We start from the raw sequence: 57,671 nt of genomic DNA, 5'->3' as shown, positions 1-57,671 counted from the left end.
GGCATCGCCCACATCTACAACAACCACTACGTGAGCCTCCACGAGTCCGGCATCAACTCGCGGGCCGGGGCCAGGGCCAAGGTGGAGAACAACTACTTCCGCAACTCCAAGGACGTCCTGGGCACCTTCTACACCAGCGAGGCCGGCTACTGGCAGGTGGCCGGCAACGTCTTCGACAACGTGACCTGGTCCAGCCCCGGCACCGACAACAACCCCGCCGGGCCCAACCCGCAGTCCAACACCAGCGTCAGCATCCCCTACCCGTACAGCCTGGACGGCGCCGCCTGCGTGCCGGACGTGGTGCGCCAGACGGCGGGCGCCAACACGGGCCTGCGGGAGTCGAACGGCAGCTGCTCGCCGCAGACCCCGGCACCGACGCCGACCACCCCCGCGCCGGGGCCGACCACCCCCACGCCGGGACCCACCAGCCCGACGCCGGGACCGACCCAGCCCGGGGGCACCAACCTCAGCATCGGGGCCGGCTCCGACGGCTCCAGCAAGGCCGACGGCACGAGCTACGGCAACGTGCGCGACGGCAGCCTGGGCAGCTACTGGTCGCCGTCGGGCGCGACCGGTGACATCTCGATCAAGTGGGGTTCCGCCACCAGGGTGTCCCGGGTCGTCATCCGCGAGCCCTCGGGCACCCAGGGCAGCATCGGGTCCTGGCAGCTCGTCAACCACGGCACCGGCGCCGTCCTGGCCGCCGGCAGCGGGGCGGGCGCCATCACCTTCCCCGCGACGTCCCTGGCCAAGATCACCTTCAGGATCACCAGCTCGGGCGGCGCGCCGAAGGTCGCCGAGTTCGAGACCTACGCCGGGTAGCCGTCATCGCCCGCTGCCGTCCGGGACCGGAGTCGCCGGTCCCGGACGGCCGCGGCGACCCGCCGGGCGTCGGCACGGCGCGCACCGCCCGCCACCGGTGCGCCGCGACGGGCGACGCGGTCAGGCCACCTCGGCCAGCAGGCCGTCGACGAGGTCGCGCGGCAGCCCGTGGGTGTCGTGCAGGTCGCGGTAGTCCTCCTCGGTCAGCGGTCCCCGGGACCGGCGCCGGGAGACCACCGGCCGCCCGCGCCGCAGCAGCTCCCGGAACCGCCGTTCCTCACCGGAGAACACGTCCCGCACCTCGTCGACGGTGACGCGCTGCCGGAATCCGTCGAGGGTGTGCCGCACCGGCCCGGTCGGCAGGTCGGACAGGGTCCTGGACGCGTCGTCGCGCCACAGCGTGGTGAGCGCGCGGCGCAACAGCCGGCGCAGCACGTAGCCGCGGCCGGTGTTCGAGGGCCGTACGCCGTCGCCGACCACCAACACGCCCGTGCGCAGGTGGTCGCCGACCACGCGCAGCGCCCCGTCCCGCAGACCCCACACGTCGGACACGCCGCGCGCCCACGGCACGAGGCCCTCGCCCTCGTGGACCGAGCGGTGCCCACGCAGCACCATCTCCAGCCGTTCGAGGCCCATCCCGGTGTCCACGTTGGGCTGCCGCAGCGGCGACAGCCGACCGTCGGGGTGCCGGTGGTAGCGCATCCCCACGTGGTTCCAGACCTCCATCCACCGGTCGTCGGTGCCCGGCGTGCCGTGGGGCGGGCCGTCGCCGGTCCAGAGGAAGATCTCCGTGTCGGGTCCACACGGCCCGGTGGGGCCGTTGGACCACCAGTTCTCCTCCCCGGTCAGCTCCACGGGCAGGCCCAGTTCCCCCCACGTGCGCAGCGACGGCTCGTCCGGGCCGACCTGGTCGTCGCCGCCGAAGACCGTCACGTGCATCCGGTCGTGCGCCACGCCGAAGCCGTCGCGCAGCAGCTCGTAGCCCCACCGCAGGCTGCGCGGCAGGTCGTAGTCGCCGAGCGACCAGGAGCCCAGCATCCGGAACAGGGTCAGGTGGGTCGGGTCGCCCACCTCGTCCAGGTCGGTGGTGCGCAGGCAACGCTGCACGTTCACCAGCCGCCGGCCCAGCGGGTGGGGCCGACCCGCCAGGTAGGGGGTCAGGGGGTGCATCCCGGAGGTGGTGAAGAGCACCGGGTCGCCCGGCGGCGGGATCAGGGAGCCGTCGGGCACGAGTTCGTGGCCGCGCTCGCGGAAGAAGTCGAGGAAGGTGCGGCTGATCTGGTCGTACGTCATGGCGGTGGCCTTTCCGGGTCGGACGACCGGAAAGGGTCCGTCGCCGGGGACCGGCGGGCCGACGGGCACGAAGAAGCCGGCGGACCGTTTCCGGTCGCCGGCGGGTGTCGGTGAGGTCAGGCGGCGGCGACCGACGAGCGCGAAGCTCGCGCGGCCGCGGCGGCGAAGAGGTGCCTGATCTCCATGCCCCGACTGTACGCGGACCCGGCGCCGCCGCCCAGCGCGTTTCGCGGCGGGCGGCGGCGCCGGGGGCGGGTCAGACCCCGGACGCGGCGAGGGCCGGCGCGGGGCGGTCGTCGACCCGGCGGGGCGCCTTCCGGTTCGGCAGCGACAGCCGGACGACCTTCTTCCAGGCGGAGAAGACCTGCCGGGGCAGCGAGCCGGTGGTGTACCTCAGCCCGTACCGGTCGAACAGGGCCCGCACCTCGGGGGCGATCTCCTGGTAGCGGTTGCTGGGCAGGTCCGGGAAGAGGTGGTGCTCGATCTGGAACGACAGGTTGCCGGTCATGATGTGCATCAGCCGGCTGCCGCTGATGTTGGCCGAGCCGAGCATCTGCCGCAGGTACCACTCGCCGCGGGTCTCGCCCTCGATCGAGCGCCTGGAGAAGGTCTCCACGCCCTCCGGGAAGTGCCCGCACATGATCACCGAGTGGCTCCACAGGTTGCGCAGGAGGTTGGCGGTGAAGGTCGCGGCCAGCGTGTGCAGGAACGAGGGCCCCGACAGCAGCGGGTGCACCACGTAGTCCTTGAGCACCTGCCGGCGGATCTTGCGACCCACCGCCCGGGCCCGGGCCCGGAACTCCGGCTTCTTGTGCCGGCCCTTGCGCAGGTTGCGCCCCAGCTCCAGGTCGTACGCGGCGATGCCGTACTCGAAGAAGCAGGCGTTGATGAAGTTCCACAGCGGCTGCCCCAGGTGGAACGGGTGCCACCGCTGGTCCTCGTCCACGCGCATGATGCCGTAGCCGAGGTCGTTGTCCTTGCCGAGGACGTTCGTGTACGTGTGGTGCAGCTCGTTGTGCGAGTGCTTCCACTGGTCGGCAGGCGAGACGTGGTCCCACTCCCAGGTGGTGGAGTGGATCTTCGGGTCGCGCATCCAGTCCCACTGGCCGTGCAGGACGTTGTGCCCGACCTCCATGTTCTCCAGGATCTTCGCCACCGTCAGGCCGGCCGTGCCCACGATCCAGGCGGGCGGGAAGAGCGAGAACAGCAGCACGACCCGGCTGCCCAGTTCCAGCTTGCGCTGCGTCGAGATGACCCGGCGGATGTACGCGGCGTCCCGCTCGCCCCGGTCGGCGACCACCCGGGCGCGGATCGCGTCGAGTTCCCTGCCGATGGTCTCGATGTCCTCGGCGCTCAGGTGGGCGATCGGGTTGTCGGGCTTGTTCTGGATCACGGTCACGTCGGCTACTCCGGTCAGTGGTCGATGTCGCAGGGGCCGGCGGCGGCCGACACACAGGTCTGGATGCGGACGCCGTCACCAGGCACCGCCGTGGTCAGTTCCCCGTTGCGCAGGTCCCGAACCGCGCCCTGGCGCAGCGGCAGGACGCAGCCGAAGCAGATGCCCATTCGGCAGCCCGAGGGCATCAGCACCCCGGCGTTCTCGCCGGCGTCGAGCAGCGGGGTGGCGCCGTCGGCGTCGACGGTGACGCCCGAGCGGACGAAGGTGACGGTGCCGCCCTCGCCGGGCGAGATGACGGTCGGCCGGAACCGCTCGGTGTGCAGCCGGTCGCCGCACCCCCCGGCCGTCCAGTGCGCCTCCAGGGCGTCGAGCAGGCCGAGCGGGCCGCAGGCCCAGGTCTCCCGGTCGAGGTGGTCGGGCACGAGGCGGTCGAGGTCGGCCATGGTGAGCAGCCCGTCGGTGTCGGTGTGCCGCTCCACCAGCCGGATCGCGCCCCGCGCGGCCAGCTCCCGCAGCTCGGCGCCGAAGATCACGTCGGCGGGGGTCGGCGCCGAGTGCACCACGACGACGTCGGCGTCGCCCGGCACGCCGGCGCGCAGCATCCCCATCACGGGGGTGACGCCGCTGCCCGCGGTCACGAACAGCACCCGGGCCGGCGGCCGGCCCGGCAGCACGAAGTCGCCCCCGGCCTGGTCGAGCTGGACCAGCGTCCCGGGCCGGGTCCGGCGGACGAGATGGTTGCTGACGACCCCGTCGGGGATGGCCTTCACGGTGACCGAGATCGGCGCGCCCCGGCGGGCGGGGACCGAGGTGACCGAGTAGGCCCGCCACTGGCGTACGCCGTCGACGTCGACGCCGAGGCGGACGTACTGCCCGGGGGTGTGCCCGCGCCAGTCGCGGCCGGGCCGGATCACCAGGGTCGCCGCGTCGGCGGTCTCGGGGCGTACGGCGAGGATCCGGCCGCGCAGGTCGGCGCCGGAGCGCAGCGGGGCGACCATGTCGAGGTAGTCGTCGGGCAGCAGCGGGGTGGTGACCGACGCGGCCAGCCGAAGGATCCGGCCCCGCAGGGCCGCCTTCCCGGAGGGGTTCGGGACGGTGGTGGTCATGATTCGATGGTCGCCCGCAGAATGGCATAAAATCTTGACCTGCGAAGGTGAACCGGACGAGGCTTTTTGTGCGGAGGGAACAAACGTGTCCGAACGCTCCGAGGCCACGCGGCGCGCGGCCCGCCTCGAGTTGGACGCCCGGGTGGCCGGCGCCCTGCACGACCGGCTGCCCCTGCTCGCCGAGCGCACGGTGACCGCCATCACCGCCGAGGTGCCGAGCTACTCCGGTGCCCTGACCGGCCAGATGCGCGAGAAGATCGAGACGGCGGTGCAGATCGCGCTCGGCACGTTCCTCCAGCTCATCGGGCGCACCCAGGGCGGCGACCCGAGCACTCCGCTCGTCGGCGCGCTGGAGGCCGCGTACGCCCTCGGCAGCGGGGAGGCACGCTCCGGCCGGAGCATGGACGCCCTGCTCGCCGCGTACCGCGTCGGCGCCCGGGTCTCCTGGCGGGAGATGTCCACCACCACCGTGCAGGGCGGGTCGTCGGCCGCCACCGTCGCCGAGTTCGCCGAGCTGATGTTCGCGTACATCGACGAGCTCTCCGCCGCCAGCGTGGCCGGCCACGCCGACGAGCTGGCCAGCGCCGGCCGGGCCCGGCGACGCAACCTGGAGCGGCTCACCCAGCGGCTGCTCGCCGGGGAGCCCGAGGAGGCGCTGCTGCGCAGCGCCGAGCGGGCCGACTGGCCGCCGCCGCAGACCCTCACCGTCGTCCTGCTGCCCCGGGCCAACCTCCGCGCGGCGCTCGCGCGGCTGCACCCGCACACGTTGGAGAGCGGCGACGACCTTCCGGCGAGCGGGGCGGGCGAGGACCTGGCGGTGCTGCTGGTGCCCGACACGCACGGCGACCGGCGGCGGCAGCTCGCCCGGGTGCTGCACGGCCGCCGGGCCGTGCTCGGCCCCGCCCGGCCCTGGACCCTGGTCGCCTCGTCCTACCAGCGGGCGGTCCGGGCCCTGTCGCTCGGCCTGCGCCCGGCCGACGACGGGCCGGCGCTGGACACCGAGGAACACCTCGCCGAGCTGGTGCTGAGCACCGACCCGGAAGGGCTCGCCGACCTGCGCGCCCGGGTCCTGGCGCCGCTCGCGTCGCTGCCCCCCGGCACCGCCGACCGGCTCGCCGAGACCCTGCGCTCCTGGCTGCTGCACCAGGGCCGGCGCGACGACGTGGCGGCCGACCTCTTCGTGCACGCGCAGACCGTCCGCTACCGGATGGGCAAGCTCCGCGAGCTGTACGGCGAGCGCCTGACCGACCCGGCGACCGTCCTCGACCTCACCCTCGCCCTGGCCTTCCCGCCCCGGACCGGGGCCGACGACCCACCGTCCTGACCGGACCGGCTGTCTCCGCCCGTGGCCGACCGGTGACGCTGAGGTCAGATACCGGACATACGCGTGCCACCCGCGCACCCGCGATGCCACCCTGGTCCTCCCGCCCGCGCTCACCCACCCGGCTGCCGGCCTCCGCCGGAGGCCGCCGGTGTGACCGCCCGGCGGGGCGGACGGGGCCGGCTCCGGTACCGCGACGCCTTCCGCCAGGAGGCCGCCGGAGGGCCCACGGCGAGCGGGAGGACGGGCATGGCGTCGCACACGGGGGACGAGGCCGGGGTCGACCGGCCGGCTCCGGCCAGCGGGCGGACACGCTCCGGTGGCACGGGCCGGCTCCGCGACGCGCTCCGGACGACCCCGGCGCTGATCGTGCTCAGCGGCGCCGTACTGGTCGCCGCGCTGGCCGTCACCGCCGCCGTCGCCGTGCAGTCCCGCGCGTCGGCCACCACGCTGGGCGAGCGGTCGGCGGCGACCGCCGTGGGCACCAGCACGACCGCCCGGCAGATCTACCAGGGCCTCGCCGACGCGGACGTCGCCGCCAGCGCCGTCTTCCTGCTGCCGCCCGCCGAGGACCGGCGGGCCCCGCTGGTGGCCGCCTACGACGCGTCCGTGCACGAGGTGGAGCGCACGCTGACCGACTCGATGGGCAACGCCGTCGGCGACCCGGACCGCCTGACCCGGCTGGCGACCATCGCCGCCCGGTTGAAGGTCTACCGCGACGTGGTGTGCGCCGCCCTGCGGGTCGCCGGCCCGCTCTCCGCGGCGGCCACGGGCAACCGGCAACCCTGCCCGCCGGCCGGGGCGGCGGAGCAGGCCGGGACGGGCAGTCCGGCGGCCCGCGCGGTGCTCGCCTCGGCCTACGCCCGGGAGGCGTCGCACTACATGTCCACCGAGCTGCTCACCGCGGCCCAGGGCCTGTGGAACTACGACACGAGACTGCTGCTCGACGCCCGCGCCGACGCCCGACGCTGGCTGGCCGCGTCCGTGCTGGTGCCGCTGGGCACCCTCGCCGCCCTGGTGGTGGTGCAGATGTGGCTGCGCCGACGGACCCGGCGCCGGCTGAACGCGGGCCTGCTGCTCGCCTCGGTGGGCACCACCGCCGTCCTGGCCATGCTGGTCTCCTCGTGGTGGCACTGGCCGGCCGCCGACCGGGGCTTCCCGGAACTGGAACGGGCGATCGACGCGCAGAGCGCCACCCAGCAGCGGCTCGGCGCCCTGCTCGCCGGCCGGGCCGACGTCTACCTGGGGCTCGGCGCGAGCGTCGACCCGGCCGGGCACAAGGCGGACTTCGACGGCCGGGACCTCTGCTTCGCGCCGGCCGTCGGGCGGGAACCGCCGAAGGACCGGATCGACTGCACCGCCCTGACGGAGGACGTCTGGCCGGCCCGGCAGATCAAGACGCCCAACGCGTTCCGCGACGCGGTCGACACCGTGCTCACCGAGGGATCGGCGGGCCGGGCGTTCGTCGCCGCGGAGGGGCATCTGCTGACCGAACTGACCACCCGCAACGAGGAGGTCTCCCGGATGGTCGCCGACCTGCCCGAGGCGCGCCGCCACCTGGGCGGCGCGGCCGCCTGGGTCACCCTGCTCGCCGCCGCCGGTGTGGTGGCCGGGCTGCGCCAGCGCCACCTGGAGTACCAGTGACCGTGTCCCGGCGGACTCCGACGCGGACCCGACGCCGGGTCGCGTCGCTCGCGCTCCTGGCGACGCTGGCCGGGTGCGCCGCGCCGGCGACACCCGCTCCCGCGCCCCCCGCGCGGCCACCGGGGGTGGCCACGACGCCGACCACCGACGCGACCGGCGGGGTCTGCCCGGTGCGCAGCAGCCTCGCGCCCGACCCGACGCCGCCGCGCCGCATCCTCGACAGGGGCGAACTGGTCGCGGGCGTGGATCCGTCCGACGCCACGATGAGCCACTGGGACGCCAGCACCCAGCGGTTCGAGGGTTTCAACATCGAACTGATGCTGGCGGTGGCCCGCGCCCTCTGGCCGGCCGACGACCCGCGCAACCGGCTCACCTTCAAGGCGGTGCCGCCCGGCCAGGGCGCCTTCACCATGCTCGACAAGGGTGAGATCGACGTCGTCGCCACGTCGCTGACCGCGTCCTGCGAGCGGGCCCGGCGGGTGCTGTTCTCCAACGACTACCTCGACTCCGGGCAGACGGTGCTGGTCCGCAGGCGCGCCGACGGCACGCCCGAGTTCGCGGGCATGGAGCAGCTCGGCGGCCGGCGGGTCTGCGCCGCCACGAACACCACCTCGCTGGTTATGATCGCCGGCTACCGCACCACGGGAGGCCTGCGTCCGGTCCCGGTGCACGCTCCGCACCCGGTCGACTGCCTGGTCATGCTGCGACAGGGCCAGGTCGACGGGGTCAGCACCGACGACAACATCCTGCTGGGCTTCGCCCGGATGGCCCCGGACACGACGCTGGTGACCGAGGCGCCCCGGCCGGAGCGGCGGTCCTGCGCATACCACCGCGACGAGAACTGCACGTGGTTCACCGACGAGCCGCACGCCTTCGCGTTCCGCCTGACCGACGGCCGGGACCTGGTCGCGTTCGTCAACCACGTGTTGGCGCAGCCGCGTACGGCGGTGGTGTGGCAGCAGGCCCACGACCGGTGGCTCGCCGGCCACCGCGACCGGGGGATGCCGTCGCCGGGGCCGGTCACCACCGTGTGGCCGCCCCCCGACCCCGCGCCGGCCACCCCCCGGCCGGCCGACTGATGGGCGGTGGGCGAATGGCCGTGCGGGAGAGTCTCGACGCCACCCTGGCCGCACACGCCTGGGTCTGCGAGCACCTGCTCGACGTGCAGCAACTGGTCACGGACGCCTTCCGACAGCCCGACGGCCCGGCCGCCGCGCCCGCGCAGGAGGCCCGGGAGCTGCTGCACCGGCTCGGCTGCCTGTCGCTGGCCCTCGACCGGCTGGTCGACGACCTCGACGGGATCGACCGGTCGACGGACGCGGGCGAGCAGGCCCTGGCCCGGCTGCTGGCCGACCCGTGCCAGGTCCGGTTCACCGCGGCCACCGGCGAACCGGTGCAGGTGCAGGCGATGGGTGTCCAGGAGATCCTGGTCGCGGCACGCGAACACGTGGCCCGGATCCGCCGGATCGTCGACGCGTACGGCCGGGACCGGCTGGCGGTCCGGGCGCAGCGGCTGCGCTCCTCGGTCGAGCGGCTCCGGCAGCTCGCGACGGAGGCCGCCGGCGAGGGGCTGGGCGACGGGACGGATCCCCTGGCGGCGCTCGCGGTCGACGGGCTGCTGGACCGGCTGACCGCCGCCGAGGTGGCGGGCCGTGGCCAGTGGTGGCGGGGGGACGTCCAGCCGGAACGCGACGACGGGTCCCTGCGGGCCGCCGTCGACCGCGCGGTCGAGGGGACCGACACCGCAAGGCGCCGGCTGCGCCGGAGCTGCCACGCGGAGCTGACCGGCCGGCTGGAGGCGTACCGGCAGAAGGCCGCCGACGAGGGCCGGGCCGAGCACCCGCAGGTCGAACGGGCCTACCGGGAGGCACTCGCCGCGCTGCGCCCCGACGCCTTCGCCGTGACCGCCGCGAGCCGGGCGGTACGGGCCTACCAGCGGGCCGTGAACGGGGGTACGCGATGACGGCGAGCCGCGGCTGCGCGGAACGCAACTGCCCCGGCACCGTCGACCAGGACGGGTTCTGCCGGCTGTGGGGGCACGAGTGCGTCGGGGCCGGCGCGGGTGCCGAGCCCGGCGCCGTCGGCGGGCCGGTCCGGCTTGCGGAGGCCGACCCACGGCCCCTGCGGACGACGTCCCGGCCGTGGGAGCGACCGACTGTGCTGCCGACCGCACGGCCCCACGACCCTCTGACGGCGGTGGTGTCGCAGCCGGTCGTGCCCGAGCACTCCCGCTACTGCGGCAACACGAGGTGCCCCCGCCACCGCGGTCCCCGGCTGCCCCGGGTGGCCGGCTTCTGCCCCGACTGCGGCACCCGGTACTCCTTCACCCCGCCCCTGGCCGACGGCGACCTGCGCGCCGGGCGCTACCGGATCGAGGGTTGCCTGGGCAACGGCGGGGTCGGCTGGGTGTTCCTCGCCCGCGACGAGGACATGGACGGCGCCTGGCGGGTGCTGAAGGGGCAGCGCAACCCGGAGGACCGGGAGGCCATCGCGGCGTTCGTCGCCGAACGGCAGGCGCTGATCGCGCTGAACCACCCGAGGATCGTCACCATCACCCACGCGCTGCGGCCCGAGTCCGACCGGGACGCCGGCTACCTGGTGATGGAGTACGTCAACGGCGGCACCCTGGAGGAGGCCCGCAGCGCGGCCGCCCCGGGCGGCGGGTCCTGCGCCGTGGACGTGGCGCAGGCCCTGGGCTACGCCGTGCAGATCCTCGACGCCTTCGAGTACCTGCACGACCAGGGCTGGCTGTACTGCGACCTGAAGCCCGAGAACGTGATGCGGGTCGGCGGCCAGGGCACCAACGACCCGATCAAGCTGGTCGACTTCGGCGCGGCCCGCCGGATCGACAACACGGTGAGCCCGGCGTGGGGCACCGCGGGGTACACCGCACCGGAGGTGGAGCGGCTGGGGCCCGCCGGTCCGAGCGTGCGGTCGGACCTCTACACCGTCGGCCGGACGCTGGCCGCGCTGACCCTGGTGCCCCGCTCCACCGAGGTGACCCGGATCCCGCCGGGACAGGACGTGCTGCGGCTCCCTGTGCCCGCGCGGCTCGACCCGTTCCTGCGGCTGCTCGCCCGCGCCACCGCCGCCGAACCGGAGGACCGCTTCGCCTCGGCCGCCGAGATGCGCGAACAGGTCCGGGGGGTACGACGGCAGGTCAGCTCGGCGACCGACGGCGTGCCCCGGCCGACCCGGTCCACCCTGTTCAGCCCGTCCGCGTGCGCCTTCGCCCTGCACACCGACCGCGACGCCCTGGACGTCGTGGAGATCATGCTCGGCCTGCCCGTACCCCTGGTCGACGGCGCCGACCCGGCCGCCGGGTTCCTCGCCTCGCTCGGCTCCGCCGACCCGGCCGAGCTCATCGAGCTGTTGCGGACCGCCCCGGAACAAACCGCCCAGGTGACCTACCGCGCCGTTCGCGCCCACCTCGCCACCGGGCGGGTGGACGAGGCCGGCCCGTTGCTCGCCGACTTCCCCGAGGAGTTGCGGGACTGGGCACTGTGGTGGCACCGCGGCCTGGTGGCCCTGGTGGGGCGGGACGCCGCCACCGCCCGACGCTGGTTCGGGCAGGTCTACGGCTGGCTGCCCGGCGAGGTGTCCACGCGGCTCGCGTACGCGGTGGCCTGCGAACTCGACGGTGACCCGCGCACGGCGGCCGACCACTACCGGGGGGTGTGGGACGCCGACCCGGGCGTGGTGGGCGCGGCGTTCGGGCTGGCCCGCTGCCTGCTGGAGACGGCGGACGCGCGCAGCGCGGCGGACGCCCTGCTGCGGGTGCCGGAGTCCTCCCGCGCCTCGACGGCGGCGGTGACCTGCGCGGTGCGGATCCTGCTCGACGCGCCGGACGACGGGCACCGGCTCGACACGGCGCTCGACGCCGCCGCGATCGTCGACAAGCTGCCCCCGTTCGGCGAACGCGAGGAGGTGGAGGCGCACATCCTGCGGATCGCGCTGGACTGCGACCTGACCGAGGGGCGCCACGGCGGCCGGCGGCTGTTCGGGCACCGGCTCGACGAGACCGCCCTCCGCCGCGCCTTCGAGCGCCGCTGCCGCTCCCGCGCCCGGCGCACCGCCGACCGGCGCGAGCGGATCGCGCTCGTCGAGCTGGCCAACGCGTACCGGCCGGTGACGTGGTGGTGATCCCGGCCGCCGGCCCCGACGGAAAGAGGTCACCCGTGTCCCCCGCCAACGATCTGCCGCTGCGGCTGCGCGTGCACCACACCGAGTGCGTCTCCGCCGACGGGGCGGTCCTCGACGTGGTCGCCACCGTCCGGGGCGAGGAACCCGTCCACGCGGACGTCCGGCGCGACGACCTCGCGGAGGTGATCCTGCTCGACTCCTCGGGCTCGATGGGCGCGCCCCAGGCCAAGATGCGCGCCGCCCGGCAGGCCACCGCCGCGGCCATCGACGCCCTGCCCGACGGGGTCGCGTTCGCGGTGGTGTCCGGCACCGCCCACGCCACCATGGTCTACCCGGGCGACCGGCGGCTGGCGGTCGCCGACGAGACCACCCGGGCCGCCGCCCGCAACGCGCTGCGGCACGTGGCGCCGCACGGCGGCACCGCCATCGGCACGTGGCTGCTGCTGGCCCGCCACCTGCTGGCCACGCGGCCGGACGCGATCGGGCACGTCATCCTGCTCACCGACGGGCGCAACGAGTCCCAGCGCCCCGCCGACCTGCGGGCGGCGGTGGACGACTGCGTGGGCCGGTTCACCGTCGACTGCCGCGCCATCGGCTCCGCCGACGGCGTGCACGACTGGGACGCGGCGGAGCTGCTCGGCATCGCGGAGGCGTTGGGCGCCAACCCCGTCGTGCCGGTCGAGGACCTCACCGGGCTCGCCGACGACTTCCGGGCGGTGCTGACCCGCGCGATGTCCCGGCGGGTCCCCGACGTCCGGCTCCGGGTGCGCACGACCGGGCTGGCCCGGGTCCGCTTCGTCAAGCAGGTGCACCCGGCGCTCGCCGACCTGAGCGGGCGCGGCGAGCCGGCCGGCGAGCTGGGCACCGACTACCCGGTCGGCGCGTGGAGCCCGCACGACCAGCGGGACTACCACGTCGCCCTGGAGGTCGACGCGATGGTGCCCGGGGCCCGGCGGCGCATCGGCTGGTTGAGCGTCCACGCGGGGACGGACACCACGCCGGTGGAGGCGCCGCTCGACGTGGAGTGGACCGAGGACGCCCTGCGCTACTCCGAGATCAACGAGAGCGTCGCGTACTACACCCGCCAGCAGGACTACGCGGCGGCGGTCCAGCGAGGGCTGGCGGCCGCCCGGGCGGGCCGGGTCGCCGAGGCGGAGGAGCACCTCGGGCGCGCGGTGGCGCTCGCCCACGCCTCGGGCCGCGACGACGACGTCGCCCTTCTCGCCCGCGTCGTGGACGTCCTGGACGCCGCCGGCGGCCGGGTCCGCCTCAAGCCCGACGTCGACGCCCGACTCACGCAGTCCTCCCTGGTCGTGGCCCACCACACGTCCCGGTGGGGACCGCAGGAGCCGCCGGCGCAGCGGGACAAGCCGGCCGGACCGCCCGCGCCGTGGCGGCACTGCGGCGAGGAGCAGGGCGGCGCGTACTGCGAGGGATGCGGCGCCCACCACCTGTCGGCGGACCGGCCCGCCGGGCGGTCCTGACCGCCGATGGACCTGGACGTCTCGGACAAGGTCGCCAGCGTCGTCAGCGGCACCCTGGCGCTCGCCACCGCGGTCGTCGCCGTCCGCCGCCACACCCGGGGCCGGCGCGGCTGGTGGACCTCGTTGCGCCCGGTCTGGCGCGGCGAGGCGGACGCGGGCATCGTCCACCCGCACCGCTTCGGCGGCTACGTCAAACCGCTGTCCGAGGTGTACGTGCCCCGCCGGGCGGTGCCGCGACTCGCCCCGTCCGGCGACGGCGTCGACGTGGCGGACCTGCTCACCGGCACCGGCAACGTGCTGCTGATCGGGGAGCCGGGCAGCGGGAAGACGGCGCTCGTCCGCTACGAGAGCGCCCGGTCGGCGCGGCGGTGGCTCGCCGGGCGCGGCCGACGCCGGCGTTCCCCACCCGGTCCGGTGCTGGTGAGCCTGCCGGCCGCCGCCCTGGTGCACCAGACGCTGCCCGCGGCGCTCGCCGAGGCGTACCCGCGCGAGGGCGTCCCGCTCGACGTCGAGCAGGCCCCCGCCCCCGGCCGGCGGTGGCTGGTCTGCGTCGACGCGCTCGACGCCGTCGCCGACCCGGACGAGCGGGCCGTCGTCCTCAACCGCCTCGCGGAGCTGGCCCGCTCCCCCGGCCCGTCCGGCCCACCGAGGCCCTGGCGGCTCCTGGTGACCACGCGGCACCTGGCGGAGGACGAGCTGGCCGTGCTGGGCGACGGCTACCCGGCGTACCACCTGGCGCACTTCACCGACGCGGACGTGGCGCTGCTGGCGGCCCGCTGGTTCCCCGACGGCGCCACGGCCCGCAGGTTCCTGGACTGGACCCACGCCCAGCGCATCACCGAGCCGCTGCACAATCCGCTCACCGCCACCGTCGCGGTGCTGGTCTGGGAGGGCGGGCAGGCCGAGGCGGCCGCGCGGCCGGGCCCCGCCGCCCTGCTCGACGAGTTCGTCCGCGCCCTGCTGCGCGGCGGCCGGACCAGCCTCGACGCCGCCTGCGCGGCGCTGCGGCGCAACCCGCCCGAGGGCGCGGCGGTCGCCGCCTGGCTGGACACCCGGCACACCGACCTCGTCGAGGTGGCGGCGACCGCCGCCGTCGCCGGCCGCGACCCGGTGGCGGCGGTCGTGGAGTGGTCGACGGCCCACGCGCCGGCTCCCCCTGCGGCGGTGCTGCCCGACTGGCCCGTGCACGTACGGCAGATCCTGCTCGCCACCGACCTCTTCCGGGCCGACCGCCACGCCCTGGCGTCGGTCTGGCCCAGCCTGGTGGAGTACCTGGCGGCCGGGCCGCTCGCCCGCGACTGGCGGCCGGACGAGTGGGTGACGCTGATGAACACCGGCTCGGCGCGGTTCGTCGCGTTGCAGGCGATCAGTCGGGCCGCCGTCACGCCGGTCTTCCTGCGCGCGCGGCTGACCGAGCCGGTCGGGGCGATCGCCGCCGGTCACCTGCTCGCCGGCCGGGGCACGGCCGCCGCCGGCGCGCCGTCGTTCCGGGCGGACGTGCTGGCGGCGCTGCTCACCCACTGGTCCGGCGGCGCGGACGGTCCCGGCGGCCGGGACGCCGCCCGGGAGTGCTTCTCGCTGTTGACGACGCTGGCGGCGGACCGGGCCGACCGGGACCTGCTGCACGAGATCGCCACGGATCCGCGGCGACCGGGTGAGGTCCGCCGGGCCGCGGCGCTCTTCTTCGCCCTGCGCGCCCGCAACGCCCACCGCTCCGGGCCGGCGGAGTGACCGTCGGCCCGGCGGCGCGGTGGGCGTTGCGGGCGTTCGCCTACGCCGCCCGCTGCGGGCCGACGACGGCCCAGCACAGGCCGGCGGGATCGCGCAGCGTCACCTGGCGTGACGGATCCGCCGGGGTCTCCACGCGGGCACCGGCGGCCACCGCCCGCCGCAGCACCGACTCGGGGTCGGTCCGCTCGATGGTCAACACGTCGTCGCGGGTCTCGGCCGTCGACGGCGTGCCCGCCTCGTACCACTCGCTGACGGTCAGGCGGTGGCCGCCGACGGCCAGTTCCGCGTGCAGTACGCGCCCGTCGAGCAGGCACTCCCGCTCGATCGCGACGGCGTCGAAGACATCCGTGTAGAAGGCGATGGCCTCGTTCGTGTCGCTGACCGTCAGGTGGGGACCCGGCCGGTGGTTCTGTGCCCTCATGTGACTGGTGCCGCCCTTCCCCTACTCGGCGATCCGGGTCCGACCGGTCCAGCGGAAGACCACCGGAAGGTCGACCGCCGGCGGGGTGGCGCCCCGTTCGAAGTGCTCGTACCCGCCGTAGTGCAGGACCTTGATCTTCTCCTCCGCCCGCGCCACCTGGCGGCTGCGCAGGTCGGCCGGCAGATCGACCGGACCGCCCTCCAGGACGGCGTCGATGACGCCGACTGCGTCCCGGGTGACCGGATCAGCTTGCGAAACGTCCTTCATGGCACGACCTCCGTCGCATTCCGCACACCTCGGACGAGCCGCCGCACGGCGGCGGACGCGTCCACACAGGCCTGACGACACCCGTTGCCGGGTGAACGGACGCTTCACGGTCGAACGTCCTTGTCCGGTGACCGGCCGCCCGTTCTGCTCCGAACGTAATCCAGATCACATTCGGCAGACACCCTTAGGGCACCCCTAGGAACGGCCCTGGGCAGCCACGACGTCCACCGCACCGGCCATCAGGGTGTGGAGGATCACTCCCAGCGGAAGAACCGGGTGGCCGCCACGGAACCGACCACGGCCATCACCGCCAGGGCGATCAGCTGCGGCAGCTCCGGATTGGCGCCCGCCCACGCCGCACCGAGCGTGTCCACCGTGGCACCCAGCGGCGAGTAGTCGGCGATGGCGGCCAGCGCGCTCGGCATCCGGTCGCGGGGCAGCCAGGCACCGGCCAGGAAGAGCAGCGGGAAGAACAGCGCGGGGCCGATCGACTGCGCCGCCCTGGCGGACGGCGCCAGCGCCGCGATCAGCAGACCGACGGCGAAGAGGCACGCCACCCCGAGAAGGAAGGCCAGCACGAACCCGGGAACGTTGGCCGGCGCCGGCTGGTCCAGCAGGAACCGTACGGCGATGGCGGTGACCACCGCGCCGAGGACGCCCATCACGAGGTTGACCACCACCTGGGCCACCAGCAGGAGGGCGGGCTGCACCGGGGTGGTCGCCAGGCGGCGCAGCACCCGGCGTTCCCGGTAGATGCCGAGCGCCATCGGCAGGGTGAAGAGCGCGAGCATGCCGATGGTGAGGGCCAGCGCCAGGGACGGCAGGAAGGTCTGCTCGGCGTGCTGGCCGGTGTCGGCGGCCGTGCCGGCGCGCTGCGGCAGCCCGAAGACGAGCATCAGGCCGATCGGCAGGGCGAAGACGAAGAACAACGACACCGGTTCCCGGAGGAACAGCTTGGTCTCGACGGCGATCAGCTTGGACAGGGCGCTCACGACGACCTCCCGTCGGTCGGGGACTGCGCGGCGGTCCGGCCCGAACGGCCGGTGAGGGAGACGAACGCGTCGTCGAGGGTGGGCTGCTCGACGCGGAGCGCCGTGTACTCGATCCCGCGCCCGTTGAGCACGGACATGACCGACTGGAGCACGTCCTTCGTGCCGGTCACCGTCACCTCGTCGCCGTGGCGGGACACCCCCGTCACGTCGGGCGCCGCGAGCAGCAGGGCGTCCTCGACCGGCTCGGCGGGACGGAAGTACACCCGGTGCTCGTTGCCGACCCGGGTGAGCAGGCCGGCGGGGCTGTCGATGGCCACCACCCGACCCTTGTCGATGATCGCGAGCCGGTCGCAGAGGCGTTGCGCCTCCTCCATGAAGTGGGTCACCAGCACGACGGTGACGCCCCGGTCGCGGATCCGCTCGACCAGGTCCCAGGTGTCCCGGCGGCCCTGCGGGTCGAGGCCGGTGGTCAGCTCGTCGAGGATCGCGACCTCCGGCCTGCCGACCAGTGCCAGCGCCACCGACAACCGCTGCTTCTGCCCGCCGGAGAGCTTCTGGAAGTAGGTGTTGCGCTGCTCGGCCAGGCCGAGGTCGGTCAGCAGCTCGTCGATGTCGGCCCGGTTGCGGTAGAAGGACCGGTACAGGTCCAGCGCCTCCCACACCCGCACCTTGTCCGGCAGCTGGCTCTCCTGGAGCTGGGCGCCGACGCGCTGCCGCACCTCGGTGCGGTCGCGGATCGGGTCGAGCCCGAGCACCCGGATGGTGCCGCCGTCGGCACGACGCAACCCCTGCACGCACTCGACCGTGGTGGTCTTGCCGGCCCCGTTCGGGCCGAGCACGCCGAAGATCTCGCCCTGTTCCACGGTGAAGGAGACGTCGTCGACCGCGATCTTCTCGCCGTACCGTTTCTGCAGATGATCGACTTCGATGACCGGCATGGGGGGTGGTCCTCCTTCACGTGCGGGTTGCCGTCGAGAAGGGCGGGACCCCTCGGCTGATCGCGGCGTCGGCTTGCGGGAACGGGCCGGTGCCGGCCGGAGCCGGGCCGACCGACGCCCGACATCATCCGGCCAACCGATGCGTCGATCAACTGATCAGCTGACAAATCGGGGGTATCGAACCGGGAATCGGCCCGGGACAGGGGTGCCGACCGCCAACGCGGCGCGGGGCAGGGGTGCCGACCGGTCACCCGCAGGTGTCCGGTCGACGCGTGCCGGTCACCGACGGACCGCGCAGAACGGCAGCAGCTCGTCGAGTCGGGTCAGGACGACGTCCGGGCCGGCGGCGCGCAGGGTCTCCTCGTCGGACTCGCCCCACAGCGCGGCCACGGCCAGCACCCCCGCCGCCCGCGCGCTGGCCAGGTCGCTGGGCGCGTCGCCGACCATCAGCGCCTCACCGGGGCGGGCCCCGAGCAGGCGCAGCGCCCGCCGCACGATGTCCGGAGCGGGCTTCGGCCGGGGCACCTCGTCCGAGCCCACCACGTGGTCGACCAGCGGCAGCAGACCGAGCCGGCCGAGCAGGTCGCGGGCGCGGACTCCGCTGCGGCCGGTGGCCACAGCCAGCGCGATCCCGCGCCGGCGCAGGGTGCCGAGCAGCTCCGGCACCCCGTCGACGGGGGTGACCCGGTGCGCGAGGCGGTTGCTCTCCCGCACGAACGGTCCGGCCAGCGCCGCCGGCAGGCCCATCAGCTCCAGCACCTCCGGCAGGTACCGGCCCGGGTGGCGGCAGTACTCCTCGACCGGGGCGACGCCGTCGCCGACCACCTCGGCGTACGCGAGGGCGAACGCCTCCCTGGCCACGGCGAGGCTGTCGACCAGCACCCCGTCGAGGTCGAGCACCACGGCCCGGACACCGCCCGGTACCGCCGTCGACGCCGCCGCGTCCGCGACCACCGACGCCACCTCCCGTCCGACCCGCCCGCGCCCGTCCGTAGGGGTGGCCGGCCCCCGGGAGCCCCGACTACGGTCAGGACGTCGTTCCGGGCCCGCCGCGGCGCGCGGCCACCCCGGATCCGCCGCGCCCACCGACCCTACCGGCGTTCCAGGTGCCCACCGTCGGGCGCCGGCGCGCCCGGCCGGGCCGGCCCGGGCCGAGCCGCTGGAGAGGGGTCGCACCATGCCGCTGCTGAGCTGGCTCGCGAGAGGCACCGACGAGCGTCCGGACGCGATCCGGGTCGACGACCGGGCGGTGTCCTGGGTGGAGCTGCGCCGCCTGGCCGCGGCGGTGGCCGACGAGCTGCGCGGCGTCGACCGGGTGGCGATCGAGGCCACCGCCACCCTGGAGACGGTGGTCGGGGTGGTCGGCGCGCTGACCGCCGGAGCGGCGGTCGTGCCGGTCCCGCCGGACGCCGGGCCGATGGAGCGCGACCACATCCTGCGCGACTCGGGGTCGACGGCGCTGCTGGTCCCGGCCGGCGCGGAGCGCACCGCAGCGGGCGCGGGCCGGGCCGTCGTGCCCGTCGACCTGGCCCGGCGCTCGGACACCGTGCACCCCGAGCCGGACCCGGCCCGCACCGCGGTGATCCTCTACACCAGCGGCACCACCGGCGCCCCGAAGGGCGCCGTGATCTCCCGCCGAGCGGTCGCCGCCTGCCTGGACGGGCTGGCCGACGCCTGGGCGTGGACGCCGGACGACCTGCTGGTGCACGGCCTGCCGCTGTTCCACGTGCACGGGCTGGTGCTCGGCGTGCTGGGGCCGCTGCGGCTGGGCAGCCGGCTGCACCACGTGGGCCGGCCGCGACCCGAGCGGTACGCCGCCGCCAACGGCTCGATGTACTTCGGCGTGCCGACCGTGTGGTCCCGGATCGCCGCCGACCCGGAAGCGGCACGGGCGCTGCGTCCGGCCCGGCTGCTGGTCTCGGGCAGCGCGGCGCTGCCGGCGGCGGTCTTCGCGGACCTCGCCACCCTCACCGGGCACCGGCCCGTCGAGCGGTACGGGATGACCGAGACCCTGATCACGGTGAGCGCCCGGGCGGACGGCCCGCGCCGGCCGGGCACCGTCGGGCTGCCGCTGCCCGGGATGCGTACGCGGCTGGTCGACGAGAACGGCGCCACGCTCCCCGCCGACGGGGCGGCGATGGGCGAACTCCAGGTCGACGGCCCCACGCTGTTCGACGGGTACCTGAACCGCCCGGACGCCGACGCGGCGGGCCGCACCCCGGACGGCTGGTTCCGCACCGGGGACGTCGCCACCGTCGACCCGGACGGCTGGCACCGGATCGTCGGCCGGGCGTCCACCGACCTGATCAAGAGCGGTGGATACCGGATCGGCGCGGGCGAGGTGGAGGACGCCCTGCTGGCGCACCCGGGGGTCCGCGAGGCAGCCGTGGTGGGCACCCCGCACCCCGACCTCGGCCAGCAGGTCACCGCGTACGTGGTGGGCGACGGGGTGGACGGGGCCGAGCTGATCGACTTCGTGGCCCGGCACCTGTCGGCGCACAAGCGGCCCCGCGAGGTACGCCTGGTCGACGCGCTGCCCCGCAACGCCCTCGGCAAGGTGCAGAAGACCAGGCTGACGGCGGACTAGGGCTGGACGGCCGGGATGCTGATCGCGGTGGCCACCAGTCCCCGGTCGACCAGGAACCTGCCGGCGAAGGCCGTCACCGGGGTCCCGCCGAGGACCGGGCCGGGCACCAGCAGCCGGGCCTCGAACGTGCCGGCCGGATCGATCACGATGTCCGCCTCGGAGAAGTCCAGCCACCGGCCGGTGAGCGGGAACCACGCCTTGTACACCGCCTCCTTCGCGCTGAACAGCAGGCGGTCCCAGCAGACGGCGGGGCGGGCCGCGCCCAGCGTGGCGGTGCGGGCCAGCTCGGCCGGCAGGGCGATCGCGTCGAGCACCCCGTCGGGCAGCGGCGCGTGCGGCTCGGCGTCCACGCCGAGGGTGGCGAACGCGGTCGTACGGCCGAGGACCGCCGCCCGGTAGCCGTCGCAGTGCGTCATGCTGCCGACCACCCCGGCCGGCCAGACCGGGGCGCCGCGGGCGCCGGAGACGATCGGCGCCGGCGCGAGGCCCAGCTCGCCGAGGGCGGTGCGGGCGCAGTGCCGCACGGTGGTGAACTCCCGGCGGCGCTTCTCCACCGACCGGGCCACCAGCGCCTCTTCCTCGGGGAACAGGGTCAGGCCGGCGGGGTCCGTGAAGGCCTCGGCCACCGCCACGGCGGGGGGCAGGATCTGTTCGATCACGTCCGCCGATGCTAGGCGCTGTGGCAACCCTCGCCGCACCGGCACCGGCGGTACCGTGCACCATAGGGGTCGGGTACGGGTGCCGGGCCACGCGGACGGCTGCCAGTCTGGGGGCGGGCCCCGGTTCCCACGGGCGGGGCATGCGGATTTTGGTCGGATGGATGCGGGAAAGCGATGCTCACTGGCAAGGTGGTGCGGTTCGACGAGGTGCGGGGCTACGGGTTCATCGCCCCGGACGACGGCAGCGACGACGTGTTCGTGCACGCGAACATGCTGGACGGCGACAAGTGGACGCTGACGCCCGGCGTCCCGGTGGAGTACGAGGCGGTGGGGACCGACCGTGGCCCCAAGGCCGTGCTGGTGCGGGTGGTCGGCGCTGTCGCGGGAGCGGAGCGGAACGGCGCGGCCGGGCCCTCCCGGGCCGTCGGGTCGCTCGCCGCCGGGCGCAGCAGGGACAGCGGGCAGGGCGCGGAGGACGACGAGGGCCTGTGCGACGTGCTCTCGGAGCGGGCCTTCTGCACGGAGACCACCGAGGCGTTGGTGACCTCCGTGTCGGACCTGACCGGGGCGCAGATCGTGGCCGTGCGCGCCCGGATGCTGGACCTGGCCCGGCGGCACGGCTGGGTGGAGGGCTGAGCGCGGGGCGGAGACCGGCGGGCCGCCGCCCACGGCCCGGTCGGCTCAACCGGCGGCGATCAGCAGGGACTTCCTGATCCGGCCGAGCGGGCTGCGCGGCAGCTCGTCGACGAAGTGCACCCGCCGGGGCCGTTGACCCGCCGAGAGGTACCGGCCGACGTGGTCGATGAGCACCTGGGCGGTCAATCCCTCGGCGACGACGTACGCGGTGACCTGCTCGCCGAGCGCGTGGTGCGGCGTGCCGACGACGGCGGCCTCCCGGACCCCGGGGTGGCTCAGCAACGCCTCCTCGATCTGCCCGGCGTGCATCCGCCGGCCCCGGCAGTGCACCACGTCGAGCCCGCGCCGCCCGATGATCCGGTACGAGCCGTCGGCGGCCACGGTGGCCAGGTCGCCGGTGGCGTGCCAGTGACCGGCGGCGACGCCCCGCCCGCCCCCGACGTAGCCGCTGAACAGCGTCGGCCCGCAGATGCTCAGCTCGCCCACCGACTCGCCGTCGGCCGGCACCGGTCGGGCCTCGCGGTCCAGCACCCGGGTCTCCACCCCCGGCAGGGGGGTGCCGACGGCACCGACGGCCGTGGGGTCGTCGGCCCGCCCGGTCAGCGCGATGAGCGTCTCGGTGGTGCCGTACGCCTGGACCGGCGCGTGCGAGGTGAGCAGCCGGAGACGTTCGGCCACGGCGCAGGCCAGTGGGGCATCCGCGGAGATCAGGATCCGCGCCGCCGACAGCGACCGGGCCCACCGGACGTTCAGCGCGATCTTCGCCCACTGCTCGGGCAACGCCAGGTACATGGTGCCGACCGGTCCGGCGGCGGCGTTCCGGTCGAGGTGGACGAAGCGGCTGCCGACCCGCAGCGCGCCGAGCAGGCCGACGATCAGGCCGTACGCCCGGAACAGCGGCGCGCCCTGGACCACGACGTCCTCCTCGCTCCACCGCCACGCGCCGGCCAGCAGGTCGAGGTCGGCGGCGATGGCACGGCGCGAGATGCGCACCCCGCGCGGCGGCCCGCCGGCACCCCCGGTGTAGAGGATGACGGCGTCGGTGCCCGGCGCCGGCTCGGGATGCGGGGTCGAGGAGCGCTGGCGCAGGTCGACCGGGACGGTGGGCAGCCGGTAGGTGTCGGACCGGTCACGGCCGAGGAGCACCGTCGCGCCGGACTGCCGCAGGATGCGGTCCCGTTCGCACTCGTCGGCGTCAGGGGGCAGCGGTACGAGCGGGACGCCCGCGTGGACGGCGCCGAGCATTCCGACCACCGTCTCCAGGGTCGGCGTGCCGTCGACCGCGACCGCGACCGCGCCCCTGATCCGGTCGGCCACCGCGGTGACGCAGCCGAGCAGGGCCTCGCTGGAGAGCGTGCCGCCGGCCACCCTGACCGCATCGGCCCGGTCCGCGCCGAATCCCCGCAGCGCCGGCAGCAGTGTCATCTGCGCTATCCCCTGCGGAGGGCGGCAACGAGTCGCGGCAGCAGGTGGGACATCACGACGGCCACAGAACCCTTCAGGTCAGGGGCACGCGTGGCCCCATATCCGGCTATCCCGATGTTGGAAACGGGTGCCCCGAAATTAGGCCGGGCTATCGGCCCGGCACAACCCCTAGCCGCCCGGCCCGGGGCCCCCTGCGAGGCCGACAGGCCAGGTAGGACAGGATCTCGTCCGGTTTTCGGCGACGGCAGGCCCGGCCGTCCTTTCCCGTGGCCGACACTATGGATGGACGACAAGCCGTCAGGATTGGCAGACATTGGAGTCGACTTTTGACGAAAAATTGTCGGCCAGCACGAGGAAACGGTCGGCGCATTGATGTCGGTCACCATTGTCTGATCGTCATTCGCGCGGGCCACGCGGCAATGCCGGCTTCCGCCGACAGATTCCTGTGCGCATAATTCTTTTTTAACAACATAATCGGCGAATTTCCCAAAGGTCCGAATCGGTGGCACGTCGGTGGCGGGCGCCGAGTCCCGATCCCGGTCCCGACCCGGCGGCCTGCGGCCGCACTTCGGGCCGGCAATGTTGCACTCCGCAACAATCGGGAACCTTCAACAATTGTCGAGCCGCCCACCCGGGGCTCCCGGCCGGCCCCGCCCGGCGGAAGGAAGGCGTCGACGCCCGCTCGGGACGCGGCAGACTCTCGTCGGACCGAGCCTCGCGGACGGCCACCGGACCGCCCGTGGGCCATGTTGACACTGAGTTGAGCAGCGCTTACACGAGATGACCTTCAGAGCCTCCGGCCCACCCCGCGGCGGAACGGCCCCGGGACGCCCCGACGGGAGGCGGCCGCCGCCGACACGTCGACGACCGGAGCCCCGTCGCGGCGACGACGCGGAAGCGCACCGGACGCCTAGCACGCAACAACGCGTCCGCCAATCGCCGAGCGGGTCGGAAAGGCGTGACCAATGGGCCGCAACGGCATGCTGTCACGTTACGGGACCGCCCGGCGACTTTCCGTTGTCAGTCGCGCATCGAAGGCCCCGGTCGGGCGGCGGACACAGAACCGATGTTTGCCCATCCTTTACAAACCTCGGCTTGCCGCCCAATTGCCGAACTGCCATACTCCCACCATCACGGTGGTCGATTGGGGAGACCGGCCCGGAGGGCTGACGAATATCGCCGACACTGGTGGGAGCGCGACCCGGAGTCACCCAGCAGGTCAAGTCGGTCGATGGTTCGCCGGCCATGCTCGACGGTCGTCTATATTTGCTAATAATGGAATGGGTCAAGAATTGCCGGTCTCCGATTTCGTCGAGCTCCAGGGGCGCGCAGGGCGGGCGGCCCCTCCGGTGACCGCGGACCGCACGCTCCTCCGGGGGCCGTGTCGATGGAGCTGACCGAGCGGTCGTGCCTGCTCAGCATGCTGGAACGCCGGCTGACGGACCTGTTCCAGGACGACGCCCCCCCGACCAACCGGACCGTGACCGTGCTGACCGGCCCGGTCGGCTCCGGCAAGACCACGCTGTTGCAGACCATCGCCCGGCGGGCCTGCGCCTCCGGGGCGCGTGTCCTCGGCGCGAGTGCCTCCCGCGCCGAACGCACCGTTCCGCTGGAGGTCGTCCGGCAGCTCGTCCGGGCGGCGCCGTTGAGTGGGGCCGGCAACCCCGACATCTGGGCCCGCCTCGGGCGGCTGCTGGACGCGGGCGCCCTCACCTGGGCCGACGCCGACGACACCGACCACGAGGACACCGCCCTGGCCACCGCCGCGATCGGTGGGGCCCTGCTCGAGATGACCGCGCAGGGGCCGCTGGTCATCGCGGTCGACGACATCCACCACGCCGACGTGCCGTCGCTGCGTTGCCTCGACTACGTGGCGCGCCGGATCTCCGGTCTGCCCGTGCTGATCATCCTGACGGAGGCGCCGCGCACCCGGCCGTGGCGGCCCGACGTACACGCCGAACTGCTGCAACCCACGAGGCTGCAGCGCATCCGGCTGCCGCTGCTCACCGCCGAGGGAACGTTCCAACTGCTCGCCCAGCGACTCGGCGTTCCGGTCGCCCGGACCATCGCCGAGGAGAGCCACCGGATCAGCGGCGGCAACCCGCTGCTGGTGCAGGCGCTTGCCGAGGACCAGGCGGCCGCTCCCCGGCCCGCCGACCGCCCGGTGGTCGGGGAGTCGTTCCGGGAAGCCGTGCTGAGCTGCCTGTACCGCTGCGACCACCTGGTGCTCGATGCCGCCCGGGTACTGGCCGTGACCGGCGAGCCGCTGCACGGCAACCTGCTGCCCCACCTCGTGGACGCACGGTCACGGGCCGCGCTCGGCGCGATCGACGACTCGACCAGCGCGGGGCTGATCACGGAGCAGGGGTTGCGCCATCCGGCGGTGAGCCAGGCCGTGATCGACGGCATGACCGCCGAGGAACGCGCACGGCTGCACCTGGAGGCGGCCTGCCTGCTGCACGACGACGGCGCGGTCCCGGCGCGGATCGCGCCGCATCTGGTCGGGATCGACGAGCTGGCCGAGCCCTGGATGGCGCAGACCCTGCTGGAGGCCGGCGAGCAGGCGTTGCTCGACGGCGAGGTGGAGACCGCGCTGCGATACCTGCGCCGCGCACACCGCGGCTGCGCCGGCGAATGCCTGCGGGCGCGGATCCGTTCCGCGCTGGCCCGCGCCGAGTGGCGCCTCGACCCGCAGGCGGCGATCCCCCACCTGGTCGACGTCATCACCGCCATCCGGGCCGGGCACCTCGGCAGCCAGCAGGCCGCCGGTCCCATCCACTACCTGCTCTGGCACGGTGAGATCGACAAGGCCGTCGAGCTGGTCAACCACCTGAGCGAAGGGGCGGACACGAGGTCCGCCGCCGAACTGCTCGTCACCACGGCCTGGATGTCGACCCTCTACCCCGGCGTGATGGTCGACCGCCCGGCGCCCACCGTGGCCGCCCGGGACCCGCTCACGCTGGCCAAGGTCAAGCGCGGGATCGAGGGCGCCACCCTGCTCTCCGCCGTGCTCGACCGGGGTGACGCCGGCGCGGTCGAGCAGGCCGAGCGGGCGCTGTCGACCACCGGGCTGGACGACGAGCCGAACATGTGGACCGCCGTCTGCGCCCTCATCGCCATGATCTACGCCGACCGGCTGGACCTGGCCGACGACTGGTGCGACCGGCTGAACCGCAACCCGGCCACCCCGCGCTACCCCACCCCGTCGGCGACGCTCGCGGCCCTGCGGGCAGCCGTCGCCGGACGGCTCGGCGATCTGCCCCGAGCGGAGAAGCTGGCCGACGAGGCGCTGAACCAGCTCTCGCCGAAGGGCTGGGGGGTGGTGATCGGCATACCGCTCGCCGTCCGGATACGGGCCCTCACCTTCATGGACCAGCTCGACGCGGCGGCGGCCTCCCTCCAGGTGCCGGTGCCTCCGGCGATGTTCGAGACCCCGATCGGGCTGCACTACCTGCAGGCCCGCGGGATGCACGCGCTCGCCGCCGGGAGCCCGGAGGCCGCGCTTGCCGACTTCCAGCTCTGCGGGCAGCTGATGAACCGCTGGCGGCTGGACTTCTCGGGCCTCGTCCCGTGGCGGACCGAGTCGGCGCGGGCGTTGCTCCGGATGGGCCGCCGCCAGCAGGCCGGCAGGTTGGTCCGCGACGAGCTGGCCCGGCTGCGGCCCGTCCACGTCCGCTACCGCGCCGCCGCCCTGCGGGTCCTGGCCGCCACGGAGGACGGGCCGGACCGGATCCCGCACCTGCGCAGCGCTGTCCGACTGCTGCGGCAGTGCGGTGACCGGATGGAGCTGGCGCACAACCTGGCCGACCTCGGTCAGGCATACCAGCAGATCGGCGACCGGCGGCAGGCCCGCGTCGCGGCGCGGTCGGCCCGGATGCTCGCCGAGGAGTGCGGGATCCCGATGCTGCGGCCCGGCCTCTCCATTGCCAGGAGCGGTGCCGCCGGGGGTGCCGGCGCGACGGTCGTCGTCCAGGGGCTGACCGACGCGGAGTGCAGTGTGGCCACCCTCGCCGCCCAGGGACACACCAACCGCGAGATCGCCGAGAAGCTCTTCCTGACGGTCAGTGCGATCGAGCAGCGGCTGACCCGGATCTACCGGAAGCTGGACGTCAACTCGCGCAGCGAACTGGCCGCCCGGCTGCGCATGAACCGACCCGGCGCGACGGTCCTGGACCCACCGCCGCGTGCTCTGGACGACCCGGGCCACCGGCCTCCCGGGCCCCGGCAGCGCTGACCGCCGGACCCCGGCGGCATTGACCGCCGCCGGTCGACCACGGCCCCGGCCTCCCGCCGGCCGTCGCCGCCGCGGGTCGCGCCGCGGTGGCTCCCGCGCCTGTCCACCCTCGGCTCACGCCACCGCCGGTCGTTGACCCGCCGTTCACCCCGGCTTCCGCCGATCGTCGCCGGCAGCCGCCCGCGCACTCCGCCGTCACCTCCGCCGGCCGGCACCGGCCGTTCACTGCGGACTCCGCCCGCACCGACCGTCGCCGGGTGTCCGCGCCCCGCCACGGTCCGTGCAGGAGGACGTGCGTGACGGAGCCCGATGTGACACCATCAAGCCGCACACCCGACACCAGCCACTCATCGTGTCGCCATCTCCCCCACCGGGTCGAGTCCGACACCCCTCACCGCGCGTCGCGCAACCCCTAAACGCGTTTCAGGGCCGCAGGTTTGTGCGCGAAACGATGGGGTCTCGCGCCCGTTGTCGCACACCCGCGCCGGTGCCAGACTCCCCTCAGCACGCGGACCGTACGGCGAGAACCCCGGTCCGGCGAAAGATTTCCAGGTCCACCCGGCACGGCGGCCCGGTGCGCTCCACCCCTACCCGGAAGACGCGGGTGGAGGGGCGGCTGTCCGGCAAGGGGGAGGCGGCGGCGGCCACACCGGGGTTCCCGGTCCCGCACCGCGTACGAGAAGGGCTGACACGCTGGTGTTGGTGCAGCAAGAGGAACAGACAACCCGTCTCCGGCGCGCATTCCGAGCTTGTGAGGACCAGCAGCGCGGCCACGTCGCGCTGGTCACCGGCGCCGTGGGCAGCGGCAAGACGAGCCTGCTGGAGTCGTTCAGCGAGTGGGCGGCGGGCGCCGGCGGGCAGGTGATGAGCGCCGCCGGCTCCCGGGCCGAGCGCGGACTCCACCTGGGCGTGATCGGGCAGCTGTTCCACAGTGCACGGCTCACGCCGGAGGCGGCGGCCCGGGTCGAGAAGCTGATGCGGGACGGCACCTTCGCCGTACCGCTGCCCGAGCCCGGCGGTGAGGCGGCCGACGGCGACCGGGCCTGGGCGCCGCTGCTGCACGGTCTCTTCGCCGCTCTGCTCGACCTGACCACCGCCGGGCCCCTGGTCCTCGCCGTCGACGACGTGCACCACGCGGACCCGGCCTCGCTGCACTGCCTTCTTTACGTGACCCGCCGGCTGCGCCACGCCCGGATCATGGTCGTGCTCGCGGAGGCCTCGACGCTGCGCCCGCCGCACCCGCTGTTCCGGGCCGAGCTGCTCAGCCAGCCGCACTTCTCCCGGATCGGCCTGCCACCGTTGACCGTCGACGCCGTCGCCCGGCTGGTCGGCGGCGAAGCCGACAACGCCGACGCCCGGCGGACGGCGGAACGCTGCGTACGCATGACCGGTGGCAATCCGCTGCTCACCCGGGCGCTGCTCGAGGAGCGGGCCAGCGGGGAGCCGGGCGACGAGTACGGCCCGTCGGTCGGCGACGCGTTCGACCAGGCCGTGCTCGGTTGCCTCTACCGGCACGAGCCGGGGGTGCGCCGGGTGGCCCAGGCGCTGGCGGTACTCAACCGGCCCGCGACGACCGAACTGCTCGGCCACCTCCTCGACGTGGTGCCCGAGTCGACGGCCCCGGCCGTGCGGGTGCTGCGTACCTCCGGTCTGATGGAGGCCGACCAGCTGCGCCACCCGCGCATCCTGCGCTCGATCCTGGGCGACATGTCGGCCGACGAACGGCGGAGCCTGCACCAGCGGGCCGCCGAGGTGCTGCACGACCACGGCGCCGAGCCGAGCGTGGTCGCCGAGCATCTGGTGGCCGCCGGCTCGGCGAGCGCGCCCTGGATGGTGCCGGTGCTCCAGGACGCCGCCGGCCACGCGCTGGCGTCGGGGCGGCCCGACGTGGCCGCCGCCTGCCTGCGCCTGGTCTCCCGCGCCCCGGTGGACGCGCAGCAGCGGACCGCCACCACCGAGATGCTGGTGAACGCCCGCTGGCAGATCAACCCGCTGACCGTGAACGGGCAGCTGACCGAGCTGGTGGAGACGGCGCGGGCCGCCGGTTGGTCCACCGACGCGGGCCTCGCCGCCGTGCCCTACCTGCTCTGGCAGGGCCGGGCGGACGAGGCCACCGAGGCGGTCAGCGCCTTCTCGTCGGACGAGGAGCACGGCTCGGCCGGCGCGGCCGGTCGCCTGCGGATGATGCAGCTGCTGGTCTCCCTCTCCCACCCGGACCACCTGGCCACCGTGCGGGAGACCCCGAGCACCTGGAGCCGGGCGGCGAACGCGCCGACCACGATCAGCCCGCTGCTCCAGGCGGTGACGGTGCTCGGCACCGCGCTGACGCCGGCCGCGGACAACGACACCGTGGCCACCGCCGAGCAGCTTCTCCAGCGCCACCACACCGACGACGGCGCGCTGGGCCTGCTGACCGCTCCCCTGCTGGCGCTGCTCTGGGCGGGTCGGTCCGACCGGGCCGCGGTCTGGGGCGACGTGCTGCTCGGCCGGCCGGTCGCCCAGCACGCCCCGGTGTGGCGGGCCGTCATCCGGGCGGTCCGGGCGGAGGCGGCGTTGCGCGTCGGCGACCTGCCCGGCGCGGAGCACCACGCGCGGGCGGCCCTGGAGGACATGCCCGCCCCGGCCTGGGGGGTGGCGGTCGCCGGCCCGCTGGCCACGTTGGTCGCCTGCGCGACCGAGTCGGGCCGGTTCTCCGAGGCCGAGAGGTGGCTCGCCCACCCCGTCCCGCCCGGCGTGTTCCGCACCCCGCTGGGCCTGCACTACCTGGCCGCCCGGGCCCGGCACCACCTGGCCGTGCGCCGGCCGCACGCCGCCACCACCGACCTGCGACGGTGCGGCGAGCTGATGCGGGCCTGGGGCATCGACGCGGCCGGGCTGGTGCCGTGGCGGTTGGAGCTGGCCCGGGTGCAGCTCAGCGTCGGCAACAAGACGCAGGCCACCCAGCTGCTCCAGGAGCAGCTGCGGGTGCCGCACGGGGTCGACGACCGCACCCGGGGTCGGACGCTCCGGCTGCTCGCCACCACCGCCGCCCAGGACCACCGGCGCAAGCTGCTCTCCGAAGCGGTCAACCTGCTCCAGTCCAGCGGCGACCGGCTGGAACTCGTCCGGGCCCTCGGCGACACCGGCCAGACGCTCCAGCGTGCCGGGGACTCCGCCCGTGCCCGACTGCTCGTCCGCCGGGCCTACCAGCTCGCCCAGGACTGCGGGGCGTCGGTGCTGGCCCAGCGGTTGATCCGCCGGGAGCCGGGCAGCGGGCTGCCGGCGTACCCGGCCGCCGCCGAGTTGCAGGAGCCGGACGACGGGCTGAGCGACGCCGAACGCCGGGTCGCCGCGCTGGCCGCCCAGGGGCACACCAACCGGCAGATCTCCAGCAAGCTCTTCATCACCGTGAGCACGGTGGAGCAGCACCTGACCCGGGTCTACCGCAAGCTGGACGTCAAGCGGCGCACGGACCTGCCGTCCCGGCTCGTCGCGTACGCGGAGGCGCTGGCTGACGAGACCCAGGGCGCCGCGTCCTGACGGACGTGGGAGGGGCGCGGTGGGTGTGACCACCGCGCCCCTCCCACGCGTACGACGACCGGAAGCTCAGCCGACGGCCAGCCCGACGCCACGACGGGCCGCCGCCTCGTCGCGGTGCCGCAGCACGAGGTCGGCGGCGGCGGTGACCCCGCCGGCCTGCCGCATCCGCCGGCTCCACAGCCGCGCCCGGGCCCGGAACGTCTCCTCGCCCAGCAGCCGCTCCAGCTTGGCGAGGACGTCCTCGACGTCCAGCGAGTCGGCACGCTCGACGGACAGTGCCACCCCGCTGTCGACCGCGCGCACCGCCCCGTCGGGGCAGTCCAGCCAGAAGGGCATCACCAGCTGCGGTACGGCGAAGTGGACGGCCTCGTGGATGGCGTTGGCGGCGCCGTGGTTGAAGAAGACCCGCACGTGCGGGTGGGCCAGCACCCGGTGCTGCGACGGCACCCACGCCTCCACCCGCAGGTTGTCCGGCAGCCGCTCCGCCGGCGGGAGGAGGTGCTGCTGGCGCGCGGGCACTTTCCACAGCACGGCGTGCTCGGGCCCGAGCCGGTCGGTGACCTCGACGATCGCGTCCACCTGCCGCCGCGACAGTCGCATGATGGTGCCGAACCCGACGTAGACCACCGAGGGGTGCTCGTCGAGCCACCGGGTCAGCTCGTCGTCGCCGTCGGCCGGCGGCAGCTCCCGGGGCACGACGGGACCCAGCATCCGCAGCTTCTCCGGGGCGGTCGCGAACGGGTACTCGAAGCCGAAGACCGTGTACGCCACGAGCGCCTCGGCGGCCTCCACGTAGCCCGCCGGGCGCATCTCCGGGTTGCGGATGCCGGCCGCCTTCCGGGTGGCCACGGCGGCGAGGCTGCGCCGCAGCCGGTCCGGCTCCATCAGCGCCCGCACCAGCCGGTTCCGGAAGCCGACGTTGGCCGCCTGCTGCCGGGGCGTCATCCGCGCCGGCAGCCCCGAGAACGGGGCGGGGTAGCGCGACGGCAACTGCTCCTGAAGGAAGTTGGACGGCGGCAGCGAGATGCTGACCACGAAGGGCAGCTGCCGGGTCTGCGCCGCGTCCATCGCCCAGCTGGCGAGGCTGTCCACCACGGCCACCACCGGCCGGATCTCGTCGATGACCTCGAGGCAGCGCCGGTAGAGCTGCTGCACGTGGTCGTGGTCGGTGCTGGCGTCGAGGTACCGGGCGAAGCTGATCGCCCGGTCGCCGGTGGTCAGCAGCCGGTACGTCGCGTCGTCCCAGGTGTCCGGTGACGACTGCGGCCGGGCCGGGCCGAGCGAGACGAACGAGACCTCGCCCGGCCCGCGCAGCCCCTCGACGTCCCCGCGGCGATCCTCGGTCGACGCGAACCAGACGTTCCCGACGCCCCGGGCCTTCAGCTCGCCGACGATGCTGAGCAGCGGGTTGAACATCCCCGCGCTGTTGTAGGCGACGACGAGTACCGCCCGGTCACGGTCGTTTCCGGTCATGTCCACCGTCCGTCACTCCTTCCCGCCTGTGCGGCGACCCGCGCCGTCCGACCCTGGAGTACGCCGCGCCGGCGGGCTGTTCGTGGAGCCGTTCGGTCGGCGGCGGATCGGCATCGATCCTTATCGATGCAGCAACGTTCGGCGAAGCCCGGTCCGAAAGGCTGGTACTCCGAGACAGCCGGAACCACGAGCTGGCGCCCTCTGAAACAGACTGCCACGGCTCGCACGGCAGCGCTCGCTGGAGAGGCGGGTTATGTGCCGATTATTGGGGACGAACCTACCATGTCGACATTCGTGTCCGACGATGGGGTGTAAGCACGGACGCCGATGGCCCGGGCCGCGGAAGCGGCTCGGGCCATCGGCGTGTCGAGGTGGTACGGCGCACGGGTGCGGAGGCGGGCCCCGACGGGGGACGCCCCTTGCGGGGCACCCGCGTCCGCGATCGGAATCGCGGTCTCAGAACCTGTCAGTCCATGGCACGGCGCATGAAGCCACGCATGCCGATCATCGAGAACACCACGAAGACCCCGGCGAGGACGCACATGCACAGCCAGAGCGGCAGCGACTCGACCCCCGGCGGACCGACGAGCGACCGGGTCCCCTCGCTGATGTAGGTGAGCGGGTTCAGCGAGCAGATCACCTGGTACCAGCGCAGCGAGTCGAGGCCGAGCAGCGGGAACTGCGTCGCGCCGGTGAACATGATCGGGGTCATCACCACGGTGAACATGATCTGGATGTGCTGCGTCGGCACCAGCGTGCCGAAGGCGAGGCCGACCGCCGCGCCGACCAGGGCGCCGATGGCCAACACCCCGATCACCTTGAGCACGACCGCCCAGGGCCAGGTGACACCGAGCATGAGCATGCCGACCGGGATCAGCACCACGCCGGCGATCAGGCCGCGGATGCCGCCGAAGACGATCTTCTCCAGGGCCACCAGCGGGATCGCCATGGGCGACAGGAGGCGGTCCTCGATCTCCCGGGTGAAGGAGAAGTCCATCATCATCGGCAGCGCGGTGTTCTCCAGGCCGATCAGGAAGGCGTTCAGCGCGATGACGCCGGGCAGCAGCACGTTGGAGAAGTCGTCGCTGGCGTAGCCCAGGTCGCTGAGCACCTTGCCGAAGATCAGCAGCATGAACAGCGGCTGGATGAAGACCTGGAGCAGGAAGCCGACCAGCTCCCGGCCGGTGACGAACAGGTCCCGCGAGAGCACCGCGCGGAACGTGGCGAACTGGTCCAGCGCGCTCACCGGCGGCGGCGCCGCGGCCGTCGAGGGCGCGGACGGGGGGGCGGGGGCGGCGACGCTCACCGAAGTTCCCTTCCGGTCAGGTGGATGAAGACATCTTCCAGGCTGGGCTGGCCGATGTTGAGGTCACGAACCTCGCAGCCCAGGTCGGCGAGGATCTTCATCGCCATCGGGATGGCGTTGGCCGGCTGACCGCTGGTGTAGACCCGGAAGGAGAGCGGGGCGTCGGGGTCGGCGGGCGCGTCGGGGGCCGGCGCGGGCATCGGCATCGCCGGCATGCCGGGGAACGCCGGCGCGGCGGCGGGCGCCGGGGCGGCCACCTTGAAGTGTTCCACCTGCTCCACGTCCGGGATCGCGTCGAGCGCGGCCCGCACCTCCTCGGCGGGGGCGCCGGGCGTCACCACGAGGGTCAGCGTGCTGCTGCCCGGCAGCGTACGGGTCAGCGCGGACGGGGTGTCCATGGTGAGCAGCTTGCCGTGGTCGACGATGCCGACGCGGTCGCAGAGCTTCTCCGCCTCGTCCATGTCGTGCGTGGTGACCACCACGGTCACCCCGGCCCGCTTCAGCTCGGCGATCCGGTCGTGCACGAAGAGCCGGGACTGCGGGTCGAGGCCCGCGGACGGCTCGTCGAGGAAGAGCACCCGGGGCGAGTGCATCAGCGCGCGGGCGATCATCGTGCGCTGGGCGAGGCCGCCGGACAGGAAGTCGGTACGGTGGTTCGCGAAGTCCTTGAGCCCCATCTGGTCCAGCAGCTCGTCCGCCCGCCGGATGCGCTCCGCCCGGGGCACGCGGTGGTACGCCGCGTGGAACAGCAGGTTCTGCCGGACGGTCAGCGCCCGGTCCAGGTTCACCCGCTGAGGTACGACCGCCAGCAACTGCCGCGCGACGGCGGGCGCGCCGATGACGTCCGCGCCGCACACCCGGGCCCGGCCCGAGGTGGCCCGCACCCGAGTGGTCAGCACCCCGATCGTCGTCGTCTTGCCCGCGCCGTTCGGCCCGAGCAGGCCGAAGACCTCACCGGCGGCGACGGAGAAACTCAGCCCGTCCACCGCCGGTGGCATGTTGGGCTGGTACCGCTTGACCAGCTCCGTGACCACCACTGCCTCGTCCACGTCGTCATGCTCCGTCCTGAAACGTCGGTCCGATAGATGTCTGTGCGCCGATAGGGGGCGCTAGGGGCACGCCAGGGGCGGGACCGGTCACAGGCCCCGCGCGGTCAGCCACCGCTGCAGCGTGCCGGCGAGTTCCGGCCCCCGGTCGGCGACCATGCTGAAGTGGTCACCGGCGGCGTCCGCCACCTCGTGCGGATAGGGCCAGCGGGACCGCCAGCCGTCCTGTTCGCCGTCCCATTCCCCCAACGGCTCGCTGGCCCGGACCAGCAGGGTCGGCGCCGCCATCTCGGTCGGCTGCCAGTCCAGGAACAGCGGCAGGTAGCCGGCCCAGGCGGTCGTCCGCCAGTCGTCCATCGGCGTGTACGCGCTGTCCCGGTCGATCATCCCGTCGAGCAGCTGCGGCACCCACCCGCCGAGCACCTCGCTGTTCGCCGGGTAGGTGTCCATCAGCACCACCGCGTCCGGCGACCGGCCCTGGCGTTCCAGCTCGCCGGCGAGCAGGTTGGCCACCATCGCGCCGCCCGAGTGACCGGCGAGCACGAACGGGCCGGCGCCGACGGCGCGCAGCACCGTGTCGGCGTGCACCCGCAGCAGGGCGTCCAGGTCGGCGGGAAGCTCCTCGCCCACGCCGAACCCGGGGTTGGGCAGGGCCCAGACGTTGCGCACCCCCCGGAAGCCGGAGGCGAGCCGGGCGTACTCGTGGGCGCCGGAGAGCAGGGACATGGTGCAGCAGCACACGAGCTGCGCCCCCGCGTTCCCCTCGGCCAGCCGCAGGATGCCGGCCGGGCGGGTGAGCTGCGCCGGCTCGCTGAAGCTGGGCCGGAACTGGGCGAGCTTGACCAGGAGCTCGGCGTACCCGGCGGGCTCCTCGCGCGCCTTCGGCTGGTTGAACAGCCCGCCGAGCAGTCCACCACCGGCGCTCGGCGGGGTGGCTCCCCCGGCGGCGTCCGGGGTGGCCCCGGCCGCGTCCGCGCCGACGAGTTGGCCGAGCAGGTGGTGGGCCAGCGCCGTAGGGGTGGGGTGGTCGAAGAGCAGGGTGGCCGACAGCTCCGCCCCGGTCTCCTGGCGCAGCGCGTCGCGCAGTTCCAAGGCGGTCAGCGAGTCGAAGCCGAGTTCCAGGAAGTCCCGGTCGGCCTCGACCGCCCCGGGCGAGGCGTGCCCGAGCACCGTGGCCACGCGCGCCCGGACCAGGTCCAGCAGGATCGGGTGCCGATCGCCGGCCGGGGCGCCGGCCAGCCGGTCCCGCAGCGCCCGGGCCGGGTCGGTCGCCTCGCCACCGGGGCCGGCGTCCCGGTCCGCGGCGACCGCCGCCTCGGGCACGCCGCGCAGCAGCGGAGCGGGCCGTACGGCGGTGAAGGCCGGCACGAACGCCGGCCAGTCGAGGTCGGCGACCGCGAGCTGGTCGTCGCCGCGGCCCACGGCCTGCTGGAGCGCGGACACGGCCAGTTCGGTGGGGAGCGGACGGACCCCCCGGCGGCGCAGCTGCGCCGGGTCGGTGACCTCCTCCGCCCAGGGCACCCACGCGACGACGGTGGCCGGGTGGCCGGCGGCGCGCCGGCCGGCGGCCAGCGCCTCCAGCCCGGCGCCGGCGGCGGCGGCGACGGCCGCTCCCCCGCTGCCCCAGACGGCGGCGGTGGAGGTGAAGACGACGAACTCGTCGACCGGCCGGCCGGCGCAGGCCCGGTCGAGCAGCTCCACGGCCCCGGTGCGGGCGGCCACGGCGTGGGCCAGGTCGCGCGGGTCCAACGCCGCGACCGGGTCGCCGGCCCCGTCGGAGTCGGCGACGTGCAGGACGGTGCGGACGACGGTGCCGGCGGCGGCCAGCCGGTCCAGCGCCCCGGGCAGCCCGTCGAGGTCGTCGACGACGGTGACGGCGACGTCCCGGCCGATCGTGGCGGCGGACGCCCCGGCACCGGCGAGGACGAGGTGGGTCGCGCCGCGGTCGGCGAGCCACCGCAGCAGGTGCGGGGTGCGCACCGCCGCTGTCCCGTGCACCAGGACCGCGCCCCGGGGCCGCCAGTCCGCGTCGGCGGCGCCGGCCGGGGAGCGCGACAGCCGCCGCGCGTACACCCCGTCGGAGCGCACCGCCAGCTGGTCCTCGTCGCCGCCGGCCGCGACGAGCCGGGCGAGCGCGGCGAGCGCGGCGTCGTCCGGCTCCGCCGGCAGGTCGACCAGCCCGCCCCACAGGCGCGGCTGTTCCAGCGCCAGCACCCGACCCAGACCCCAGAGGTACGCGCCGGCGACGCCGGGTGCCGGATCGTCCGCGTCGACGGCCACGGCGCCCCGGGTCACGCTCCACACCGGCGCGTTGCTCCCGGCGCCGCCGAGGGCCCGGACGAGCGCGGCCGTCCCCGCCAGCGCGGCCGTCCCGGTGGCCCCGGCCGGCGCTCCCGCCGCCAGCAGCGAGACCACGACCGACGGGGTCCCCCCGACGGGCAGGGCGCGGGCGACCTCGTCCGGGTCGTCGCCCACGTTCACGAGCACCGGGTCCAGGCCCTCGGCGCGCAGGGCGGCCAGCACGGCCGTGGCGTCGGTGCGCGCCCCGGCCACCACCAGGCACTCGCCGGCAACCGCGGCGGCGGAGGGTACGGCGACGCGGACCCAGTCGGCGCGGTACCGCAGCCCGTCCAGCGCGGAGCCGCGACGCCGCCGGTCCCGGTAGGACGCCAGGGCGGGCAGCAGTTCGGCGAGCGCCTCCTGCCGGTCGGCGTCCAGGCCGAGCGCGGCGGCCAGCGCGGCCGGCCGGTCCTCCGCCACGGCGGCCCAGAACTCCTCGTCGTCGCTCGACGCGACCGGCTGCCGGAGGTCGACGGCGGGCGGATCCGGCCAGTAGCGCTCGTGGTGGAAGGCGTAGGTGGGCAGCTCGACGCGCGCGGCGTCGCTGCCGGCGAAGAGGGCCGGCCAGTCCACCCCGGCTCCGCGCAGGTCGACGGCGGCGAGCGCGGCGAGCAGGGTGGCCGGCTCGGGCTGGTCCCGGCGCCCGAGCGGCACGAAGGCCCCCGGCTCGACGTCGGGCAGGCACTCGCGGGCCAGTGCGGTCAGGGCGCCGTCGGGGCCGAGCTCCAGGAAGGTCGCCACGCCGGCGGCGGCCAGGGTGGCGACGCCCTCGTGGAAGCGGACGGTGTCCCGGACGTGGTCGACCCAGTAGCCCGGGTCGGTGGCCTGGGCGGCGGTGAGCGGCTCGCCGGTGCGGTCGGAGACGACCGGCACGGTCGGCGGATGCCAGGTGACCTTCTCCGCGACGACCCGGAAGTCGGCCAGCATGCCGTCCATCCGGGCGGAGTGGAAGGCGTGGCTGACCCGCAGCCGGCGGGACCGCCGGCCCTCGGCGGCGAGCCGCGCGCCGGCCGCGAGCACGGCTTCCTCGTCGCCGGAGAGCACCACCGACCGGGGACCGTTCACGGCGGCCAGCGACACCCGCTCGTCGAGCAGCGGGGTCACCTCGGCCTCGGAGGCCCGCACCGCCAGCATCGCCCCGCCGGCCGGCAGTTGCTGCATCAGCCGGCCCCGGGCGGCCACCAGGGCCGCCGCGTCGGCCAGCGACAGCACGCCGGCGACGTGCGCCGCGGCCAACTCGCCCACCGAGTGGCCGAGCAGGTGCTGCGGGCGCAGCCCCCACGCCGTGACCAGCCGGTAGGCGGCGACCTCGTAGGCGAACAGCGCCGGCTGGGTGAACTCGGTGCGGTCCAGCAGCGCCGCCTCGGGCGAGTCGGGCCCGGCGAAGACCACCTCCCGCAGCGGCCGGCTCAGGTGCCGGTCCAACTCCCCGGCGACCTCGTCGAAGGCGGCGGCGAACACCGGGAACCGGCGGCACAGCTCGGCGCCCATGCCGAGGCGCTGGGCGCCCTGGCCGGTGAAGAGGAACGCGACCTTGCCGGCCGGGCGGGCCACCCCGCGTACCACGCCGGGGGCGTTGCGCTCCTCGGCGACCGCGCGCAGGCCGGCCAGCAGCCCGTCGGGGTCGTCGCCGATCACGGCGGCGCGGTGCGGCAACGCCGCCCGGGTGGTGACCAGCGAGTACGCCACGTCGGCGGGGGCCAGGTCGGGGTGGGCCCCGAGGTGGTCCAGCAGTCGCCGGGCCTGCCCGGCCAGGGCCGGCGCGGACCGGGCGGAGACGATCCAGGGGGTCGGCGGGGCGGGCGTACCGGCCGGTCGGGCGCGGTGGGTGTCCGCCTCGTCGGCCTGCTCGATGATGACGTGCGCGTTGGTGCCGCTGATCCCGAACGCGGAGACCCCGGCCCGGCGCGGCTGCCCCGTCTCCGGCCAGGGCTGCGCCCCGGTCAGCAGGGACACCGCCCCGGCCGACCAGTCGACGTGCGGGGTGGGCTCGTCCACGTGCAGGGTGGGCGGCAGCACCCCGTGCCGCATCGCCAGGACCATCTTCATCACCCCGGCCACACCGGCGGCGGCCTGGGTGTGCCCGATGTTCGACTTCACCGACCCCAGCCACAACGGCCGGTCGGCGCGGCGGTCCTTGCCGTACGTGGCCAGCAACGCCTGCGCCTCGATCGGGTCGCCGAGCGTGGTGCCCGTGCCGTGCGCCTCGACGACGTCCACCTGGTCGCCGGTCAGCCCCGCGTTGGTGAGGGCCTGCCGGATCACCCGGCGCTGGGACGGGCCGTTCGGGGCGGTCAGCCCGCTGCTCGCCCCGTCCTGGTTGACCGCGCTGCCGCGCACCACGGCGAGGATCGGGTGGCCGTTGCGGCGGGCGTCGGAGAGCCGCTCGACCAGCAGCATGCCGGCCCCCTCGGACCAGCCGGTGCCGTCGGCGGCGGCGGCGAACGACTTGCACCGGCCGTCGGTGGACAGGCCGCGCTGCCGGGAGAACTCCACGAAGACGGTCGGGGTGGCCATCACCGACACCCCGCCGACCAGCGCCATGCTGCACTCCCCCAGCCGCAGCGCCTGGCAGGCGAGGTGCAACGCGACCAGGGACGAACTGCAGGCGGTGTCCACGGTGACCGCCGGCCCCTCCAGCCCCAGGGCGTACGAGATCCGGCCGCTCGCCACGGCGGCGGCGCTACCGGTGCCGAGGTAGCCCTCGACGCCGCCGCTGACCCCGGTGAGCAGCGCGGCGTAGTCGCCCTGGCTGCTGGTCGACGCGTACACGCCGGTGGGCGTGCCGCGCAGGGTGGCCGGGTCGATGCCGGCCCGCTCGAACGCCTCCCAGGCGGTCTCCAGCAGCAGCCGCTGCTGCGGGTCCATGGCGAGGGCCTCGCGGGGGCTGATGCCGAAGAAGGCGGGATCGAAGTCCCCGGCGGAGTAGAGGAACCCGCCCTCCCGCACGTACGACGTGCCCCGGCTGTCCGGGTCGGGGTCGGGGTCGTAGAGCGCCCCCAGGTCCCAGCCCCGGTCGTCGGGGAACGCCGACATCGCGTCGCTGCCGGCCGCCACCAGGTCCCACAACTGCTCCGGTGACCCGACACCGCCAGGGAACCGGCAGCTCATTCCGATGATCGCCACCGGCTCGCTGAGCGCGGCGGTGAGCTGCTGGTTCTGCTGCTTGAGCTTCTGGTTGTCGAGCAGGGACGCGCGCAGCGCGCCGACGACCTCGTCCAGGGAAACACTCATCGGGGGCTCCTCAGGGCCGGCCGGGTCACGAGTCGGAGCCTTCCAGGGCCATCCGGACCAGGCCGGCGACGTCGAGTTCGTGGATCTGGGCCTCGGGCGCGGCCGGGGCGGCGGGCGCCACGGCCGGCGTGCCGGCGCTCGTGCGGGCCAGCTGGAGCAGCTGGTCGAGCAGGCCCGTCCGCCGCAGTTCGTCCAGCGGAATCGCGGCGAGGGCCCGGCGGACCGACTCCTCGTCGCCGTCGGCACCGAACTCCTCGTCGCCGTCCTCGAAGAGCTCCTCGTACAGGTGGTCGGCCAGGCCGGCCGGGGTCGGGTAGTCGAAGACGACCGTGGTGGGCAGGTCGTGCCCGGTCGCCGCGGTGAGCAGGTTGCGCAGCTCCACGGCGGTGAGCGAGTCGAAGCCGAGGTCCAGGAAGCCCCGGTCCGTCTCGATCACGTCGCCGGAGGAGTGGCCGAGCACCTTCGCCGCGTCGACCCGCACCATCTCCAGCAGCGCGGCCCGCCGCTCGTCACCCGGCAGCGCCCGCAACTCGGCGAGCAGGTCCCGGGCGACGGGGGCGGACGCGTCCGGCGCGTCGGCGGGGGCGGCGGCCAGCTCGCGTACGGCCGGCAGGTCGGCCAGCAGCGGGCTGGGCCGCAGCGAGGTGAACAGCGGCGCGAAGGTGGCCCAGTCGACGTCGGCGACGGTGACGCAGGTGTCCCCGGCGGCCAGGGCGTGCCGCAGCCCGGCCATCGCCACGCCCGGCGGCATCACCCGCAGGCCCCGGCGGCGCAGCTGCTCCGGCGCGCCCTCGGTGAACATGCCCGACTCGGTCCATGGCCCCCACGCCACGGACGTGGCCGGCAGTCCCCGGCCGCGCCGCCGCTCGGCGAGCGCGTCCAGGTAGGCGTTGCCGGCCGCGTACGCGCCCTGCCCGCCGCTGCCCCACACCGCCGAGATGGACGAGAAGAGCACGAACGCGTCCAGCTCGACGCCGTCGAGCAGCTCGTCGAGGTGCTCGGCGCCGGACAGCTTCGGGGCGATGACGTACGCCAGGTCCTCCAGGGTGGTGTCCGCCAGCGGCACCACCTCGCTGACGCCCGCGGCGTGCACCACCGCGCGCAGCGGCGGTCCCTCCCGCCCCAGATCGGCCAGGAGTTCGGCCACCGCGCTCCGGTCGGCGGCGTCGCAGCGGGCGACCCGGCAGTCCACCCCGAGGCCGGTCAGCTCGGCGAGCAGCTCGGCGGCGCCGGGGGTGTCGGTGCCCCGCCGGCTGGTCAGCACCACCCGTTCCGCGCCGGCGCCGGCCACCCAGCGGGCCACGTGCCCGCCGAGCGCGCCGGTGCCGCCGGTGATCAGCACCGTGCCCCGGGGCTGCCACGGCGCGGGGTCCCCCGCGGTGACGGCCGGGACGAGCCGCCGCACCAGCACGCCGGACTCGCGGACGGCGAGTTGGTCCTCCAGGCCGCCGCCGGTGAGGATGCCGCCGAGCCGCATCGCCGTCCAGGGTTCGAGGTCGGTGGGCAGGTCGACCAGACCGGCCCAGCGGGCGGGCTGTTCCAGCGCGGCCACCCGGCCCAGGCCCCACAGCATCGCCTGCCGCGGGTTGGCCGGGACGTCGTCGTCGCCGACGCCGACGGCGCCCTGGGTGACGCACCAGAGGCGGGCCGGGGCGTCGAGGTCGACGAGCTGCTGGAGCAGGTGCACGGTCGCGGCCAGGCCGCGCGGCAGCGCCGGGTGCTCGGCGTGCGGGGCGTCGTCCAGGCCGAGGAAGGAGAGAATCGACAGCGGCCCGCCGCCCTCGCCGAGGGCCTCGGTGAGCACGTCGGCGAACCCTCCGCACAGCTCGTCGGAGTCCGCGGCGGTGTCCACGGGCACGACGGTCACCTCGGTGCCCAGGGCCCAGGTGCAGGAGTTCAGGTCGGTGTCGTCGGCCCGGCCGGCGGGCAGCAGCACCAGCCAGCGGCCGGGATCCTGCTCCTCCGGGGCCTCCTCGATGGGCTCCCAGACGACCCGGTACCGGCTGCCGTCGACCAGGGCCCGCTCCCGGCCGCGCCGCCGCCACGCGGACAGGGCGGGCAGCACGGTCCCGAACGGCTGGTCGCGGTGCACGTCCAGGTCGCGGGCCAGCGACTCGAGGTCCTCGGCCTCGACGGCCGCCCAGAAGCGGCGCTCGACGTCGGTGCGGTCGTCCTCGGCCGCCAGGGCGGCCCAGGGCGGCGGCTCCGGCCAGTAGCGCTGCCGGTCGAACGTGTAGGTGGGCAGGTCGACCCGCTGCGCGCCGGTGCCGTCGTAGAGGGCGGACCAGTCCGGGGAGACGCCGTGGGCGTGCAGCGCGGCGACCGCCCGCAGCAGGGTGGTCGGCTCGGAACGGTCGCGGCGCAGGGCGGGCACGACCAGCGGGGTCCGGCCGCCGGTCGGGGCGTCCTCGGCCAGGACGGCCTGGGCGAGGGCGGTGAGCACCCCGTCCGGGCCGATCTCGACGTAGCCGGTCACGTTGCGCTCCCGCAGCGCCGTGACGGCGTCGGCGAAGCGCACCGTGTCGCGGGCGTGCCGCGCCCAGTACTCCGGCGTGCCGATCTCCGCCGCGTCGACCGGCGTGCCGGTGACGGTGGAGATCATCGGGATGGTCGGCTCCTGGTACCGCAGCCGTCCGGCGACGGCGGCCAGGTCGTCGAGCACCGGTTCCATCAGCGGGCTGTGGAACGCGTGGCTGACCGTCAGCCGCCGGATCCGGACGCCCCGCGCGGTCCACTCCGCGGCCAGTTCCTCGACGGCGTCGCCGGCCCCGGACACCACGACGGCGGCGGGACCGTTGACGGCGGCGACGGAGACCCGGTCGGCGCGGTCGCCGAGCGCGGCGGTCACCTCGGCCTCGGTGGTGGCGATGGCGAGCATCGCCCCGCCGGCCGGCAGCGCCTGCATCAGCCGGCCCCGGGCGGCGACCAGCTCGGCGGCGTCGGCCAGGGAGAGCACCCCGGCGGCGTGGGCGGCGGCGAACTCGCCGATGGAGTGCCCGGCGACCGCGTCGGGGCGGACGCCCCACGCCTCGAACAGCCGGAACAGCGCCACCTCCACGGCGAAGAGCGCCGGCTGGGTGAACTCGGTCCGGTCCAGCGACTCGGCCTCGGGGGTGTCGGGCTCGACGAAGAGCAGCGGCTTCAGCGGGCGGGGCAGGTGCGGGTCGAGGGCGGCACAGGCCTCGTCGAGCGCGGCGGCGAAGACCGGGAACGCCTCGGCCAGCTCGCGACCCATCCCGGCCCGCTGCGCCCCCTGCCCGGAGAACAGGTACGCCACCTTCGGCCGGGACGCGGCCACGCCGGTGACCACCAGCGGCGAGTCCTCGCCGGCGCCGAGGGCGCGCAGCCCGGCGCCCAGCGCGATCCGGTCGGTGGCGAGGACGACGGCCCGGTGCTCCAGGGTGGCCCGGGAGACCGCCGACGACCAGCCGACGTCGACCGTCCGGGGGGACTCCAGGCCGGTGAGCTGCGCGGCCCAGCGGTCCGCCTGGGCGGCCAGCGCGACCGCCGTACGTCCCGACAGCAGCACCGGCACCACCGGCAGCCGGGCCGGGTCCCCCGTCGGCGGCTCCACGAAGGACGGCTCCGGGGCCTGCTCCAGGATGGTGTGCGCGTTGGTGCCGCTGATGCCGAACGAGGAGACGGCGGCCCGGCGCGGGTGGCCGGTGGCCGGCCACGGGCGGCCCTCGCCGAGCAGCTCGACCGCGCCGACGGTCCAGTCCACCTGGTCGGTCGGCTCGTCGACGTGCAGGGTCTGCGGCAGGTAGCCGTGCCGCAGCGCCAGCACCATCTTGATGATCCCGGCGACGCCGGCGGCGGCCTGGGTGTGCCCGATGTTGGACTTGATCGAGCCGAGCCAGAGCGGCTGGTCGGCGGGCCGCTCCCGGCCGTACGTGGCGAGCAGGGCCTGCGCCTCGATGGGGTCGCCGAGCTTGGTGCCGGTGCCGTGCGCCTCGACGGCGTCCACGTCGGCCGGGGTGAGGCCGGCGTTGGCGAGCGCCTGCCGGATCACCCGCTGCTGCGACGGCCCGTTCGGGGCGGTCAGGCCGTTGGAGGCGCCGTCCTGGTTGACGGCGCTGCCCCGGATCACCGCGAGCACCGGGTGGCCGTTGCGGCGGGCGTCGGAGAGCCGCTCGACGAGCAGCAGGCCGAGGCCCTCGCCCCAGCTGGTGCCGTCGGCGGCGGAGGCGAACGCCTTGACCCGGCTGTCCGGGGCGAGTCCCCGCTGCCGGCTGAAGCCGACGAACACCCCGGGGGTGGACATGACGGTGACGCCGCCGACGAGGGCGAGGGAGCACTCCGAGCGGCGCAGCGCCTGGCAGGCCCAGTGCAGCGCGACCAGCGACGACGAGCAGGCGGTGTCCACCGAGACGGCGGGTCCCTCCAGCCCGAGGGTGTACGACACCCGGCCCGAGAGCACGCTGCCGGCGTTGCCGGTCATCAGGTGCCCCTCGGCGCCCTCGGCGCTGAACATCAGGTTCCGGTAGTCCTGGTAGTTGGTGCCGACGAAGACACCGGTGGGGCTGCCGCGCAGCGCGTGCGGGTCGATCCCGGCCCGCTCGATCGCCTCCCAGGACGCCTCCAGCAGGAGCCGCTGCTGCGGGTCCATGGCCAGGGCCTCGCGGGGGCTGATGCCGAAGAAGCCGGCGTCGAATTCGGCGGCCCCGGTGACGAAGCCGCCCTCGCGGGCGTAGCTGGTGCCCTCCTTCTCCGGGTCGGAGTCGAAGAGCCGGTCGAGGTCCCAGCCCCGGTCGGTGGGGAACTCGCCGATCGCGTCGCCGCCGGCGGCGAGGAGCTGCCAGAGCTGCTCCGGGGTGTCCGCCCCGCCGGGCAGGCGGCAGCTCATCGCCACGATGGCGATCGGGTCGTCGTCGTCCTCGGCCGGCGCGGCCGGGGCGGGGGTGGCCTCCGGGGCGGCCCCGGTGAGCAGCTCGTCGAGGTGCGCGGCGAGCACGGTCGGGTTCGGGTAGTCGAAGGCGAGCGTCGCGGGCAGTCGCAGGTCGGTGGCGGTGGCCAGGAAGTTGCGCATGTCCACGGCGGTCAGCGAGTCCAGGCCGAGGTCGCGGAAGGGCAGGGTGGCCGGGATGTCGTCGGCCGCGCCGTAGCCGAGCGCGGTCGCCGCGCACTGGCGGACCAGCTCCAGCAGCGTCGCGGCGCGCTCCGCCGCGGCGAGCCCGGCGAGGCGCCGCGCCAGGGCCGACGGTACGTCCGGCTCCTCCTCGGCGGCCTCCTGCGGGTCCGGCCGCGTCGCCTCGCGCACCTCGGCGAGGTCGCCGATGAGCGGGCTGGGCCGGACCAGGGTGAACGCGGGGGCGAACCGGGTCCAGTCGATGTCGGCGATCAGGGTCGTGGTCTCACCGCGCCGCAGCGCCCGGGCGAGGGCCTCGACGGCCAGGTCCGGGTCCATGCCGACCATGCCGCCCCGGCGCAGCCGCTGCTGGGCGCGTTCGTTGTCGGCGGGCAGGCCGGCCCCGCTCCACGCGCCCCAGGCCACCGAGAGGGCGGGCAGCCCCTCGGCCCGGCGCCGCTCGGCGAGGGCGTCGAGGAACGCGTTCGCCGCCCCGTACGCGCCCTGCCCGGCGTTGCCGGTGGTGCCGGCGACCGAGGAGAACAGCACGAAGGCGTCCAGGTCGAGGTCCCGGGTCAGCTCGTCCAGGTGGACGGCGGCGGCGCACTTGGGCGCGGCGACGGTGTGCAGGCGCTGCGGGGTGACGGTGTCCACGATCCCGTCGTCGAGGACGGCGGCGGTGTGCAGGACGGCGGTCACCGGGGCGTCGGCGGGGACGGCGGCCAGCAGGTCGGCCACCTGCGCCCGGTCGGCGACGTCGCAGCGGGCCACGGTGACCCGTACGCCGAGGTCGGCCAGCTCCGCCTCCAGCTCGGCGGCGCCCGGGGCGTCCGGGCCGCGCCGGCTGGCCAGCAGGACGTGCGCAGCGCCGGAGCGGGCCGCCCAGCGGGCCAGGTGCCCGCCCAGCCCGCCGGTGCCGCCGGTGATCAGCACGGTGCCGCGCATCCGCCAGGTGTCGTCCGCGGCGTCGCCGGACGCGGGCTCGGGTTCGGTGATCCGGGCGAGTCGGCGGACGAAGACACCGGACTCACGCACGGCGAGCTGGTCCTCGCCGACGCCGAACCGCTCCGCGCCGTCGCCGTCGCCGAACTGGTCCGCGCCACCGCCGAACTGGTCCTCGCCGCCGGCGCCGAGCGCCGCGCAGAGCAGGGCGCCCGCTTGTGGGCCGAGGGTGTCCGGCAGGTCGAGCAGGCCGCCCCAGCGGGCGGGGTGTTCGAGGGCGACCGCGCGGCCGAGCCCCCAGACGGAGGCGGCGACGGGGCTGGGCGCCGGGTCGTCGGCGCCGGCCGCGACGGCTCCCCGGGTCGCGCACCACAGCGGCGCCTCGACGCCGAGCGCCCCGAGCGCCTGCACCAGCAGGGCGGTGCCCGAGACGGCCAGCGAGGTCGCCGGGTGCTCCGGGTGCGCCCGCTCGTCCAGGCCCAGCAGCGAGAGCACGGCGACGGGCCCGTCCGGGCCGGCGAGCGCGGCGCCCAGCAGCTCGACCAGGGCCGCCGGGTCGTCGGTGGCGTCCAGCTCCACGGGTACGACGTCCGCGCCGAAGTTGCCGAGCGCCGACAGCACGTCGGCGACCAGGGGGTCCCCGCCCAGCGCCGCGGGTACCGGGACGAGCCAGGTGCCGGCGAGCCAGGTCAGCGGCAGGTCGGGCACGGCCTGCCAGGTGACCCGGTAGCGCCACCCGTCGATGTCCGGCGCGCCGTCGGGCGCGGCGAGGAAGGCCGGCGGCGCGGGCCAGTACCGGTGGTGGTCGAAGGCGTACGTGGGCAGGTCGACGGTGGGCGTGGCGGGCAGGATCCTCGTCAGGTCGACGGGCAGGCCGATGGCGTGCGCGGTGGCGAGGTTGGTCAGCAGCCGGGTCGCGTCGTCGTCGTCGCGCCGCAGGCTGCCCAGGGTGTGGCCGGTGACGCCGGTGTCGTCGAGGATGGCCGTCACCGGCATCGTCAGCACGGGGTGCGGGCTGATCTCCACGAACGTGGTGTGCCCGGCGGCGACGGCGACCCGCACCGCCGCGTCGAAGAGCACCGTCCGGCGCAGGTTGTCGTACCAGTAGTCGGCGCCCATGGAGATGGGATCGGCCCAGTCCCCGGTCAGGGTGGAGACCAGCCGGGTGTGGCCGACCTGCGGTGCCACGTCGGCCAGGTCGGCGCGCAGCTGCTCGGCGACCTCCTGCACGGCGGGCGAGTGCGACGCGTAGTCCACGGGGATCAACCGGGCCCGGGTCCCCTCGGCCTGGCACGCCGCCACGAGGTCGGCGACGTGCTGCGGCGGGCCGGACACCACGACGGTGGACGGGCCGTTGACCGCCGCCACCCCCACGCCCGGGAAGGCCGGCAGCCGCTCGGCCACCGCGTCGGCCGACAGGTCCACCGACGCCATCGTCCCGGTGCCCCGCAGCACCGCCAGGGCACGGGAACGCAGCGCCACGGTCCGCGCGGCGTCCTCCAGGGTCAGGATGCCCGCCACACACGCGGCGCCGATCTCGCCCTGCGAGTGGCCGATCACCGCCTGCGGGGTCACCCCCACGTGCTGCCACACCGCCGCCAGCGCCATGCCGACGGCCCACAGCACGGGCTGCACGACCTCGACCCGCTCCAGCCACGACTCGTCGTCGCCGGTGAGCACCGACACGAGATCCACGTCCAGGTACGGCGCCAGGGCCCGCTGACACTCGGCCAGCTTCGCGTCGAACACCGGCGTACGACCCACCAGGCCGGCGGCCATCCGCGCCGACTGCGCGCCCTGACCCGGGAAGACGAAGACGGGGCCCGTGCCGGGGCCCGACGCCACACCGCCGACCACGTTTCCGGCCGGGAGGCCGGCCGCGACCGCGTCCAGCCCCGCCAGCAGCTCGTCGGCGGTCGACCCGACCGCGGCGGCCCGGTGGTCGAACGTCGACCGGGTGGCCGCCAGGGACCAGCTGACCGCGGCCGGGTCCAGCCCGTCCCGCTGGCGCAGGTACGACGCGAGCCGGGCGGCCTGCCCGGCCAGGGCGGCCTTCGACCGGGCCGACACCGACCAGAGGAGCGCGTCGGCGGCGACCAGGCCGGGGGTCGGGCCGGACGGGCGTTCCCCGGCCGGCTCGTCCGGCTGCTCGATGATCACGTGGGCGTTGGTGCCGGAGATGCCGAACGAGGAGACGGCGCCCCGGCGCACCCGGCCCGTCTCGGGCCACGGCCGCGCCTCGGTGGCCAGTTCCACCGCGCCGGCCGTCCAGTCGATGTGCGGGGACGGCGCGTCGACGTGCAGCGTCGCCGGGACGACGCCGTGCCGGATGGCGAGCACCAACTTGATCACCCCGGCCACGCCTGCGGCGGCCTGGGCGTGCCCGATGTTCGACTTCACCGAGCCGAGCAGCAGCGGCGGGGCCTCCCCCCGGTCCTGCCCGTACGTGGCGATGAGCGCCTGCGCCTCGATCGGGTCGCCCAGCTTGGTGCCGGTGCCGTGCGCCTCCACGACGTCGACGTCCGCCGTGGACAGCCGGGCGGAGGCGAGGGCCTGGCTGATCACCCGCTGCTGCGCCGGCCCGTTCGGGGCGGTCAGCCCGTTCGACGCGCCGTCCTGGTTGACGGCGGAGCCGCGTACCACCGCGAGGACGCGGTGGCCGTTGCGGCGGGCGTCCGACAGCCGCTCGACCAGCAGCCAGCCGACGCCCTCGGAGAACCCGGCGCCGTCGGCGCCGGCGGCGAACGACCTGCACCGCCCGTCCGGGGAGAGGGCGCGCTGCCGGCTGGATCCGATGTAGAGGCCCGGGGTGGCCATCACGGTCACCCCGCCGGCCAACGCCAGGTCGCACTCCCCCGCCCGCAGCGCCTGCACCGCGAGGTGCAGCGCCACCAGCGACGACGAGCAGGCCGTGTCGATGGAGACGGCCGGCCCCTCCAGGCCGAGGGTGTACGACACCCGGCCCGACGCGACGGCCGCCGCGCCCCCGGTCATCGAGTGTCCCTCGTCGCCGTCCGGCGACACCATCAGCAGGGTGCCGTAGTCCTGCCCGTTGGTGCCGACGAACACCCCGGTCCGGCTGCCGCGCAGCGAGGCCGGGTCGATCCCGGCGGCCTCGACCGCCTCCCAGGACGTCTCCAGCAGCAACCGCTGCTGGGGGTCCATGGTCAACGCCTCGCGGGGCGAGATGCCGAAGAAGGCGGAGTCGAATTCCCCGGCCCCCTCGATGAACCCGCCCTCGCGGGCGTACGAGGTGCCCGGGTGGTCGGGGTCGGGGTGGTAGAGGCGCTCCAGGTCCCAGCCCCGGTCGTCGGGGAAGGGGGTGACCGCGTCCCGGCCGTCCCGCAACAGCTCCCACAGGTCGTCGGGGTTGCGCACCCCGCCCGGCAACCGGCAGCTCATCGACACGATCGCCACCGGCTCCAGTTCCTGGGACTGTGCCTCACTGAGCCGGCGACGGGTGTCGTGGAGATCAGCCATGACCCGCTTGAGGTAGTCGCGGAGCTTGTCTTCGTTGGCCATCGGAGTGCCGCTTCCTCGAAAGGGACGGGAGAGAGCTGGAGCTGGAAGGTCAGGAGATGCCGAGGTCCTTGTCCACCATCGCGAACAACTCGTCGTCGGTGGCGTCGTCGAGGTGCCGGCCGATGTCGGCGCCACCGCTGTCCTGGGCGAGCCGGGAGAGCATCGCCTGGAGACGTACGGTGGCCCGCACCCGGGCCGCCTCGTCCCGCGCCACCACGTCGAGGCTGTCGGCGATCCGGTCCAGATCGTCGAGGAGGGCGGTCGGGGTGACCACGTCGTCGTGGGCGACCTCGGCGAAGAGGTACTCCGCCAGCGTCGTCGGGGTCGGGTAGTCGAAGACCAGGGTGACCGGCAGGGCCACGCCGGTGGCCGAGCCGAGCCGGTTGCGCAGCTCGACGGCGGTGACGGAGTCGAAGCCCAGCTCCCGGAACGCCCGGTGCTCGTCCACCGACTCGGCGGACGGGTAGTTGAGCACGGCGGCGACCTGGCTGCGGACCAGGCCGAGCAGCACGGCCTGCCGCTCGGCGGCGGGCAGCCCGGCGAGCCGGTCCTGCAACGACTCCGGGCCGTCGCCGGCCTCCACGCTGGCGACCTTCTCGGCCGTGGCGAGGCGGCGCACGTCCGGCAGGTCGCTGATCAGCGGGCCGGGCCGGGTGGCGGTGAAGGCGACGGAGAACCGCTCCCAGGCGATGTCGGCGATGGTGAGGAACGCCTCGCCGTGGTCCACGGCCTGGTGCAGCGCGGCGATGGCCGCCTCGGGGGTCATCTCCGGTACGCCGTGGCGGTGCAGCAGCTCGCCGAGCGGCCCGTCGGCCATGCCGCCGCCGGCCCACGCCCCCCAGGCGATGGAGGTGGCGGTCAGGCCGAGACCACGCCGGTGCTGGGCGAGCGCGTCGAGGAACGCGTTGCTCGGGGCGTAGTTGCCGACGCCGGAGCTGGCCACGCTGCCGGCGAAGGACGAGAACATGATGAACGCGGACAGCTCGTGGTCGAGGGTCAGCTCGTGCAGGTTGTACGCGACGTCGACCTTGGCCTGGAGCACCCGCTCGATCTGCTCCGGCCGGATGTCGTTGATCATGGCGTCGTCGAGCACGGCGGAGGCGTGCACGACCGTGGTGAGCGGGTACTCGGCGGGGATCGCGTCGATCAGGTCGGCCAGCGCGTCGCGGTCGGAGGCGTCGCACTCGACCACGGTGGCCTGGGCACCCAGCGCGGTGAGGTCGTCGACGAGCTGCTGCGCGCCCGGCGCGGCCATGCCCCGCCGGCTGACGACGACGACGTTCTCCACACCGCTGCGGGCCAGCCAGCGGGCGGCGTGCCCACCGAGCGCGCCGGTGCCGCCGGTGACCAGCGCCGTGCCGTACGGCTGCCACGGGTTCGCGGGCTGGCTGTCGCCGAGCGGGACCCGGGTGAGCCGGCGGGCGAGCAGGCCGCTGGGGCGTACCGCGATCTGGTCCTCCTCCCCGGCGGCGGTGAGGGCCGCGACCAGCAGGTCGGCGCAACGCTCCTCGACGGCCTCGGGCAGGTCCACGAGACCGCCCCAGCGCTGCGGGTGCTCCAGCGCGGCGACCCGGCCGAAGCCCCAGACCAGCGACTGCACCGGGGAGCGCAGCAGGTCGGCCATGCCGACGGAGGCGGCACCGGAGGTGATGCTCCACATCGGGGCGCGCAGGCCGATGTCGCCGAGGGCCTGGAAGAGCGCGACGGTGGCGGCGAAACCGCCGGGCACGGACGGGTGCAGCGGGTGGGCCAGCTCGTCGAAGGCGAGCAGCGAGACCACGCCGGTCACCTCGGCGGCGGCGTCGCCGCCCGGCGCGGCGGCGAGCGCCTCCTGCAGCAGCTTGCCGAACTGGTCGCGGTCGACGTCGGGGGTGGAGACGGGAACCTCGACGAGGGTCGCGCCGGCCGCCGTGAACGCCTCCACGCAGGCGTCCTGCCAGGGCTCGATGATGTCGCCGGTCGGCATGACGACGACCCAGGTGCCGGTCATGCCCCGGTTGGCGACGCCGGTCAGCGGCTTCCAGGTGTCCTGGTAGCGCCAGCTGTCGATGTCGGACTGCCGGCGCCGCTGCCGGCGCCAGGAGGTGAGCATCGGCAGGGCCGGCAGCAGCGCGTCGAGGACCTCGTGGGCCGGGGTCTCCTCGGTGGCGATGGTCTCGGCGAGGGCGGTGACGTCGCCGCGTTCCACGGCGGCCCAGAAGCTCGCGTCGCTCGGGTCAGCCGCCGCAACCTGGAGCAGGCTCTCCAGGTCGGGGCCGCCGCTGCCGTCCAGCCAGAACCGCTGGTGGTCGAAGGCGTACGTGGGCAGCGGCGCGACCTCGGTCTCGGCGAGGACGTTCGCCAGGTCGACGGGCAGGCCGATGGCGTGCGCGGTGGCGAGGTTGGTCAGCAGGCGCGTCGCGTCGTCGTCGCCGCGGCGCAGGCTGCCCAGGGTGTGGCCGGTGACGCCGGTGTCGTCGAGGATGGCCGTCACCGGCATCGTCAGCACGGGGTGCGGGCTGATCTCCACGAACGTGGTGTGCCCGGCGGCGACGGCGACCCGCACCGCCGCGTCGAAGAGCACCGTCCGGCGCAGGTTGTCGTACCAGTAGTCCGCGGTCATCGAGGACGGGTCGACCCAGTCCCCGGTCAGCGTGGAGACCAGGCGGGTGTGACCGGCCTGCGGGGTGACGTCGGCCAGGTCCGCGCGGAGCTGCTCGGCGACCTGCTGCACGGCCTCGGAGTGCGAGGCGTAGTCGACCGGGATGAGCCGGGCGCGCAGGCCCTCGGCCTCGCACGCCGCCACGAGGTCGGCGACGGGCTGTGGCGGGCCGGAGACCACGACGGTGGACGGGCCGTTGACCGCCGCCACCCCGACGCCCGGGAAGGCCGGCAGCCGCTCGGCCACGGCGTCGGCGGACAGGTCGATCGACGCCATCGTGCCGGTGCCGCGCAGCACCGCCAGGGCGCGGGAGCGCAGCGCCACGGTCCGGGCGGCGTCCTCCAGGCTGAGGATGCCGGCCACGCACGCGGCGCCGATCTCGCCCTGCGAATGGCCGACGACCGCGTCCGGGACGACGCCCGCCGCGCGCCACACCGCCGCGAGGGCGATGCCGACGGCCCACAGCACGGGCTGCACGACCTCGACCCGCTCCAGCCACGACTCGTCGTCGCCGGTGAGCACCGACACGAGATCCACGTCCAGGTACGGCGCCAGGGCCCGCTGACACTCGGCCAGCTTCGCGTCGAACACCGGCGTACGACCCACCAGGCCGGCGGCCATCCGCGCCGACTGCGCGCCCTGGCCGGGGAAGACGAAGACTGGACCGGCGCCGGCGCTGGTGACCGTACCGGTGACGAGGTTGCCGGCCGGGTGGCCGGCGGCGAGGGCGTCCAGCCCGGCGAGCAGTTCGTCGGTGCCGGGGCCGACCACGGCGGCGCGGTGGTCGAACGTCGAGCGGGTGGTGGCCAGCGACCAGCCGATCGCCGCCGGGGCGAGGTCGCCGTGCTCGCGCACGTGCTGGGCGAGCCGGGCGGCCTGGCCGGCGAGGGCGGACCTCGACCGGGCCGACACCGGCCAGACGGTGACGTCCGAGGCGACGAGGCCGGGGCGTCGGGCGGGCTCGACGGCGGTGGCCTCGACGGGCTCGTCGCCCTCGACGGCCGCCGGGTCGGCGACGCGCGGACGGTACTCCTCCAGGATCACGTGCGCGTTGGTGCCGCTCACGCCGAACGAGGAGACGCCGCCGCGGCGGGGGCGGTCCAGCTCCGGCCACGGCGTGGACTCGGTGAGCAGGGAGACGGCCCCGGCGGTCCAGTCCACGTGCGGGGAGGGCTCGTCGACGTGCAGGGTCTCCGGCATGACGCCGTTGCGCAGCGCCATCACCATCTTGACCAGCCCGGCGACGCCGGCGGCGCTCTGGGTGTGGCCGATGTTCGACTTGACCGACCCCAGCCACAGCGGCCGGTCGGCCGGCCGGTCCTGCCCGTACGTGGCGATGAGCGCCTGCGCCTCGATGGGGTCGCCGAGGGTGGTGCCGGTGCCGTGCGCCTCGACCATGTCGACGTCGGCGGTGCCGAGCCGGGCGTTGGCGAGGGCCTGCCGGATGACCCGCTGCTGGGAGGGGCCGTTCGGGGCGGTGAGCCCGTTGGACGCGCCGTCCTGGTTGAGGGCGCTGCCCCGGATCACGGCGAGGATCGGGTGGCCGTTGCGCTCGGCGTCGGCCAGCCGCTCCACGACGAGCACGCCGCCGCCCTCGCCCCAGCCGGTGCCGTCCGCGCCCGCGGCGAACGCCCTGCACCGGCCGTCGACGGACATGCCGCGCTGCCGGGAGAAGACGACGAACACGCCGGGGGTGACCATCACGGTGACGCCGCCGGCGATGGCCAGGTCGCACTCGCCGCGGCGCAGCGCGTTCACGGCGAGGTGCAGGGCCACCAGCGAGGAGGAGCAGGCGGTGTCCACGGTCACGGCCGGGCCGTTGAGGCCGAGCGTGAACGAGATCCGGCCGGACGCGACGCTGGTGGTGTTCCCGGTGCCGATGTACATGTCGACGCCCTCGGGCACGTTGGGCAGACCCATGCCGTAGTTCGAGGTGCTTAGCCCGACGAAGACGCCGGTGGAGCTGCCGCGCAGCGACAGCGGGTCGATGCCGGCCCGCTCGACGGCCTCCCAGGACGTCTCCAGCAGCAGCCGCTGCTGCGGGTCCATCGCGAGGGCCTCACGGGGGGAGATCCCGAACAGGGACGGGTCGAAGTCACCGGCGCCGTCGAGGAACCCGCCGATACGGGTGTAGCTCTTGCCCGGCTTGTTGGGGTCGGGGTCGTAGAGCGCCTCCAGGTCCCAACCCCGGTCGTCCGGGAACTCGGTGAGCGCGTCCCGGCCGTCGGCGACCAGCTCCCACAGGTCCTCCGGCGACCGGACGCCACCGGGGAAGCGGCAGCTCATCGAGACGATGGCCAGGGGTTCCTGGTCGCGGGCCTCGACGGTCTGCAGCTTGCGCTTGGTCTCGTGCAGGTCGGCGGTGACCCGCTTGAGGAAGTACCGCAGCTTGTCATCGCTCATCGGGGGGCACCTGCCTCGATTGGAAGGTTGGTCATCTCAGGAGATTCCAAACTCTTTGCTGATGAAGTCGAAGATCTCGTCGTCGCTGGCCGAGTCGAGGTCGGGCCGGTCCGCCTCGGCGGCGGGCCCCGCCGCCAGGTCGGACGCCTTGGCGAGCAGGTCCTGCATCCGGGCGGTGAACCGGGCCCGGGCCGCCGGGTCCAGCGGGATGGCGTTGAGCAGGCTCTCGACCGTGTCGATGCCCTGGAAGAGGGGTTGCGTGGAGGGCGCCGCGTCGGCGGCGATCTCGCTGGTCAGCTTCTCGGCGAGCGCGGTCGGCGTCGGGTAGTCGAAGACCAGCGTCGCCGGCAGCCGCAGCCCGGACAGGCCGTTGAGCCGGTTGCGCAGGTCGACCGCGGTGAGCGAGTCGAAGCCCAGGTCGGTGAAGAGCCGGTTCGGGTCGACGGCGTCGGCGCCGGCGTGGCCGAGGACGGCGGCGATGTTCGCCCGTACCACGTCGAGCACCACCTTGTGCCGCTCCGGACCGGCCAGGCCGGCGAGTCGCTGGCTGAGCTGCACCCCGCCGGAGCGGGCTCCGGTGGCGTCGGCCGAGCGCCGCAGCGGCACCCGGACCAGGGCCCGGAGCATCGGCGCGAGGGTGCCGGCCTCCGCCTGCCCCCGCAGCGTCCCGACGTCCAGGCGCATCGGCACGACGGCCGCCGCGTCGAGCCGCCACGCGGCGTCGAAGAGGTTCAACGCCTGCTCGGTGGCCAGCCCGGCGGCACCCTGCTCGGCCATCCGCCGCACGTCGTCGTCGCCGAGGTGGCCGGTCATGCCGCTGGCCTGCTCCCAGAGGCCCCACGCGAGTGAGATGCCGGCGAGCCCGCTGGCCCGGCGGTGCGCCGCGAGGGCGTCGAGGAAGGCGTTCGACGCCGCGTAGTTGGACTGGCCCGCGCTGCCCAGGGTGGCCGCCGCCGAGGAGAAGAGGACGAAGGCCGCGAGGTTCGCCCCGGCCGTGAGGCGGTGCAGGTGCCACGCCGCGTCGATCTTCGGCACGGCGACCGCGTCCACCCGGTCGGGGGTCATCGACTCCAGCACGCCGTCGTCGAGGACGCCGGCGGCGTGCACCACGGCGGTGAGCGGGTGCGCGGCGGGCACTCCGGCCAGCAGCGCCGACAGGGCGTCGGGGTCGGCGGCGTCGCAGGCCGCGACGGTCACCTCCGTACCGGTGCCGGCGAGTTCGGTGACGAGGTCGTCGATCCCCTCGGCCGCCGCGCCGCGCCGCCCGGCCAGCAGCAGGTGCCGCACGCCGTGGGTGGTGGCGAGGTGGCGGGCCAGGATGCGGCCCAGCACGCCCGTCCCGCCGGTGATCAGCACGGTGCCGTCCGGGTCGATCCCGCCGGGCAGCGGCTCCACGCCGGCCGGGACCCGCCCGAGCCGTGGCGTGCGCACCTGCCCGGCCCGCACGGCGAGCTGCGGCTCGCCGGAGGCGATCGCGGCGGCCAGCGCGGTGGCGCTGTCCGGGGCGTCGTCGAGGTCGACGAGCTGGCACCGGCCCGGGTGTTCGAGCTGCGCGGTGCGCAGCAGGCCCCAGACCGGGGCCTGGCGCAGGTTGACGACCTGCTGCTCGCCCGCCGCGACCGCGTCGCGGGTGACCAGCACCAGCCGGGACTCGGCGAACCGGTCGTCGGCGAGCCAGGTCCGCAACGCGGCGAGGGTACGGTGCGTGGTGGCCCGCGCCTGCCCGGCCAGCGCCGGGTCCGTCGGGTCCCCGGCGTCGCCGATCGGCACGATCACCGCCTCGGGCGCCGGCTCACCCCCGGCGAGCAGGTCGCCCAGCGAGTCGAGGTCGACGTCGGTACGCACCCGGGCACCGGCCGCCTCGCAGGCGGCGCTGAGGGGCAGGTCGTCGCCGAGCGCCACCCAGCGGGTGGCCGCCGGCACGGGGCCGGTGGGCACCGGCAGCACCGGCCAGTCCACCTGGAACAGCGACTCGTGCCGGCCGGAGCGGGCCGCGCCGAGCGAGTCGCCGGAGACCCGGCGCATGATCAGCGAGTCGACGTGCAGCACCGGGGCGCCGGTGGCGTCGGCCACCTGGAAGGAGACGCCGACCTCGCCGGCGGCGGCGACGCGTACGCGCAGGGCGGTGGCCCCGGCGGCGAGCAGGGAGACCCCCGTCCAGGCGAACGGGAGGCGGGGCACGGTGGCGTCGGCGCCGTCGCCCATCCGGCCGAGGAAGCCGCCGATCGACATGGCCTGCAACGCGCCGTCCAGCAGCGCCGGGTGCACGCCGAAGCGGCCGGCCTCGGCGTGGTGGTCGGCGGGCAGTTCGACCTCGGCGAAGACCTCGTCGTCGCGGGTCCACGCGGCACGCAGGCCGCGGAACGCCGGGCCGTACCCGAAGACGGTCGCCTCGATGCCGGAGTAGAAGTCGTCGGCCTCGACGCGCGTCGCGCCGGGCGGCGGCCACACCCCCAGGTCGAAGGCGGGCGCGGCGTCGGCCGGCTGCGGGGCGAGCAGGCCGGTGGCGTGGCAGGTCCAGGCGACGTCGGCCAGGATCTCGTCGGAGCCGTCCCGGTAGGGCCGGGAGTAGAGCTGGACGGTACGCCGCCCGTCGTCGTCCCGGTCGCCGACCATGAGCTGCACCTGGAGCGCGCCGAGTTCGGGCAGGACGAGCGGGGCGAGCAGGGTCAGTTCCTCCACCGTCGGGCAGCCGGCCTGCTCACCGGCGTACGTGGCCAGCTCCACGAAGGCGGTGCCGGGCAGCAGGATGTTGTCCATCACCCGGTGCTCACCGAGCCACGGGTGGGTACGCACCGACAGCCGCCCGGTGAAGACCATCCGCTCGCTGTCGGGGAAGGTCAGCGTGGCGCTGAGCAGCGGGTGCCCGGCGTCCTGGAGGCCGGCGGAGCTGACGTCCTGCGCCCGGTGCAGCGGCGGCTCGACCCAGTACCGCTGGTGGTCGAAGGCGTACGTGGGCAGCGCGACGAGGTCGGTCTCGGCGAGGACCGTGCCGAAGTCGACGGGCAGGCCGATGGCGTGGGCGGTGGCGAGGTTCGTCAGCAGCCGCGTCGCGTCGTCGTCACCCCTGCGCAG

General features: G+C 75.2%; 29 protein-coding genes (1 of these 29 running past the window's edge). 12 read left to right on the top strand and 17 right to left on the bottom strand.

What is annotated here, in order from left to right; translation table 11 throughout:
* A protein-coding gene (locus ACFHW0_RS23330) for a pectate lyase family protein (protein WP_416610794.1) crosses the window boundary here: on the top strand, positions 1 to 822 show its 3' portion. The gene continues 750 nt to the left of window position 1, outside the view; the window shows 822 of its 1,572 coding nt (coding positions 751-1,572); the start codon falls outside the window, past its left edge; it ends in the stop codon at positions 820 to 822.
* Between the two features lie 120 nt (positions 823 to 942).
* Here ACFHW0_RS23330 and ACFHW0_RS23325 read toward each other — a convergent pair whose 3' ends face one another.
* From ACFHW0_RS23325 to ACFHW0_RS23315, 3 genes are all read right to left on the bottom strand, one after another.
* A complete protein-coding gene (locus ACFHW0_RS23325) occupies positions 943 to 2,115 on the bottom strand; it encodes an alanine--tRNA ligase-related protein (RefSeq protein ID WP_416610792.1) in 1,173 nt (390 codons plus the stop codon).
* A gap of 256 nt (positions 2,116 to 2,371) precedes the next feature.
* Positions 2,372 to 3,514 carry a fatty acid desaturase family protein gene (locus tag ACFHW0_RS23320; RefSeq protein WP_366642611.1) on the bottom strand — a complete coding sequence of 381 codons (1,143 nt, stop codon included), beginning with the start codon at positions 3,512 to 3,514 and terminating at the stop codon, positions 2,372 to 2,374.
* A gap of 14 nt (positions 3,515 to 3,528) precedes the next feature.
* Positions 3,529 to 4,620, bottom strand: a complete 1,092-nt coding sequence (locus tag ACFHW0_RS23315) for a ferredoxin reductase (protein ID WP_416610789.1) — start codon at positions 4,618 to 4,620, stop codon at positions 3,529 to 3,531.
* An 85-nt stretch (positions 4,621 to 4,705) separates the two neighbouring features.
* Between ACFHW0_RS23315 and ACFHW0_RS23310 the strand changes: the two genes are divergently transcribed.
* The 7 genes from ACFHW0_RS23310 to ACFHW0_RS23280 all read left to right on the top strand — a co-directional run bounded on the left by ACFHW0_RS23310 (position 4,706) and on the right by ACFHW0_RS23280 (position 14,943).
* Entirely contained in the window at positions 4,706 to 5,944 is a 1,239-nt protein-coding gene (locus ACFHW0_RS23310; protein WP_416610787.1) for a PucR family transcriptional regulator, read from the top strand.
* Between the two features lie 246 nt (positions 5,945 to 6,190).
* Positions 6,191 to 7,585, top strand: coding sequence for a hypothetical protein (locus ACFHW0_RS23305; protein WP_416610785.1), 1,395 nt, complete (start codon positions 6,191 to 6,193; stop codon positions 7,583 to 7,585).
* A gap of 125 nt (positions 7,586 to 7,710) precedes the next feature.
* Positions 7,711 to 8,664: a transporter substrate-binding domain-containing protein gene (locus tag ACFHW0_RS23300; RefSeq protein ID WP_416610783.1), complete on the top strand. Its 954-nt coding sequence runs from the start codon at positions 7,711 to 7,713 to the stop codon at positions 8,662 to 8,664.
* Positions 8,665 to 8,678: 14 nt separating this feature from the next.
* Positions 8,679 to 9,548 carry a hypothetical protein gene (locus ACFHW0_RS23295; RefSeq protein WP_416610781.1) on the top strand — a complete coding sequence of 290 codons (870 nt, stop codon included), beginning with the start codon at positions 8,679 to 8,681 and terminating at the stop codon, positions 9,546 to 9,548.
* Positions 9,545 to 11,728, top strand: coding sequence for a tetratricopeptide repeat protein (locus tag ACFHW0_RS23290; protein WP_416610779.1), 2,184 nt, complete (start codon positions 9,545 to 9,547; stop codon positions 11,726 to 11,728). The genes ACFHW0_RS23295 and ACFHW0_RS23290 overlap by 4 nt, the downstream gene beginning before the upstream one ends.
* Before the next feature lie 35 nt (positions 11,729 to 11,763).
* A complete protein-coding gene (locus ACFHW0_RS23285) occupies positions 11,764 to 13,212 on the top strand; it encodes a VWA domain-containing protein (protein ID WP_416610777.1) in 1,449 nt (482 codons plus the stop codon).
* Between the two features lie 6 nt (positions 13,213 to 13,218).
* Positions 13,219 to 14,943 carry a hypothetical protein gene (locus ACFHW0_RS23280; RefSeq protein ID WP_416610775.1) on the top strand — a complete coding sequence of 575 codons (1,725 nt, stop codon included), beginning with the start codon at positions 13,219 to 13,221 and terminating at the stop codon, positions 14,941 to 14,943.
* Positions 14,944 to 14,983: 40 nt separating this feature from the next.
* Here ACFHW0_RS23280 and ACFHW0_RS23275 read toward each other — a convergent pair whose 3' ends face one another.
* The 5 genes from ACFHW0_RS23275 to ACFHW0_RS23255 form a co-directional block, all read right to left on the bottom strand.
* Complete coding sequence (locus ACFHW0_RS23275; protein ID WP_416610773.1) at positions 14,984 to 15,364, bottom strand: VOC family protein; 381 nt, start codon at positions 15,362 to 15,364, stop codon at positions 14,984 to 14,986.
* Between the two features lie 21 nt (positions 15,365 to 15,385).
* The gene (locus tag ACFHW0_RS23270) at positions 15,386 to 15,631 is read right to left on the bottom strand and encodes a DUF5988 family protein (RefSeq protein WP_121397819.1); all 246 of its coding nucleotides are present in this window, start codon (positions 15,629 to 15,631) and stop codon (positions 15,386 to 15,388) included.
* A 254-nt stretch (positions 15,632 to 15,885) separates the two neighbouring features.
* A complete protein-coding gene (locus tag ACFHW0_RS23265) occupies positions 15,886 to 16,623 on the bottom strand; it encodes an ABC transporter permease (RefSeq protein WP_416610771.1) in 738 nt (245 codons plus the stop codon).
* Complete coding sequence (locus ACFHW0_RS23260; RefSeq protein WP_416610769.1) at positions 16,620 to 17,561, bottom strand: ATP-binding cassette domain-containing protein; 942 nt, start codon at positions 17,559 to 17,561, stop codon at positions 16,620 to 16,622. The genes ACFHW0_RS23265 and ACFHW0_RS23260 overlap by 4 nt, the downstream gene beginning before the upstream one ends.
* A gap of 279 nt (positions 17,562 to 17,840) precedes the next feature.
* Entirely contained in the window at positions 17,841 to 18,515 is a 675-nt protein-coding gene (locus ACFHW0_RS23255) for an HAD-IA family hydrolase (RefSeq protein WP_416610767.1), read from the bottom strand.
* Positions 18,516 to 18,738: 223 nt separating this feature from the next.
* Between ACFHW0_RS23255 and ACFHW0_RS23250 the strand changes: the two genes are divergently transcribed.
* Positions 18,739 to 20,148: an acyl-CoA synthetase gene (locus ACFHW0_RS23250; protein ID WP_416610765.1), complete on the top strand. Its 1,410-nt coding sequence runs from the start codon at positions 18,739 to 18,741 to the stop codon at positions 20,146 to 20,148.
* Here ACFHW0_RS23250 and ACFHW0_RS23245 read toward each other — a convergent pair.
* Positions 20,145 to 20,807, bottom strand: coding sequence for a 4'-phosphopantetheinyl transferase family protein (locus ACFHW0_RS23245; RefSeq protein WP_416610764.1), 663 nt, complete (start codon positions 20,805 to 20,807; stop codon positions 20,145 to 20,147). The genes ACFHW0_RS23250 and ACFHW0_RS23245 overlap by 4 nt on opposite strands.
* Before the next feature lie 174 nt (positions 20,808 to 20,981).
* Between ACFHW0_RS23245 and ACFHW0_RS23240 the strand changes: the two genes are divergently transcribed.
* Entirely contained in the window at positions 20,982 to 21,443 is a 462-nt protein-coding gene (locus tag ACFHW0_RS23240; RefSeq protein WP_416610763.1) for a cold-shock protein, read from the top strand.
* 45 nt (positions 21,444 to 21,488) lie between these two features.
* Here the strand turns inward: ACFHW0_RS23240 and ACFHW0_RS23235 are convergent, their stop codons facing one another.
* Positions 21,489 to 22,868: an AMP-binding protein gene (locus tag ACFHW0_RS23235; RefSeq protein ID WP_416610761.1), complete on the bottom strand. Its 1,380-nt coding sequence runs from the start codon at positions 22,866 to 22,868 to the stop codon at positions 21,489 to 21,491.
* Positions 22,869 to 24,255: 1,387 nt separating this feature from the next.
* Between ACFHW0_RS23235 and ACFHW0_RS23230 the strand changes: the two genes are divergently transcribed.
* Together ACFHW0_RS23230 and ACFHW0_RS23225 are read left to right on the top strand one after the other, a co-directional pair.
* Positions 24,256 to 27,102: an AAA family ATPase gene (locus ACFHW0_RS23230; protein WP_416610759.1), complete on the top strand. Its 2,847-nt coding sequence runs from the start codon at positions 24,256 to 24,258 to the stop codon at positions 27,100 to 27,102.
* A gap of 702 nt (positions 27,103 to 27,804) precedes the next feature.
* On the top strand, positions 27,805 to 30,621 hold the full coding sequence (locus ACFHW0_RS23225; protein WP_416610757.1) for an AAA family ATPase: 2,817 nt from the start codon (positions 27,805 to 27,807) through the stop codon (positions 30,619 to 30,621).
* Positions 30,622 to 30,687: 66 nt separating this feature from the next.
* Here the strand turns inward: ACFHW0_RS23225 and ACFHW0_RS23220 are convergent, their stop codons facing one another.
* The 7 genes from ACFHW0_RS23220 to ACFHW0_RS23190 all read right to left on the bottom strand — a co-directional run.
* Positions 30,688 to 32,094, bottom strand: a complete 1,407-nt coding sequence (locus ACFHW0_RS23220) for a glycosyltransferase (RefSeq protein WP_416610755.1) — start codon at positions 32,092 to 32,094, stop codon at positions 30,688 to 30,690.
* Between the two features lie 466 nt (positions 32,095 to 32,560).
* Positions 32,561 to 33,400 (bottom strand): ABC transporter permease, encoded by an 840-nt coding sequence (locus ACFHW0_RS23215; RefSeq protein WP_151452404.1) that lies wholly within the window; start codon positions 33,398 to 33,400, stop codon positions 32,561 to 32,563.
* Positions 33,397 to 34,449, bottom strand: a complete 1,053-nt coding sequence (locus tag ACFHW0_RS23210) for an ABC transporter ATP-binding protein (RefSeq protein WP_416610753.1) — start codon at positions 34,447 to 34,449, stop codon at positions 33,397 to 33,399. The genes ACFHW0_RS23215 and ACFHW0_RS23210 overlap by 4 nt, the downstream gene beginning before the upstream one ends.
* Before the next feature lie 87 nt (positions 34,450 to 34,536).
* Positions 34,537 to 40,020: a type I polyketide synthase gene (locus ACFHW0_RS23205; protein WP_416610751.1), complete on the bottom strand. Its 5,484-nt coding sequence runs from the start codon at positions 40,018 to 40,020 to the stop codon at positions 34,537 to 34,539.
* Positions 40,021 to 40,045: 25 nt separating this feature from the next.
* On the bottom strand, positions 40,046 to 49,687 hold the full coding sequence (locus tag ACFHW0_RS23200; RefSeq protein ID WP_416610749.1) for a type I polyketide synthase: 9,642 nt from the start codon (positions 49,685 to 49,687) through the stop codon (positions 40,046 to 40,048).
* On the bottom strand, positions 49,602 to 54,596 hold the full coding sequence (locus ACFHW0_RS23195) for a type I polyketide synthase (RefSeq protein ID WP_416610747.1): 4,995 nt from the start codon (positions 54,594 to 54,596) through the stop codon (positions 49,602 to 49,604). The genes ACFHW0_RS23200 and ACFHW0_RS23195 overlap by 86 nt, the downstream gene beginning before the upstream one ends.
* 36 nt (positions 54,597 to 54,632) lie before the next feature.
* The coding region (locus ACFHW0_RS23190; protein WP_416610745.1) for an SDR family NAD(P)-dependent oxidoreductase at positions 54,633 to 57,671 on the bottom strand (3,039 nt) is incomplete at its 5' end.

The sequence above is a fragment of the Micromonospora sp. LOL_025 genome (assembly GCF_048060285.1).
Lineage (GTDB): Bacteria > Actinomycetota > Actinomycetes > Mycobacteriales > Micromonosporaceae > Micromonospora.
This window is presented reverse-complemented; position numbering and strand designations above follow the sequence as displayed.

Bases quoted from the DNA above. Each gene is read 5' to 3' on its own strand.
- ACFHW0_RS23325 (WP_416610792.1), bottom strand. From the start codon at position 2,115: ATGACGTACGACCAGATCAGCCGCACCTTCCTCGACTTCTTCCGCGAG.
- ACFHW0_RS23315 (WP_416610789.1), bottom strand. From the start codon at position 4,620: ATGACCACCACCGTCCCGAACCCCTCCGGGAAGGCGGCCCTGCGGGGC.
- ACFHW0_RS23305 (WP_416610785.1), top strand. From the start codon at position 6,191: ATGGCGTCGCACACGGGGGACGAGGCCGGGGTCGACCGGCCGGCTCCG.
- ACFHW0_RS23295 (WP_416610781.1), top strand. From the start codon at position 8,679: ATGGCCGTGCGGGAGAGTCTCGACGCCACCCTGGCCGCACACGCCTGG.
- ACFHW0_RS23290 (WP_416610779.1), top strand. From the start codon at position 9,545: ATGACGGCGAGCCGCGGCTGCGCGGAACGCAACTGCCCCGGCACCGTC.
- ACFHW0_RS23280 (WP_416610775.1), top strand. From the start codon at position 13,219: ATGGACCTGGACGTCTCGGACAAGGTCGCCAGCGTCGTCAGCGGCACC.
- ACFHW0_RS23275 (WP_416610773.1), bottom strand. From the start codon at position 15,364: ATGAGGGCACAGAACCACCGGCCGGGTCCCCACCTGACGGTCAGCGAC.
- ACFHW0_RS23270 (WP_121397819.1), bottom strand. From the start codon at position 15,631: ATGAAGGACGTTTCGCAAGCTGATCCGGTCACCCGGGACGCAGTCGGC.
- ACFHW0_RS23260 (WP_416610769.1), bottom strand. From the start codon at position 17,561: ATGCCGGTCATCGAAGTCGATCATCTGCAGAAACGGTACGGCGAGAAG.
- ACFHW0_RS23250 (WP_416610765.1), top strand. From the start codon at position 18,739: ATGCCGCTGCTGAGCTGGCTCGCGAGAGGCACCGACGAGCGTCCGGAC.
- ACFHW0_RS23240 (WP_416610763.1), top strand. From the start codon at position 20,982: ATGCTCACTGGCAAGGTGGTGCGGTTCGACGAGGTGCGGGGCTACGGG.
- ACFHW0_RS23235 (WP_416610761.1), bottom strand. From the start codon at position 22,868: ATGACACTGCTGCCGGCGCTGCGGGGATTCGGCGCGGACCGGGCCGAT.
- ACFHW0_RS23230 (WP_416610759.1), top strand. From the start codon at position 24,256: ATGGAGCTGACCGAGCGGTCGTGCCTGCTCAGCATGCTGGAACGCCGG.
- ACFHW0_RS23220 (WP_416610755.1), bottom strand. From the start codon at position 32,094: ATGACCGGAAACGACCGTGACCGGGCGGTACTCGTCGTCGCCTACAAC.
- ACFHW0_RS23205 (WP_416610751.1), bottom strand. From the start codon at position 40,020: ATGAGTGTTTCCCTGGACGAGGTCGTCGGCGCGCTGCGCGCGTCCCTG.
- ACFHW0_RS23195 (WP_416610747.1), bottom strand. From the start codon at position 54,596: ATGAGCGATGACAAGCTGCGGTACTTCCTCAAGCGGGTCACCGCCGAC.